This is a genomic window from Vibrio sp. Isolate33 (assembly GCF_022397895.1).
Lineage (GTDB): Bacteria > Pseudomonadota > Gammaproteobacteria > Enterobacterales > Vibrionaceae > Vibrio > Vibrio pomeroyi.
Genome location: NZ_JAKEUP010000003.1, coordinates 345,668 through 403,338 on the forward strand (window position 1 = coordinate 345,668; position 57,671 = coordinate 403,338).

54 protein-coding genes and 3 pseudogenes (1 of these 57 cut by a window edge) are annotated in these 57,671 nt (G+C 45.0%); 15 read left to right on the forward strand and 42 right to left on the reverse strand.

Annotation, left to right across the window (positions count from 1 at the left end):
* Positions 1-223: 223 nt before the first annotated feature.
* The 4 genes from L1D37_RS08190 (at position 224) to L1D37_RS08205 (ending at position 4,299) form a co-directional block, all read left to right on the forward strand.
* Positions 224-1,123, forward strand: a complete 900-nt coding sequence (locus L1D37_RS08190) for a homocysteine S-methyltransferase family protein (protein WP_239847539.1) — start codon at positions 224-226, stop codon at positions 1,121-1,123.
* 114 nt (positions 1,124-1,237) lie between these two features.
* Complete coding sequence (locus tag L1D37_RS08195) at positions 1,238-2,248, forward strand: Gfo/Idh/MocA family oxidoreductase (RefSeq protein ID WP_239847540.1); 1,011 nt, start codon at positions 1,238-1,240, stop codon at positions 2,246-2,248.
* Between the two features lie 9 nt (positions 2,249-2,257).
* A complete protein-coding gene (locus tag L1D37_RS08200) occupies positions 2,258-3,763 on the forward strand; it encodes an SgrR family transcriptional regulator (protein WP_239847541.1) in 1,506 nt (501 codons plus the stop codon).
* Positions 3,764-3,900: 137 nt separating this feature from the next.
* Entirely contained in the window at positions 3,901-4,299 is a 399-nt protein-coding gene (locus L1D37_RS08205; protein ID WP_239847542.1) for a DUF1090 domain-containing protein, read from the forward strand.
* A 160-nt stretch (positions 4,300-4,459) separates the two neighbouring features.
* On the opposite strand, the gene L1D37_RS08210 is transcribed toward L1D37_RS08205, so the two are convergent.
* The 4 genes from L1D37_RS08210 to L1D37_RS08225 all read right to left on the reverse strand — a co-directional run bounded on the left by L1D37_RS08210 (position 4,460) and on the right by L1D37_RS08225 (position 8,704).
* Positions 4,460-5,590, reverse strand: coding sequence for an HDOD domain-containing protein (locus L1D37_RS08210; protein ID WP_239847543.1), 1,131 nt, complete (start codon positions 5,588-5,590; stop codon positions 4,460-4,462).
* Between the two features lie 235 nt (positions 5,591-5,825).
* Positions 5,826-6,881: an alcohol dehydrogenase family protein gene (locus L1D37_RS08215; protein ID WP_239847544.1), complete on the reverse strand. Its 1,056-nt coding sequence runs from the start codon at positions 6,879-6,881 to the stop codon at positions 5,826-5,828.
* Positions 6,878-7,396, reverse strand: coding sequence for a TetR/AcrR family transcriptional regulator (locus L1D37_RS08220; RefSeq protein ID WP_239847545.1), 519 nt, complete (start codon positions 7,394-7,396; stop codon positions 6,878-6,880). Before L1D37_RS08220 ends, L1D37_RS08215 begins: the two co-directional genes overlap by 4 nt.
* Positions 7,397-7,582: 186 nt before the next feature.
* On the reverse strand, positions 7,583-8,704 hold the full coding sequence (locus L1D37_RS08225; RefSeq protein WP_239847546.1) for a multidrug effflux MFS transporter: 1,122 nt from the start codon (positions 8,702-8,704) through the stop codon (positions 7,583-7,585).
* Positions 8,705-8,801: 97 nt separating this feature from the next.
* On the opposite strand from L1D37_RS08225, the gene L1D37_RS08230 reads away from it, so the two are divergent.
* Positions 8,802-9,575, forward strand: a complete 774-nt coding sequence (locus tag L1D37_RS08230; RefSeq protein WP_239847547.1) for a helix-turn-helix transcriptional regulator — start codon at positions 8,802-8,804, stop codon at positions 9,573-9,575.
* 88 nt (positions 9,576-9,663) lie between these two features.
* On the opposite strand, the gene L1D37_RS08235 is transcribed toward L1D37_RS08230, so the two are convergent.
* Together L1D37_RS08235 and L1D37_RS08240 are read right to left on the reverse strand one after the other, a co-directional pair.
* Entirely contained in the window at positions 9,664-11,115 is a 1,452-nt protein-coding gene (locus tag L1D37_RS08235) for a glutathione synthase (RefSeq protein ID WP_239847548.1), read from the reverse strand.
* A gap of 136 nt (positions 11,116-11,251) precedes the next feature.
* Positions 11,252-12,187 (reverse strand): LysR substrate-binding domain-containing protein, encoded by a 936-nt coding sequence (locus L1D37_RS08240; protein WP_017098499.1) that lies wholly within the window; start codon positions 12,185-12,187, stop codon positions 11,252-11,254.
* A 120-nt stretch (positions 12,188-12,307) separates the two neighbouring features.
* Here L1D37_RS08240 and add point away from each other — a divergent pair, with 120 nt between their 5' ends.
* Positions 12,308-13,306, forward strand: a complete 999-nt coding sequence (add, locus tag L1D37_RS08245; protein WP_239847549.1) for an adenosine deaminase — start codon at positions 12,308-12,310, stop codon at positions 13,304-13,306.
* A gap of 153 nt (positions 13,307-13,459) precedes the next feature.
* On the forward strand, positions 13,460-14,035 hold the full coding sequence (locus L1D37_RS08250; RefSeq protein ID WP_239847550.1) for a sugar O-acetyltransferase: 576 nt from the start codon (positions 13,460-13,462) through the stop codon (positions 14,033-14,035).
* Between the two features lie 72 nt (positions 14,036-14,107).
* Here L1D37_RS08250 and L1D37_RS08255 read toward each other — a convergent pair whose 3' ends face one another.
* The 4 genes from L1D37_RS08255 to L1D37_RS08270 form a co-directional block, all read right to left on the reverse strand.
* Complete coding sequence (locus tag L1D37_RS08255) at positions 14,108-14,947, reverse strand: hypothetical protein (protein WP_239847551.1); 840 nt, start codon at positions 14,945-14,947, stop codon at positions 14,108-14,110.
* A gap of 39 nt (positions 14,948-14,986) precedes the next feature.
* A complete protein-coding gene (locus tag L1D37_RS08260; RefSeq protein WP_239847552.1) occupies positions 14,987-15,610 on the reverse strand; it encodes an HAD family phosphatase in 624 nt (207 codons plus the stop codon).
* A gap of 176 nt (positions 15,611-15,786) precedes the next feature.
* Positions 15,787-16,269 (reverse strand): type II secretion system protein, encoded by a 483-nt coding sequence (locus L1D37_RS24020; protein WP_275665468.1) that lies wholly within the window; start codon positions 16,267-16,269, stop codon positions 15,787-15,789.
* A 67-nt stretch (positions 16,270-16,336) separates the two neighbouring features.
* Positions 16,337-17,071 carry an AraC family transcriptional regulator gene (locus L1D37_RS08270; protein WP_239847553.1) on the reverse strand — a complete coding sequence of 245 codons (735 nt, stop codon included), beginning with the start codon at positions 17,069-17,071 and terminating at the stop codon, positions 16,337-16,339.
* A gap of 45 nt (positions 17,072-17,116) precedes the next feature.
* On the opposite strand from L1D37_RS08270, the pseudogene L1D37_RS08275 reads away from it, so the two are divergent.
* A pseudogene (locus L1D37_RS08275) lies at positions 17,117-17,713 on the forward strand (membrane dipeptidase); the annotation flags it as partial.
* A gap of 227 nt (positions 17,714-17,940) precedes the next feature.
* A complete protein-coding gene (locus L1D37_RS08280) occupies positions 17,941-18,648 on the forward strand; it encodes a GntR family transcriptional regulator (protein ID WP_017631450.1) in 708 nt (235 codons plus the stop codon).
* A gap of 170 nt (positions 18,649-18,818) precedes the next feature.
* Here the strand turns inward: L1D37_RS08280 and L1D37_RS08285 are convergent, their stop codons facing one another.
* Positions 18,819-20,018 (reverse strand): enolase C-terminal domain-like protein, encoded by a 1,200-nt coding sequence (locus tag L1D37_RS08285; RefSeq protein WP_239847554.1) that lies wholly within the window; start codon positions 20,016-20,018, stop codon positions 18,819-18,821.
* Between the two features lie 261 nt (positions 20,019-20,279).
* Here L1D37_RS08285 and L1D37_RS08290 point away from each other — a divergent pair, with 261 nt between their 5' ends.
* The 3 genes and pseudogenes from L1D37_RS08290 to L1D37_RS08300 all read left to right on the forward strand — a co-directional run bounded on the left by L1D37_RS08290 (position 20,280) and on the right by L1D37_RS08300 (position 23,382).
* The gene (locus tag L1D37_RS08290) at positions 20,280-21,713 is read left to right on the forward strand and encodes a PTS transporter subunit EIIC (RefSeq protein WP_176679132.1); all 1,434 of its coding nucleotides are present in this window, start codon (positions 20,280-20,282) and stop codon (positions 21,711-21,713) included.
* Positions 21,714-21,817: 104 nt separating this feature from the next.
* Positions 21,818-22,742 (forward strand): annotated as a pseudogene (locus L1D37_RS08295) (sugar kinase).
* A 10-nt stretch (positions 22,743-22,752) separates the two neighbouring features.
* Complete coding sequence (locus tag L1D37_RS08300) at positions 22,753-23,382, forward strand: bifunctional 4-hydroxy-2-oxoglutarate aldolase/2-dehydro-3-deoxy-phosphogluconate aldolase (RefSeq protein WP_239847555.1); 630 nt, start codon at positions 22,753-22,755, stop codon at positions 23,380-23,382.
* 101 nt (positions 23,383-23,483) lie between these two features.
* Here the strand turns inward: L1D37_RS08300 and L1D37_RS08305 are convergent, their stop codons facing one another.
* Together L1D37_RS08305 and L1D37_RS08310 are read right to left on the reverse strand one after the other, a co-directional pair.
* Complete coding sequence (locus L1D37_RS08305; protein WP_239847556.1) at positions 23,484-24,023, reverse strand: disulfide bond formation protein B; 540 nt, start codon at positions 24,021-24,023, stop codon at positions 23,484-23,486.
* A 9-nt stretch (positions 24,024-24,032) separates the two neighbouring features.
* Positions 24,033-24,188 (reverse strand): DUF5993 family protein, encoded by a 156-nt coding sequence (locus tag L1D37_RS08310; protein ID WP_162884309.1) that lies wholly within the window; start codon positions 24,186-24,188, stop codon positions 24,033-24,035.
* 439 nt (positions 24,189-24,627) lie between these two features.
* Here L1D37_RS08310 and L1D37_RS08315 point away from each other — a divergent pair.
* Positions 24,628-24,832: pseudogene (locus L1D37_RS08315) on the forward strand (hypothetical protein); the annotation flags it as partial.
* 92 nt (positions 24,833-24,924) lie between these two features.
* Here L1D37_RS08315 and L1D37_RS08320 read toward each other — a convergent pair.
* Entirely contained in the window at positions 24,925-25,185 is a 261-nt protein-coding gene (locus L1D37_RS08320; protein WP_239847557.1) for a DUF5062 family protein, read from the reverse strand.
* A 448-nt stretch (positions 25,186-25,633) separates the two neighbouring features.
* Here L1D37_RS08320 and L1D37_RS08325 point away from each other — a divergent pair, with 448 nt between their 5' ends.
* The gene (locus tag L1D37_RS08325) at positions 25,634-25,849 is read left to right on the forward strand and encodes a hypothetical protein (protein WP_239847558.1); all 216 of its coding nucleotides are present in this window, start codon (positions 25,634-25,636) and stop codon (positions 25,847-25,849) included.
* A gap of 109 nt (positions 25,850-25,958) precedes the next feature.
* On the opposite strand, the gene L1D37_RS08330 is transcribed toward L1D37_RS08325, so the two are convergent.
* From L1D37_RS08330 to L1D37_RS08365, 8 genes are all read right to left on the reverse strand, one after another.
* Positions 25,959-26,705, reverse strand: a complete 747-nt coding sequence (locus tag L1D37_RS08330) for a phosphatase (protein WP_239847559.1) — start codon at positions 26,703-26,705, stop codon at positions 25,959-25,961.
* Between the two features lie 15 nt (positions 26,706-26,720).
* Positions 26,721-27,455 (reverse strand): nucleoside/nucleotide kinase family protein, encoded by a 735-nt coding sequence (locus L1D37_RS08335; protein ID WP_239847560.1) that lies wholly within the window; start codon positions 27,453-27,455, stop codon positions 26,721-26,723.
* An 11-nt stretch (positions 27,456-27,466) separates the two neighbouring features.
* Complete coding sequence (locus L1D37_RS08340; RefSeq protein ID WP_239847595.1) at positions 27,467-27,985, reverse strand: MltR family transcriptional regulator; 519 nt, start codon at positions 27,983-27,985, stop codon at positions 27,467-27,469.
* A gap of 52 nt (positions 27,986-28,037) precedes the next feature.
* Positions 28,038-29,309 (reverse strand): zinc-binding dehydrogenase, encoded by a 1,272-nt coding sequence (locus tag L1D37_RS08345; protein WP_239847561.1) that lies wholly within the window; start codon positions 29,307-29,309, stop codon positions 28,038-28,040.
* A gap of 48 nt (positions 29,310-29,357) precedes the next feature.
* Positions 29,358-30,764 (reverse strand): PTS mannitol transporter subunit IICB, encoded by a 1,407-nt coding sequence (locus L1D37_RS08350; RefSeq protein ID WP_345779431.1) that lies wholly within the window; start codon positions 30,762-30,764, stop codon positions 29,358-29,360.
* Between the two features lie 29 nt (positions 30,765-30,793).
* A complete protein-coding gene (locus L1D37_RS08355) occupies positions 30,794-31,237 on the reverse strand; it encodes a PTS sugar transporter subunit IIA (protein WP_017065190.1) in 444 nt (147 codons plus the stop codon).
* A gap of 539 nt (positions 31,238-31,776) precedes the next feature.
* Positions 31,777-32,208: a GNAT family N-acetyltransferase gene (locus tag L1D37_RS08360; RefSeq protein WP_050632689.1), complete on the reverse strand. Its 432-nt coding sequence runs from the start codon at positions 32,206-32,208 to the stop codon at positions 31,777-31,779.
* A 119-nt stretch (positions 32,209-32,327) separates the two neighbouring features.
* On the reverse strand, positions 32,328-32,984 hold the full coding sequence (locus L1D37_RS08365; protein ID WP_210456961.1) for a QnrS family quinolone resistance pentapeptide repeat protein: 657 nt from the start codon (positions 32,982-32,984) through the stop codon (positions 32,328-32,330).
* Positions 32,985-33,304: 320 nt separating this feature from the next.
* Here L1D37_RS08365 and L1D37_RS08370 point away from each other — a divergent pair, with 320 nt between their 5' ends.
* Entirely contained in the window at positions 33,305-33,883 is a 579-nt protein-coding gene (locus L1D37_RS08370) for a TetR/AcrR family transcriptional regulator (RefSeq protein ID WP_239847562.1), read from the forward strand.
* A 125-nt stretch (positions 33,884-34,008) separates the two neighbouring features.
* Here the strand turns inward: L1D37_RS08370 and L1D37_RS08375 are convergent, their stop codons facing one another.
* The 20 genes from L1D37_RS08375 to L1D37_RS08470 form a co-directional block, all read right to left on the reverse strand.
* Positions 34,009-35,256 (reverse strand): anaerobic sulfatase maturase, encoded by a 1,248-nt coding sequence (locus tag L1D37_RS08375; RefSeq protein WP_239847563.1) that lies wholly within the window; start codon positions 35,254-35,256, stop codon positions 34,009-34,011.
* A gap of 119 nt (positions 35,257-35,375) precedes the next feature.
* Positions 35,376-37,121: an arylsulfatase gene (locus tag L1D37_RS08380; RefSeq protein ID WP_239847564.1), complete on the reverse strand. Its 1,746-nt coding sequence runs from the start codon at positions 37,119-37,121 to the stop codon at positions 35,376-35,378.
* A 63-nt stretch (positions 37,122-37,184) separates the two neighbouring features.
* Positions 37,185-37,601, reverse strand: coding sequence for a tetratricopeptide repeat protein (locus L1D37_RS08385; RefSeq protein ID WP_239847565.1), 417 nt, complete (start codon positions 37,599-37,601; stop codon positions 37,185-37,187).
* Positions 37,602-37,761: 160 nt separating this feature from the next.
* Complete coding sequence (locus tag L1D37_RS08390) at positions 37,762-38,967, reverse strand: iron-containing alcohol dehydrogenase (protein WP_239847566.1); 1,206 nt, start codon at positions 38,965-38,967, stop codon at positions 37,762-37,764.
* Between the two features lie 178 nt (positions 38,968-39,145).
* Positions 39,146-39,589 carry a hypothetical protein gene (locus tag L1D37_RS08395; protein ID WP_048664473.1) on the reverse strand — a complete coding sequence of 148 codons (444 nt, stop codon included), beginning with the start codon at positions 39,587-39,589 and terminating at the stop codon, positions 39,146-39,148.
* A gap of 56 nt (positions 39,590-39,645) precedes the next feature.
* Positions 39,646-41,061, reverse strand: coding sequence for a coniferyl aldehyde dehydrogenase (locus L1D37_RS08400; RefSeq protein ID WP_239847567.1), 1,416 nt, complete (start codon positions 41,059-41,061; stop codon positions 39,646-39,648).
* A gap of 288 nt (positions 41,062-41,349) precedes the next feature.
* Positions 41,350-41,832 (reverse strand): MarR family transcriptional regulator, encoded by a 483-nt coding sequence (locus L1D37_RS08405; protein ID WP_017632044.1) that lies wholly within the window; start codon positions 41,830-41,832, stop codon positions 41,350-41,352.
* A gap of 361 nt (positions 41,833-42,193) precedes the next feature.
* The gene (gene choV, locus L1D37_RS08410) at positions 42,194-43,408 is read right to left on the reverse strand and encodes a choline ABC transporter ATP-binding protein (RefSeq protein ID WP_239847568.1); all 1,215 of its coding nucleotides are present in this window, start codon (positions 43,406-43,408) and stop codon (positions 42,194-42,196) included.
* A gap of 2 nt (positions 43,409-43,410) precedes the next feature.
* Entirely contained in the window at positions 43,411-44,253 is an 843-nt protein-coding gene (gene choW / locus L1D37_RS08415; protein ID WP_004736863.1) for a choline ABC transporter permease subunit, read from the reverse strand.
* Between the two features lie 95 nt (positions 44,254-44,348).
* Positions 44,349-45,320: a choline ABC transporter substrate-binding protein gene (locus tag L1D37_RS08420; RefSeq protein ID WP_239847569.1), complete on the reverse strand. Its 972-nt coding sequence runs from the start codon at positions 45,318-45,320 to the stop codon at positions 44,349-44,351.
* A gap of 121 nt (positions 45,321-45,441) precedes the next feature.
* The gene (gene betA, locus L1D37_RS08425; protein WP_239847570.1) at positions 45,442-47,154 is read right to left on the reverse strand and encodes a choline dehydrogenase; all 1,713 of its coding nucleotides are present in this window, start codon (positions 47,152-47,154) and stop codon (positions 45,442-45,444) included.
* A 72-nt stretch (positions 47,155-47,226) separates the two neighbouring features.
* On the reverse strand, positions 47,227-48,687 hold the full coding sequence (gene betB / locus L1D37_RS08430; protein WP_239847571.1) for a betaine-aldehyde dehydrogenase: 1,461 nt from the start codon (positions 48,685-48,687) through the stop codon (positions 47,227-47,229).
* Between the two features lie 105 nt (positions 48,688-48,792).
* Positions 48,793-49,395, reverse strand: a complete 603-nt coding sequence (betI, locus tag L1D37_RS08435; RefSeq protein ID WP_176679114.1) for a transcriptional regulator BetI — start codon at positions 49,393-49,395, stop codon at positions 48,793-48,795.
* A gap of 427 nt (positions 49,396-49,822) precedes the next feature.
* Positions 49,823-50,329 carry a hypothetical protein gene (locus L1D37_RS08440; protein WP_239847572.1) on the reverse strand — a complete coding sequence of 169 codons (507 nt, stop codon included), beginning with the start codon at positions 50,327-50,329 and terminating at the stop codon, positions 49,823-49,825.
* Between the two features lie 9 nt (positions 50,330-50,338).
* Positions 50,339-51,982 (reverse strand): LruC domain-containing protein, encoded by a 1,644-nt coding sequence (locus tag L1D37_RS08445; RefSeq protein WP_239847597.1) that lies wholly within the window; start codon positions 51,980-51,982, stop codon positions 50,339-50,341.
* 246 nt (positions 51,983-52,228) lie between these two features.
* Positions 52,229-53,413, reverse strand: a complete 1,185-nt coding sequence (locus L1D37_RS08450) for a Xaa-Pro peptidase family protein (protein ID WP_239847573.1) — start codon at positions 53,411-53,413, stop codon at positions 52,229-52,231.
* Between the two features lie 37 nt (positions 53,414-53,450).
* Positions 53,451-54,794: a TRAP transporter large permease gene (locus L1D37_RS08455; RefSeq protein ID WP_048610030.1), complete on the reverse strand. Its 1,344-nt coding sequence runs from the start codon at positions 54,792-54,794 to the stop codon at positions 53,451-53,453.
* Positions 54,791-55,333 carry a TRAP transporter small permease gene (locus L1D37_RS08460; RefSeq protein WP_048610032.1) on the reverse strand — a complete coding sequence of 181 codons (543 nt, stop codon included), beginning with the start codon at positions 55,331-55,333 and terminating at the stop codon, positions 54,791-54,793. The genes L1D37_RS08455 and L1D37_RS08460 overlap by 4 nt, the downstream gene beginning before the upstream one ends.
* A gap of 121 nt (positions 55,334-55,454) precedes the next feature.
* Entirely contained in the window at positions 55,455-56,498 is a 1,044-nt protein-coding gene (gene dctP / locus L1D37_RS08465) for a TRAP transporter substrate-binding protein DctP (protein ID WP_239847574.1), read from the reverse strand.
* A gap of 186 nt (positions 56,499-56,684) precedes the next feature.
* Positions 56,685-57,671 carry the 3' portion of a M20 aminoacylase family protein gene (locus L1D37_RS08470; protein WP_239847575.1) on the reverse strand. 225 nt of this gene lie beyond the right edge of the window, so the window shows 987 of its 1,212 coding nt (coding positions 226-1,212); the start codon falls outside the window, past its right edge; the stop codon is at positions 56,685-56,687.

Consider the following 57,671-nt stretch of genomic DNA (forward strand, 5'->3'; position numbering starts at 1 on the left):
GATTGTAGTGACTTAGTATTTAGCGTTCTGGGATGGTTAGTGAGACAAACATATCTCTAAAACCCAATGCAGCATAGCAGCAATTACCTCTCCAACTCTTTTCCTTTGGTTATTGAGATACATTGATTTGGTTAAACCACTTCCACTTTGATGGCTTCTGTCTTACAAGGTTGTCTGATATGGTGACGGCAGAACTTCAGCAATTGTTTAGATAGTATTGAATATGAAACCACTAACCATACTTGATGGCGGCATGGGCCGAGAACTCAAAGAAATTGGCGCCCCATTTTCTCAACCGCTTTGGAGTGCTCAAGCACTGATTGAAGCACCTGAATTTGTCAGCCAAGCGCATCAAAACTTTGTCGACGCAGGTGCTGAAATCCTAATCACTAATAGCTACGCGTGTGTCCCTTTTCACTTGGGTGAAGAGCTCTTTGAACAACGAGGCTTTGAACTAGCGGCGCTATCTGGTGAACTGGCTAAAGCGGTTGCTGACAACGCCCCTCACACAGTTAAAGTTGCAGGTGCGATTCCGCCACCGTTTGGCAGCTACCGACCTGATTTGTTCAAGGTCGAAGAAGCGGCACCAATCATTCAAACTCTTTACGATGCACAAGATCCCAACATCGACCTTTGGATCGCGGAAACCATCTGTAGCCTGCAAGAATTCGAATCCATTCATGCGGTACTTAAGCAATCAGAGAAGCCGTGCTACTACGCTTTTAGCTTGGAAGACACCAAGGGTGACTCAGCCAACATTCGTTCTGGTGAGAGCGTAACAGACGCAATCAAATTGACCTGCCAATCAAACGCGAAAGGCATTATGTTTAATTGCTCGGTACCGGAAGTAATGGACCAAGCCATCATCGATGCTAAACAAGTAATTGATGAATTAGGCTGCGACCTAGACATCGGTGTCTATGCAAACAACTTTGCGCCCATCAGCAGCGAACATGAAGCGAATGACATGCTTCAAGAGATGCGCGAGTTAGATGGCCAAGGTTACTTAGCTTACGCAAAACGCTGGCATGCATTGGGTGCCAATATTGTCGGTGGTTGCTGTGGTATTGGGCCAAAACACATTAAGGCCCTAGCCGATTGGAAACGCTCCCTGCAGAGCTAATCAGGAGCTTCAACTAGAATAAGATAAATAGAGAACAGGTTGAGAAATCTGTTCTCTATTTGTATTGGTCAACTCTAAGTACACTTATTACAAAGCAAAGATTTGGAGTAAGTAATGAGCAACACGCAACGCAAAATTAAATGGGGCATCGCTGGATTGGGTAACATCGCTAACCGCTTTGCGACCGCACTCACCGAGCACTCCTCATATGGCGAACTCTACGCAGTGTCAGCACGAAATCACTCAAGATCCTCTGTGTTTGCTGATAAATTTGGTTGCAACAAGGCTTATGGGTCTTATGAAGCCATGGCGCAAAATCCAGATGTTGAAGCGGTATACATCGCCACGGTTCATCCTTATCACAAGCCTTTGGCTGAACTGTTTCTAAGTCATAAAAAGCACGTGCTGGTAGAAAAGCCAGCCTTCACCAACCTTGGCGATTGGCTAGAGATGAAAGCCCTCGCAGAGCAAAACGGTGTGATGCTGCTAGAAGCGATGAAGACCGTCGTGTTCCCTGCTTATCGTGAGCTCACGTCATTCTTAGCCAACAACAAGATTAAGATTGATTCGATAGAAGCCAGCTTTGGTAACCATCACAACTACGATCCTAAACTGTTTATCTTCAACCCGGACTTGGCAGGTGGGGCAACGCTCGATGTTGGCGTCTACGGGCTGTGGTTTTTCTACGATTTATGCCGCACGCTTGGAGTTAAACCATCTAGCCCTACAGTAGATATGTCGAGCCTTTATGAGGGTTCGAACGTTGATACCGACTCCTGCTTTCAGTTTTCCGGCGAGATCAACGCCACCATCTCGGCATCGACAGTGCGCGACCTTCCACGCGCAGCGCGATTAACTGGCCCAGATATCACCATCACGATTCAAGAGAAATGGTGGAACCCTGCCTACATCGAGGTCGAATATCAGAATGAAACCTTCATCATCGAGCACCCAATTCAAGGTAATGGGTTCGAATATCAAATCGAACACTTCTCACAGCTGGTGCTAGAGGGAAAAACGCAGTCTGATATTCTAAGCTCAAAGGTAAGTGCCCAGGTACTGGATACCATGGAAAAAGCACTCATTGATGCTGGCTACCAACATTTAACTCAACCTAACATTTAGGACTTCGAATTGGGCAACCTTAAGCGCAAGCTTGAACTGTACGAAAAGATATTTCAGGCTTTTGGGCCTGGAATGTCGCGCTGCCAAGTCAGCCAATTGGCAGCGTTACTGCATGTGAGTGAACGTCACGTTCAAACTCTATTGAAAGCAATGACAGCGCAAAGCTGGATTGAATGGCAAGCCAGTTCTGGGCGCAACAAAAAGGCGCAGCTTACGTGTTTGGTTGAACCGATGGAAGCGTGTTACCAATACGCACGAAGCCAAGCAGATTCAGGCAATATTGAGCAGGTGTTTAACACCTTAAGCTTCAATGGCCGCAACGCTGGCTCTGAGTTACAAGCCTTTCTGAGTAGCAACAATCATTCAACACAGAACGTCGCATACATTCCCTTTCACCGAGAACTTGAAGCACTCCACCCTCAGCGTGTACTAAGGCGTACTGAACGTTTCTTAGTGATGCAGATTTGCCAACGCCTCACTGCAATTCAACAGGGCAAGCTGAGCGGTGATTTGGCTTATCATTGGAAGTCTAATGAAGATGCTACCATTTGGAATTTCCAAGTGCGTAATGGTGTTCAATTCCATAGCGGTCGAACGCTTGAAGTCCAAGACATAGTACGCTGTCTCTCCTCACTCTCTAAGAGCAAACTCTGGCGTCGTTGCTATCAACATATTGTTGAAGTCTCGGCTGTCACTGGCGATGTGATCAAAGTGACTCTGAGCGAGCCTGATTGGCATTTGCCTCGATTACTGGCTAAAGCTGAGGCTTCGATATTTGAGCACACATCAGAAGATAAGCTAATTGGCTCAGGCGCTTTCGCGGTGGAGATATTCTCAAGCAAGATGCTGAGGTTAAACCGTAACAGTGCCTATTCACACAGCGCGCCTATTCTCAATCGAGTCGAGCTTTGGGTTTATCCTGAATGGTCACAAACTAAGGCATGTGCGCAAAACCAAGTGTGCGTCAAAATGCCAGAGAAAACGGTCACGGTGAGTGGAGCGAGTGATTCAGCTCTACAAGATTGCGGTTCAACCTTCTTCAAGGTTCAAAACCCTAAGTCGTCGAAAACCACTCGTGAGTTCACTGTTGAAGACACCTCTGAATGCCAAGCACTTTTCGAGCAATTGTCTGTATCTGGCGATCAAAAAACCAGTGTCGAATATGGGCATTACACAGCGACCAAAGACATTACGCTGTGCAGTATTATTGATGAAAACGACACCTTCTCTTCATGGTTAAATTTCTTTACTCGTTTCCCTTTTGAAGGCTTATCGCTAGCCACTGAGAGGCTAAATACGATTGAGCAAAGGATAACCTCAATTCGACGCGAGCCAAACCTCTATCGAGCAATGAATATGTTGTCAGAACTTAGACGCTGGCTCGATGAAACCGGGATTGTGGTTGAGCTCAAACAGGAGGTGTTTAACTTGGAGGTATCAGAAAAGATACAGGGTGCTCAAGTGAATGGATTCGGTTGGTGCGCTCTCGAAAAGGTATGGATTAGTCATATCTGAACCACTCCTTGATAGAGATAAATCATTAGGCACAAAGACTTATCTTTAACACTCCTCTGCCAATAGCAAACAACGGGAGTGCTAGATTACGATGGAAACTCGGCTCAAATTCAATAGACCCATTAGAATGGTAAATCATGAATCGACATCTAAAAGGCTCAATGCTGTTTCTCTGTGTATTTTCATTTAACAGTATGGCAAGCACTGAATGCGACGCGCTCACAGGCTGTGAGAAAAAGTTCTGCGAGATCGAATATCAAATAAAGAAAGCGGAACAGTACGACAATCAATACAAAGTCGAGCGATTGACCACCGCACTGAAAGCTGCGAAAGAGAACTGCACCAACGAAGGTTTGAAAGACGAACTCCGTGAAAAAATCGAATCCAATGAGGAAGATTTGGCCGAGTACAGAGCCGACTTAGAAGAAGCTAAACAAGACGACAAAGCCGATAAGATCCAAAAGTACCAACATAAGATCGACAAAGAACTGCGCAAGATTGATAGCTTGAAACAGGAACTGGCTGAAATCCCCTAAACCGCTGTTGCGATCAATTCAAAACTAAATACAGTCAGCCAAAAACAAAAATGGTCTTACTGATTCGTAAGACCATTTACAATCTACTGCTGAAAAACAGTGTCCAGAATAAACACGGCTAAGCCCCAGCTCCTAGGTCACGAAGCCCTAAGCCAGCAGTTTATCCTGCCAATGCTAATTCAGACTCTTTATGGATGCGGTTAGCCACTTTGAATGCCGCTGGTGACATCAACGTTTCTTTGCATCGCGCTTTAAACTGCTCAATATCAATCGCCTGCTCTTCCAATAAGTATTTCAACTCACTTAGGTAGTTAGCCTCAAATACGGCTTGGCCAAGCCGGGTGCATTCATATCGACTCGATTCTTGGTATCCAATCACCGTCAGCACCGATTCCGGCATTTCCCAAAACTTCGCAATGGTGTAGGTCAAACGAATAGAGTAACTGTTCATCAAACGCTTCAATGCTAACGAGTTAGGCGGCACTGAAGGGTCTACATGTTTAAAAGCTTCTACCATCATTTGGAAGATGATCATCTTGCCTAGATTACGAATCAACCCAACAAAGTAGGCTGTGGCTTGGTCTTCTTGAGCTCGTGACTCTTTCATCAACTCCTTAGAAAAAGACGCGGTTTGAATGCTGTGATTCCAAATCTTCTCACCGAAATGACGCCAGTAAATATTATTACCCGGGGTAAAGTTCTTCATGTAAGAATTCACCACGCCTTCGATTAGCCCTTGTGAACCCATGTTTAGGAAAGCGGTCTTCAAGTCGGTAACTTGTTTTTCACTGCGCTTGTAGAAGGCGCTGTTAGCCAGTTTAATCACATCGGCAGCCATGCTTGGTTCACGCTCAATCACCCTTAACAGCGCCTCGACATCAAACTCGTCGCTCTGTAATTCTGCCATTAACGTGGTCACGGAAGCTGGCATGACGGGCAGTTCATTAAGCAGCGCTTTCGGAGAGCGAATCAAGCGTTCGATTTGGCAAGCCACAAAGTCGCTAAACGGATCTGACTCTGTTCTCAGGCGTGATTCTCCAAACAGATAATCAAGAAACTCACCATCGTGAAGGCTTATCGTTTTATCGACAATTAATGATGATGGCTGAGCGGACGAAGGCGGAACAAAGATTGAAGTGCGAGGAGTAACTTGCTCTGCTTTAACATTTTGCTGCTCACAGGTCGTTTGTTGGGGGGTAGCTTGTTGGGAGACACTTTTTGAAGAATGGCTTTGCTTACTTTGATTAGTAACGAAAGGGGAAAATAGTGCCTGTAATACCCTTTTAAACATCAATACGGCTCCTAGATGAATACAATATAGATCGGGATATATAACGGCGGTGATTATCGCACACGTAACTCATAAACCATACCGTGATAAATGAATCATTAATTTTTCAGCTGTATAGGATCTGTTACTCACCAGTTTGCTAAGCCAAACCCCTCGGTATTCGCCAGAAACAAAAAGAGCGAGCAAATAACGCTTGCTCGCTCTTCCATCAATCTAAATCGTGCAGCTGACTAAATTAGCGCTCTGCTACTTCTAGTACAATCTTGCCGACGTGCTTTTTCTTCAAGAACTCATCTTGTGCAGTATGGATATCTGCCAATGGGAAAGACTCCGCGACAATTGCGCTAATCTGCTGTTTTTCAATACGATTAACCAAGTTTTGGAATACTTGCGGTTCTAAAACTGTGCAACCAAAAAAGCTAAGGTCTTTCAGGTATAGAGTACGAACATCAAGCTCGACCATCGCACCACCAATCGCCCCTGATACAGCATAACGACCATGCGGTTTTAGAACGTCAAGAAACTCTGGCCACTTGTCACCGGCAACCAAGTCGATAACCACGTGCACACTGCTTGCACCTAATGCTTCCACCAAATCCGCATCACGAGCAATCACTTCATCAGCACCCAACTCAAGTAACTGTTGGTTTTTGCTTGGGCTAGTAATCGCAATCACGTAAGCACCGCGCGCTTTCGCCAATTGAATCGCTGCCGAACCCACGCCGCCCGATGCGCCAGAGATAAGCACGCGCTCACCTTCAACCACATTCGCGCGAGTCAGCATGTTCTCTGCCGTCGAGTAAGAACATGGGAAAGACGCTAGCTCAACATCCGACATAGTGCTGTTCACCGCATAAGCGTGCTTCGCTGCGACTTTTGTATACTCAGCAAAACCACCATCGCACTCAGAACCGAAATACCATGGCTGTGGCAGATCTCGTCCGTACACTTCCGTTAAACAAGGCTCGATAAGAACGCGCTCACCAATACGATCAGCAGAGACTTCATTGCCAACTGCTACGATGAAACCACACACGTCAGCACCTTGGATACGAGGGAACTTTAGTGCTTCACCCGACCAGCTTGCGTCGTCTGAATCGTCACTTTTTGAGTACCAGCCGATTCGTGTGTTGATATCGGTATTGTTAACGCCTGCTGCCATCACTTTGATCAGCACTTCATTAGGTTCGATTTGAGGAATAGCGATATCTTCGCGGTAGCTAAGCATTTCTGCTCCACCGTGACCCAACATCTCTACGCCTTTCATTGTTTTCGGTAGTTCGAATTTCATCGTGTTTCCTCGAGTAATTTTGTAACCATATTCTGTGCTGATGCCACCGCTTCTTCGCCTAATACTGGCCACGCGCTTGATACGCCTTCATGAAGTAAAAATAGTGGTGTCGCGAGATCATCTCGCTGGCTCTGCTTGCCTATAAGCAAACGAACTTGTTCTTTATGCTGCGTAACCGCTTGGTTGATAAGCTCATTATCAGGGAACGCAGCAATCGCATTCATCGACATGCACCCATGCGGCGCATACTCTTCTAACCATTGTTGAAGCTTGTTGAAGATATGAGTGACAGATTCCAAACCAGCCTCTGGTGACGCCTCCAGTAAGAAATCGAGGTAGCGTTGGTGTCGGTATTCCAATGCACCAACAATCATCGCTTCTTTTGAAGGGAAGTGTTTATACAGGGTTCTTAGGCTCACACCGCACGCGGTTTTCAGCTGTGCAACGCTCGGCTCAGCAAAACCTTGTTGGCTGAACGCTACTTCAAGGCTTGCTGCAATCTGTTCTCTCAACATAGTGCTCTCTCAACATAGTGCTCTCTCAATACCCGACAAGGGGGGTAGAATGATTGTTCTACTTACAGGGTAGAACGATCACTCTACCCATGTCAACATCCTAATTTATGAATCAATAAAATGAAAAATTCCGCACTCAATAGAATGCGGAATTTATCGATATAGATGAGAGGTTTACCGTTTAAGCTAGAGTCGACTGCGTATCGTCACCAACACAGATAACGCGCCACAAAGTACCAACACCACACCTAGATCTTGGATCATTCCTGCTAAAGCGAGCCCTGAACCAATCAAGGTGTAATACATCAAACCAAACAGTGCGCCTGCACTTCCTGCCTGAGATTGGTAACGCACCAACGCACGGCTCAACACATTGGGAATCGCAATACCAAACGCCATAACCACCAACATCATCGGAAGCAAGAACCAGATCGTGTGTTGTGAAAAATACACACCCACCGCACCTAATGTTTGCAGTCCTGCCGCTAAGCCAATCAAAGAGATAGATGACACTTGTCGTTTCAATAGCGCTTTATTAACCAAGCTTCCTAACAAGGTTCCGAACCCAAGCACGACGCCACTATAACCAAACTGCTCGATGCTGAATCCAAGCTGTAAAAAGGTGAATGAACCCAGTTGGTAATACGAGAACAGCGCAATGTTGAATGACGCAACAAGCAGTGCAGATAGCCAAATACCGCTGTCTGTAATCATGTGAATACTGAGCGATTTCAATTGCAACGGCTGCTTAGATTGCTGTGTTTCGGGCAGTGACCATAAGCTATGTATCAGCAACGCTAATACCATAATAAATAGGGCAATAAACACATATTGATGCCCGCCTGCTTGGCTTAATTGACCACCAAGTAGCAACCCGATGATTGGGCTAATCGACAACCCCATGCCCATGTAACCAAATACCTTAGCTAACTCTGTTCCGCTAAAAGCATCTCGAAGCATGGTTTGAGTGACGACAGAGCCAACAGCAAGTCCGAAAGCGCCCATCGCTCTTGCTATCATCAACCACGTAAAACTGTCGGTTTGCATGGCAATGAGTGCTGAACAGGCGAATAATCCCATCCCCAATAACATGGTGGGGCGACGTCCCCATTTATCCGCTAACACGCCCCATACCACCACACCCACCGCAAATGCAGAGAAGTAAATCGATAGGGTTTGAGCGGCTTGTGTGTAGCTGACATCAAAGGATTTCGATATTGAATCCAGAGTTGGGCTATAGATGGTTTCTGCGATTTGAGGGAACATCAACAGCAGCACCATTTGCCATAAAGAGGGTTTTGTTTTCATCATTTTTCCAAGACCAGTGAACTTGACGGGAAGTCTAGGGGAAACTAACCTTGGCTCGTTAACAACATTAAAACCAAAAACAACAAGATTAGGACAAATGGCATTAATTAGTGAGACCATCGAGTTTGATGCAGACAGCTTACCCGCGCCTGTAGTTGGCATTGCCGCAGAGCTAGGCAAACATGACTCGGGCATACATCACCACGTTAAGGGGCAACTTCTGTATGCTCCGCAAGGCTGTATCACCTTGACCTTAGAAAACGCCCTTTGCATTTTACCGCCGACCAAAGCCGTGTGGATCCCGCCCTATACCAAGCACCGAGCGCAAATGACCAATGTGGTTGCCTATCGCTCACTGTATTTCGATAGCAGTATTTACACCTGCCCAGAGGCCATTGAGATTGTGGAAGTGAACGAACTTTTGAAGGCGCTGATCAATAAGATGGCCTTTTGGGATTGGAACGTTGTACCGGAGCAAACCACCAACACCGCCAACCTATTCTGGGAAGAGTTTTACAGTGCCAATCAGCATTCGTTCATCTTGCCGCTACCCACAGATCGCCGCTTTAAAAGCTTTTGCAAGCAAGTTCGAACCGCCTCTTTTCTTGCCCCTGCATTATCGACATTAGCGAACTCAGTTGGCGCAAGCACCAAGACGATTTCCCGATTATTCAAAGCCGAAACAGGCATGACCTATCAAGAATGGCGGCAACAGTGGCGCTTATTTAAAGCGATTGAACTGCTCTCAGAAAACCGACAAGTCGGCGATGTGGCACACCAGTTAGAGTTCTCATCCAACAGCGCATTTATTGCCTTTTTCAAACAACAAACAGGACAAACGCCACTGGCTTTTACCAAGTCTGGGGCGTGATTGTTGTTTTAGATTTACCGACATTTTGGCTGTTCACAGATACAAAAAAACCAGAACGTGGGTTCTGGTTTTGTTTATAGACATTGCATTAATCAATCAACACCAACGAATCTAGAATGCCTTTGCCACTGTGGATCCCGCCTTCGTTTTCGCTCGCTGGCTTACTGCGGATCAAGTAGCCCGCATAGCCGTCCAGCTCGGTCACAGGCTTACCTTGGTAGTAAGCGGTGAATAGGCCGACTTCGCTGACTAAGTCTGTCACGAGTGTTTGTTGAGTATCACGCACTGCAATGGTTGGTACGTCACGCTCATGTGGGTACAAGCGCTGCATCAGAGCCCACGCGTCGTACTCTTCTGGCTTAAGTTGGCTCAGTTGCTGGCTGATATCGTCACCGAATACACAGTGACCACCGCCCTCACCTTGGTTTTTTAGCACCCATTCTTGCTTATTCGCTTGGGTATTGAACCATTCAATCGACTCACTGGTGATTGGCTTCATGTCGGCTAAAATACTCTTCACCAATTCGGCTTCTTCTAGCGTTAAACCCCAACGTGCGTATTCTGAAGCAGGCATCATGGTCAGCAGCATTTGCATGGTTTTACTGGTTGCTAGCTGCTGGCTGAAGGTGGCATTCACAGCGACATGGTGTTGTTCAATGAACAAACGCGTCTGACTTAGCGTGTGGCAACAAATTGATTCATTAAGCTCGGGGGCCCAGTAGTCTGAATACTGGTAACCCGCTCTAAGATACACAACATCAACAGCACCGATATCTTGCAACAACAAGCGTTGGTTATCACCCGTAGAAAGCTGAGAGCTCAATTGTTCGAAGGTACGGCGAACCGTGCGAACACCCTGCTTTTGTAGCTCGACTTCAAGTAGATGTTGGTCATACACGTTGTCTTCGTTCTTCTGTACCACCATTAAGAAAACTGGTTTGTCTTGCTCATTGAAGTCCGCTTTAACTTGTCTTGCAGTGATTGCAATCCCATAAGCTAGCTGGGTTAAACCTTGGTTCTCTGCAGGTGTTGCCGACGGGTCTTCCAGCCAGTTCTTGTACGTTTCTGGCCATTGGTTTTGCATGAACGAGTGAAATTCTGTTGCTCGCTGACCAAATGGAGCCATGCCAGCAGCTATGCCATTGAACTCAATCACTTTTGCGCCATGTTGGCGATCGTCCATAAAATCGGTTCGCATCAATAGTAATGGCTGACGAGCTGGATTCAAACGTTCATCCGCACTGCCATGAGCTTGTTGATGAAGTGCCATCAAGCGACCGAAAAATGGATCGGCTTGCGCCATATCACTCAATGAGGACTGCAGAAAATCATGATCTTCCGATACGTTGCTGATCAGCTTAGTGATAAGCGGAGTCACGCGGCGCAGGAGTTCATAAACCTCACGTTCCATTGTCATTGGCGCAATACTGAAAGGGCAATGCCTAGCGGTATTGTCTGACTGGCGGAACGCAACGCCGTGCATGATCGCCCACTCACATGCATCTTCAATAATCTGTTGTGATAACGGTGGAATTGTCATATCTCATCTTACAAATAAAAATAGCACCCAGAATAAGACGAAGCTTAATCCCAAAAGACGAAATAAAGTGAAACTTTTTATCAAATAATTACGTTTGTTCCTTATTTCAAGGGCTTATATAGCTGAAACATCTCAGCTATCGAGTCTGTTCGATGATCAAATCACGTAACCATTTGTGGCTCGGCTCTGAATCGAAGTATTTATGCCACAGTAAGAACAAACCTCCTGGCACCAAGTCGACCGGAACGGGCTTCATCACCAACTCACCACTATCAATGTAATCGCGTACCGAGTTATATGGGTAACACATCAACAAATCACTCTGCTTACACAGCTTAATGGCACTGGTGATGTCTGACACGTTAGCGGCTTTGTTGATTTCAAGCTGCTTAGAATTCAGCACTTCCATCAATAACCAGTCGCCTGCTCCGCCCGTCACCAACTGTATATGTCGATACTTAAGAAAGGTGTCTAGGTTCCACTCTTCTTGCAAGGCTGGATGGTCATTTCGCATCAAACACACGGAATAATCCAAACATAGCTCAACGTAATCCAACTCATCAGGGATACATTGCACGTGGGTAGAAGCACGTTCATCCAACTCGAAAATACCGATACCAAAATCAACTTCACGCTTTAATAAACGTTTAAAGCTGTCACTACTCCACGTTGAACTGTTGATAGTAATGTGCGGCGCATCGGCAAGCGCTGTCGGCATAAAATGCGGATAAATCGCCGTGTAGGCAGTTTCGACAAGGTCTATAGTGAAGGTACGTTCACTGTCTTTAGGATCGAAAACTTCAGGAACGGTTAGCTTTTCGATCTGCAGTAAGATTTGGTGGATCTTAGGCGCTAATGCGAGTGCTTTAGGGGTTGGGAATAGCCCTTTGGATTCGCGCTCAAACAGCGGGTCATCGAACAACGCTCTGAGTTTGGTTAGCTGTTTACTTACCGCAGACTGGCTCAAAAAGAGTCGCTCTGCCGTTTTACTCACGCTTCGCTCTTCAATCAGAACGTGTAAGCAAAGCAGCAAATTCATATCGCATTTAAGTAAGCTTTTAACATCTACCATGATATTCCCTAAATTCAGGTTAATGATGATTAATTGTCACTTTAAATCATATCATGGTCTTGGTAAATTTAGCGCATGTGAGTTAACACGCTCAAAGAATAATAGAATTAAGGAATACTCATGGATTTTCTAGCACTACCAAAGATTGATTTACACTGCCACCTAGACGGAAGTGTTCGCCCAGATACGATTATTGACCTAGCAAAACAGTACAATATCGAACTACCTGAAGATCGCGATGCGGTTGTTCAATCTCTAACTGTGCCAGAAGATTGCAAAAACCTAGATGAGTACCTAGCTTGTTTCAGCCTGCCACTGCAAGTCATGCAGACTGAAGAAGCAATTGAACGTATCTCTTTTGAGCTTTACGAAGACGCGGCACGAGAAAACGTTAAGTACCTAGAAGTTCGCTTTGCGCCAATCCTGCACGTAAACAAAGGTCTGTCTCTTGATACGATCATTGCAAGCGCAGTAAAAGGCATGAAGCGTGCTGAAGAGAAATACGACATCAAGGGCAACTACATCATGTCTGTACTGCGAATGTTCCCTAAAGACTCTATCAAAGACGTAATCGACGCAGGCAAACCTTACCTTGGTAAAGGTGTTGTTGCGTTTGATATCGCCGGTGGTGAAAAGCCTGGTTTCTGCGCTGAATTCCCTGAATACACGCAATATGCTATCGAACAAGGCTACCGTGTGACAGTTCACGCTGGTGAGCAATGGCATGGTCAGAACGTTTACGATGCAGTCACTATGCTAGACGCTGAGCGTATCGGTCACGGTGTTCACATCCAAGGCAACGAAGATGCGTACAACATCGTTAAAGAGAAGCAGGTTGCACTAGAGACTTGCCCAACAAGTAACGTTCAAACTAAATGTATCCACCAATTCAGCGACCACCCAATTGCTGAATTCAAAAAAGATGGCATCGTTGTAACAATCAACACAGACAACCGCACTGTGTCGAACACAACCATGACTAACGAAGTGAAGCGTGTTTGTGAAACATTCGGCCTAACAAAAGAAGATTACGCTGAAATCTACAAGTACTCTGTAGAGAGCGCATTTGCTTCAGATGAAGTGAAACAACACCTAATGGGTTTCGTTGAGCAAATCTAATTTGGCAAAGTGCGCCTACTGCTGAATTGCTAGGTTCACTTGGCATTAGTGCTTAAAGGCACAAAATAGGAAGAGAAAGGCTGAGGCTTTTCTCTTTTTTTATGTCTGTATATCCGTATGCTAATACCGATATTGATTCGGAAGATGTAAACAATGAAAACAGAACTCGAAAAAATGCTGTCTGGCGAAGTTTTTGACGGTGCCGATCATGAGATTGACCAAATGCGCACTCATACCAGTAAAGCTCTGTCAGATTTCAATCAATGTTCCGACGACACTCAACAGCCAAGCCTTCAAGCAACTCTATTTGGCAAAATCGGCAGCAGTGTTGTGCGTCCTCCTTTCCATTGTGAGTTCGGTAAAACCATCGAAATTGGTGACGATACCTTTATTAACATGAACGTGGTGATGCTTGATGGCGCGAACATCAAGATTGGTAACAATGTTTTGGTGGGGCCAAGCGTTCAGTTTTACACCGCCTCTCACTCTCTAGACCATCTAAGTCGTCGTAAATGGGAAACCTTCTGCTTTCCAATTATCGTTGAAGACGATGTATGGATTGGCGGAAACTCAGTCATCAACCAAGATGTCACGATTGGTGCTCGCTCTGTTATCGCGGCTAACTCTGTGGTCAACAGCGACGTACCGCCAGATTGTCTATACGGTGGCACACCAGCGAAATTGATTCGATACTTGAACACTGAACAGCCAAGTGACGACAACGAATAAACACGAAGCAACAAACCAAAAATGAATAACAAAAGAGGTGATGTTTTTAATTAAACATCACCTCTTTTTTGATTAGTTTACCGTGTCTCTTCTATCGAATGGGGTTCGTTCCATGGCTTTTTCATACTCACTTTTCGGGCCACTCAAATACGTAGTTTTGACGAATTGTTCCCAATCATAAAACAGCGATTCTATTGGCTGTTCGGTAAGCTGTGAGGGATCCCCATTGCTCTTAATGAGATTAATAAACGCCTCTTCTCCCCATGAACGTTCAATAAACTCACCGACCGTATAGCCAAGTTCATAAACCGCCGAGCTACTGTTCGGCTTGTTGTATAAGTCCTGAGCCAGACCATCGAAACGGCGACTGATGGCATGTCTGTTACTCATGTGGAACCAATAATCTTCAGACTTATAGATAGCGATCGCTTCCCACAACCACCGTGGATTGTTTGCAAAATTCGGATTCACTTGCAGCGTCACTAGATGCACAAATTCATGCAGCGCAGTCCTTTGAATGTCACCACCAAAGTAGAGCAGCCTGATTTCATTGCTTTTAGGTTCGATATACCCAGTAGAGAACGCATATCGATGCCCGATGCTTCTTTCTTGCTCGTCTAAATAGGCCTTTTGGTTTCGCCACACTCTAACGGTAACTGGCGGCATTGAATCAAGCTCGAACGTTTTCATTAAGGGAGTGCGGTTAATCAATAAGGTATTATGGATGCTTGGAATAACTGAGGGCGATGTTCCATCGTAAAGAACATACTTGAACGGTCCTTTGTCTGATTCGTAGCAATCATCACATGCTTGAACACCACGAATTTGAAGCGCAACAGCCACCACTAAAACCAGTATCGATATTGCTAAAATCGAGAACGTAACGATTAACTTAGATGGGTATCTTTTCATTTTCTATATCCTCAAACGAAGACATGATTCGAATGAGTGTCACTGTTTCAAATTGACACCCAGAGCGTTTAAGCTATTTTCGCACTGCACTGCATCGATAAACTGAATACCAGCCATGCCTACAGCCTTAGCCCCTTCAACGTTATAGGGCATATCATCGATGAAGACAGTTTCTGAAGCTTCAAGACCATTATTAGACAGCAGCGCTTGGTAAATCTCAGGCTGCGGTTTAAGCATGCCCAATTCAGCGGATACCGCCGCACCATCAAACAGCGGCCAAAATTCATAGGTTGATTTTAGGTATTCAACAATCTCGACCACGTTGTCAGTAAGTGCATACACACCATAACCAGCACGCTTTACACGCTCGATAAGATCGACAGAACCATGCAGTAAAATCTGCGTTTGTTTAACGTAATAGAACAGGCGATCACACTCTAATGGAGATAAGCTGAGTTCTTGTTGATAGCGAAGTTTAGCCTCATTTTCGGTCAAAAAACCTTTGTTCAAATCTAACCAGATCGAGCTTTGGAAAATCGAACGCGCTCGCGCTTCAGGGTCGGCGATACTTCCAAACGTTAGTTGAGTAATTTCCAATGGCGACCAACGCACAATCACATTACCCACATCAAACACGACATTTTTGATTTGATTCGAACTCATAACCTGCTCCTCAATTAGTCACATAAAATAGCAACAACACAAACATTAAATGCCGCACCTTAAAGTTCATAATCTTGTTGTACAAAATGAGGACTGAAATCACAATATGTCGCCGAGCAGGCACAAAAAAGACCATCATAAAGATGGCCTTTTTCAGTATTCGCAAGCTTAAATCATTAACACAAATCAGCGTCAGAGGAGATAATCGTGGGTGCGCCTGCAGAAGCATTCGAGCGATAAATAACAACACAAGTTTCGCTTTCTTCAGCATTGGAAAATGAATAGACGATGACTTCGTTTGGTTCTGATTCAGTATGTAAACCAAGCTGCTTCCAGTCACTATCATCACCGAGCAGTCCTTGTACTGCCGTTCCAATACCAGTCTCTGAGGCTGTTGGATAACCATAGTCAGTCACAACACCTTCCACTAAGGTACTTTGACCATCCGACACTGGAAGGTTTTCAACCCCTGCGACTGCTGCCTTACCATAAACAATCGAAGCTGCGCCTTCCATTGACGCTTTAAGGCCTTCTAATGCCGCAGCTCTAGCATCAGATTGAAGACCTAAGAACCTGGGTGCCGCAATCACAGAAAGAATGCCAAGTACGACAACGACGGCGACAAGTTCAATTAGAGTAAAGCCACTTGTTCTTCTCATCTTAAAAATCTCATATTCTTTATGGAACGGGAGGCAGTATATATTCAAGCTTGATTAAATGATACCGTCAATCATTCCTATTACTTGATTTTCTTCTACCCTTTTGCCATTGATAAGGTGTGATCCCGTTTACTCGCTTGAACGCCCTAATGAATTGCGAAGCGTCGGCATAACCTAAATGAAGCGCAACATCAGATATTGAATAACCTTGCTGCGAGATCACCCGCTTCGCGAACTCGATGACTAAGGATTCTTTGATCGCCTTGTAAGTGGTTTCTTCTTTTTTCAACGCTCTCTGGACGGTGCGTTTTCCAATCTCATTCAAAGCACAAAATGTGTCTAAGTCGATGTCCATTCGACCAATGTAGGGCGACAATGTCTCAGCAACCTTACGTGCATCAGTCATGGGTTTGGCTTTGGCTTTAACGACACCAAGCACACCAACCGTATCGAACGGTGCGTATTGAATGCACGTTTGCTCTTGCCCAAGGTATTGAGGAGTTTCGGTTTGGATTTTTAACTCGCTTAACGCCTGCGAGTTGGCTGCCTTCAAATCATATCGAATAGGTTTACCAAGCTCTGCATAGTGAGCCTGTAAGTAAGCGTGAGTATAAGCGATAAGAAACAACTCAGATTCTACACGACTAGCAGACTGCATTGACGTCTCGAATGAGACAAATAATCCTTCCTTACTTTGCTCCACAGACAGCTTTTCAATGGGGAAAGTATCAAGGAAATCTTGCATCGAAATAGCAGAGAATCGAAGTTCTTTGGCTGCTTGATTGGTGCTCTCTAACAGCACAGTAATGAACTCATTCGGACTCAGGTTAGCCCTAAGGCGCTGTAGGAAGAGAAGTATCCTGGGACTCCATTTGTTTATACACACTCAGTGCCTGCTGGGCTTTATAAGAGTGAACCCGATGCTACGCCACAAGGTTGTTACCGTGCCATACCAGATGATGAAGCGATACGCGCTGCTAAATCAGGTGGCTACGTTGCCCCGACCTTTACCGAGTGGATGATGGACGGTATTTGGCCTGAAGATATATCTCCTGTTCAAGCTGCGGATATGATCGATTACTACGTGAAATTGGTAGGCGTCGACTACGTGGGCATCGCGACAGACGATATGTTCTCTACAGCAATGGTTGTGGATTTCGCCACCAAGAACGCGAAAATGTACGACGATGGCGGCTACATGATTGAGGCGTTCAACAAAGGCGCTACCGGTAATGGTGAACTGTCGAAGATCCTTGCTGCCATCACCGACGAACTTTGGAAACGCGGTTACAGCAACGATGATCTAGCCAAGATCTACGGCGGCAACAAGATGCGAGTTTACGCTCAAGTATCTGAAGGCGCAGACCCTGACGAATTCCAAAAAGAGTATGCAAAACGCCTTAAAGCGCTCACCAAGTTGAGAAATGAAAACTTGACGATGTAGCTTGTTAGCCGAGTCAATTTCTAACGAGCACAATAGACATGAAGCACGCCGATAGTGGCGTGCTTTTTTATCTCTATATAACTCCAATTACGTGCATCGCGCCTCTCAATTACCATCCCCCACATAACCTTATATGTTATAATTACTAGCTATTCAGAGCGTGCTGAATCCTTGATTTAGTTCACTATTCTTTAGCCACAGTGAATACACTTTAACGTTATCGAACTATGAAAAAATACGAATTAGTTGTCCAAGATATTGTGAGTAAAATCTGTCAAAACAGTATCAGCCATAAGCTTCCAGCAGAAAGAGAACTCTCTGAAATATATGGGTTATCTCGATTTACTATTCGAAAAGCACTAGCAAAGCTAGAAGCCATTGGCATGGTGACATCTAAGGTAGGTTCGGGCTACTTCGTCAACACCGCTCTGATTGGTACTCCTCTCGTGTACAACTCGATCACGGAGAATAGCTTTGAAGAAATCTCTTACAAAAAGATTCAGTTAAACAAAGCATTACCCGACAATCACGAGCAGCAGATTTTTTCCTTAAACGACAACGAATATATTTGGAAAATTAGGCGTCTTCGATTGATCAACAATAAAGTGGTTCAAATCGAAGAAGCCAAAATACCCGTTAGCGTATTTCCGGAAATGAATGCTGAGATCATAGAGAGCTCAATTCAAAAGCATGCTTTATCAAAAGGGCTGCAGATCGACAGCTATTTAACGACTTATCAAGCCATCAATGTTTCTAAAGAAGATGCTGAACTGCTTGGCTGTAAAAAGAATGCGGCAGCGATGAACATCACCAACCGAGGTTTCTTAGCATCGGGCGAACTGTTTATCGTCAGCGATATCATCGACATTAATTACCAATGTACGTATCACACGCCTTTTAACAGTGAAAGTATGAGTTACCGAGATAAGAAGTAGCCTTTCAATTATATTTAATTTCTTTATGGATTAACCACAATATTAGTTAACCTTTAATATCATTAATTTAATAGTACTAGAAATATAGTAATTGATATTACGCAATATTTGGTAAAGAGATTAAATAAAAATGGCCGCTTATAGCGACCATTGGATATTAAAAATACGAGTTAAGGGGTATGGATTGCGCCATCAGGAAGACGACTCTGTGTCCACTCGTGGGGGCGATACATTACAGGAAATTCCGCGGCAATTTCTCGGTCAATCTCGACGCCAATACCTGCGATTTCAGATGCGTATAAGTAACCATTGATTGGCTCTGCCGCATTCGGGAACACCTTATGTGTATTCTCGTTGTATTCAACATGCTCTTGAATCGCCGCATTGTGTAAATGCACGTTCAAATGCGTGTTTACCGCAGCACCAATTGGCGTCATATCTGGCGGACAATGCCATGCAATACGAACACCGAAATTCTGACATAAGTGGCCAAGTTTCAGAGCAGGCGTAATACCACCGATTTGTGAAACATGGCAACGGATGAAGTCGATACGACGATTAGCGATCAGAGGTTTCCACTCTTCAGGGTTATTAAATAACTCACCTAAACCTAATGATACCGAGCTTTGACTACGAATATTGTCTAGCCATTCCGTTTGGTTTGGCGGAAGAATATCTTCTATGAAGTACGGCTTATATTGCTCGACTTCTTTCGCAAATTGTATCGCTTGATTTGGGAAAAGGCGCTCGTGAACATCATGAAGAATATGGAATTGATTACCATACTTCTCTCTCAACGACTTAAACATGGTTAGCGTGTTGTCCATGTACTGATCTTGGTCGTAGTACGAACCTTCAGTCGGGTTTTGAGTGGTATGTAAATCGGTTGGAACGCCGCCATAGAAGCCAAGCTGACAACGAATATGCTTGTAGCCTTTGTCTAAGAAACCTTCAACCAACTCATAAATGCCTTCCATGGTGTCGCTTGTCGCATGCGTATACACAGGGATTGCATCACGAGACTTACCACCAAACAATTGGTGCAGTGGCATTCCCGCTAACTTAGCTTTAATATCCCACAGTGCCATATCAACACCAGAAATTGCATTATTGATAACAGGGCCATTTCGCCAGTAAGCGTTAACCATCATCATTTGCCATAAGTCTTCAATATTATTGGCATTTTTCCCAATAAGAATAGGTTTTAAATATTCATCGACCATTGTTTTTACAGCAAGTGGTCGTTGTTGGAATGTCGCACAACCAAAGCCAGTCACACCTTCATTCGTTTCAACTACAACGGTAATTAGGTTGTGTCTGTCTGGTTTCGTAATAATACAATGGATGTCAGATATAATAGTTTCTTTCACAATTAAATAACCTAAACTTAAGTCAACTCCTATTATCTAACCGCTTTAAAAATCACATTTCAAGCGCTATTTTTCATCCTAAAATAATTGGTACGTTAAGTGTTTTTTTTTGATAAACAAAACATACCAATTGGCAAAAAACGGTGAAAAATTAATTTTTCGGATTTTAAATGTGATTGAGATCTCTTTTTACTCCGTTGGATTTAAATTGGTTGTCGTTATGATTTCTCGAGTTAAATATATTCCAATAACAGGTGTAGTATGCAAATGGTAGAAAAGAGTGATGCCGTTGTGAATAACTCTAAGTCATCATCGAAAAAGAAAAATTTCAAAGAAAATATACAGTTATTAGTCACTGCTGTTGGTGGTGAAGACAATATCGTGAGTATCACGCACTGTATGACAAGGTTACGATTCAAATTAGCAGACGAGTCGCTAGTAGACGAAGAAGCGATCAAGCAGATCGCTGATGTGAAAGGAGTGGTACTTCAACAAGGCCAAACCCAAGTCATCATCGGGGTTGAGGTAGAAAAGTGGTTCAACGCGCTGTCAAATACTCAACAAGCTGACGCGACTCCGGCCGATGAGCTAGAGAAAGGCAAGCTATTCCAAGGCGTGATGCGCATTGTTGCAGGCATCTTTGGTCCAGTTGTACCGGCAATCGCTGGTGCTGGTATGTTAATGGGCCTGTTGTCTGGCCTTATTGCAACCAATGTTATCTCTGAAACTTCAGACACGGTTTACTTCTTCCGTTCAATTTCGGTCGCTGTGTTCTTTTTCTTACCTATGCTGGTTTCTTTTTCTGCCGCTAAGGTATTCAAAGTAAATGAATACATCGCACTTGCTGTCTCTTCTGCCATGCTAGCGCCACTGCTTGTCGATAAAGCATCTATGTTAAAAGAAGCGGGCGCGGCTCCAGAGCTGACCGTTCTTGGCGTGGTGCCTATTGAGCTGCTTAACTACGGCGGCGCGATTGTTCCTGCTATTCTGGCAATCTGGTTACTGTCTAAAGTGACTCCGTTAGTTGACCGTCTAGTACCATCTTCTGCGAAGCCTGTATTTACACCACTGCTGGCCTTTACGGTAACTTCAACCATCACATTGTCTTTTGTTGGTCCTGCCGGTATCTGGCTAAGTAACGGCGCGGGTTGGGTAATGAGTTCATTACTGGAGATCTCTCCAACGCTAACAGGCTTTGTGTTTGGTCTAACTCGTCCTATTACGATTGTGTTTGGTATTCACCACAGCATGACGCCAATCAGCCTCAACAACTTCGCACTGTACGGTAAGGATCTACTGATGCCTATCATGTGTCTGGGTAACATGGCGATTGCGGGTGCAACTATGGCTATCTGGCACAAACAGCGCAAGACGGTTTCTAAAGAGCAATCTTCAATCACAATGGGCTCAAGTGTTACTGCGATTCTAGGTATCACAGAACCAGCTCTGTTCGGTGTACTAACTAAATACACCAAAGCGATGATGACAGCGAGTTTAGCGGCAGGTGTGTTCGGTGCTATCTCGGTAACAATCGATACGCACTTAACGAGCTACATCCTTTCTTCTGTATTCAGCTTGCCAGCTTACCTTGCAGGCGGTACGCAAAACTTCATTCAAGCACTGATGGGCGTTGTGGGTGTATTCGCACTCTCTTTCGTCCTAACTATGTTGTTCGTAAAACTAGACAACAAGTAATTCCCTTCCCTATTCATTGGTTTAAGGAATCACGTGGCTACCTCTTGTGTAGCCACGTTTCATTATTTGATCCCTAGCAAACTCACTCTTCTTAAGGTCACACTATGAGCCACATTGCGATTATCGACGAATGCATGATTGAACTGAATGGCGCGCCATTTGGCAGCATGCAACAAAGCTATGGCGGAGACACGCTCAACGCAGCGGTTTACTTGAACCGAAGTGCCACCAGCAGACTGGCAACCCTGCAGTACGTACCAGTTACGTGACTGCGCTTGGTGCTGACGCCATTAGCCAACAGATGCGAGAACGCTGGCAAGATGAAGGCATATCGACAGATCTTGTACTTATCGACGAGAAACGCTCTCCGGGTCTGTATTTGATTCAGTTGGATGACGAAGGCGAGAGAACCTTCTTATATTGGCGCAACAACTCCGCTGCACGCTATCTAGTCCAACACCCTAATTTCGATGATATCTGCCAAGCATTGAACGATGTAGATATGATCTTTTTCAGCGGGATTTCACTCGCGATATTGCCACATGGTGATCAATTCAAATTATTAGAGGTTATCCAAACCCTAAGAGCGCGTGGCGTCACTATCGCTTTTGACAGTAACTACCGACCAAAGACAGCTATCGATTAGGTTATCAAGCCACTGATATCGCCTTGGTTACCTTTGACGATGAACAGCAACTATGGGACGACCAAACACCTCAAGACACTATCGACCGACTGCACAAACTGGGCGTAAAAACCATCATTGTTAAACTCGGTGCTGAAGGCTGTTTGGTGAGTGAATCTCCAGCCCATACACCAAGCCTAATTGAAACCACGCCAGTAGAAACCGTGGTCGATAGCACCTCAGCAGGCGATTCATTCAATGGCGGATTCTTGTCTTGCTATCTATCTGGCGGCTCTGTTGAGCAAGCCTGTCGTCAAGGTAATGCACTGGCGAGATTGGTAATCCAACATCATGGAGCCATCATCCCTCAAACCATCACCGATACACTATTCACAGCTAATTAAGAAGTACACTATGTCTACAATCAACGACCAACTGCAAGCCCTTAAAGTGATTCCTGTTATTGCCATCGATAACGCAGAAGACATCATTCCACTAGGTAAAGTGTTAGCAGAAAATGGACTGCCCGCAGCAGAGATTACGTTCCGTTCAGACGCTGCTGTTGAAGCGATTCGAATACTTCGCCAAGCACAGCCAGACATGCTTATTGGTGCGGGAACCATCTTAAACGGTGAACAAGCACTCGCCGCTAAAGAAGCGGGCGCGACATTCGTTGTATCACCGGGATTCAATCCAAACACAGTCAAGGCGTGCCAAGAAATCGGCATCGATATTGTTCCTGGCGTAAACAACCCAAGCACGGTTGAAGCTGCACTAGAAATGGGCCTCACGACTCTCAAGTTCTTCCCAGCAGAAGCCTCTGGTGGACTCAACATGGTGAAATCACTCGTTGGCCCATATGGCGATATTCGACTCATGCCTACCGGTGGCATCACGACATCTAACATCGATAGCTACTTAGCAGTACCTCAAGTATTAGCCTGCGGCGGTACATGGATGGTCGACAAGAAGCTCGTTACCAATGGCGAGTGGGACGAAATTGCACGCCTAACACGTGAGATTGTTGAGCAGGTGAATCGTTAGTCGATAACGTTCTAGAAAGAACAAACTTCCTGCCTCCATTACAACAAAGCCACAGTAGATCCTGTGGTTTTTCTTTTTGCTATGAACTGGCAACAAGCATATCAATTGAGCAACCAATAACTGACAGGGTTATCAGGGCACTGATAAGGCCCACACTCAACAAAGGTGGCGATAGCGTTGAGTGCAACCACGACGATGGCTAACAAGCACGCCACACGCCCCAAGTTACTCATCTTATAAACTTCTTGCGACTGCTCTTTGTTGGTCAATATTAAAATGACGGCAACCGCTAATATGGTCGCAGCAAATAATACGAAAGCCCACGTGTAGTAGTGCATCCCAAAGATAGGACTACCATAGCCGGGCGTACCTGGAATCACATGTAATGAGACCTGTCTTAGCGAAGTAGCTACGCCGTATAAAGCGCCAATCAAAACAATGCCATAGTGCCGAGATTGAGGCCCATAAACCACATTCAACATAAAACCAAACGCAACCATCACGAAACCGATACGTTGCAATAAACAGAGTGAGCAAGGCAACTCATGAAGAACAAACTGAAGGATAAAGCCTATCAACAGAACGACAGTCATGCCGAGTAGGCCAAGTGTATTTAGGAGCGTTAACTGATTTCGATTCATGTTAGCTCCTTACAATAAGATAGGTAGTGAATCAGTCGCATGGTGATTAAACCAATACAACCCAAGGATCACGGAGCCCGCAAAAAAGCCATAAGCCGCGGTCTTCTTTTCGAAAAAAGCGCATAACATCGCCACGAGTAATAATAGAAACAATAAAGACATCATAAGAGGTATTCCCTCGCCATTTATCAAGTTCAGTCATATTGAACGTCAGAATGAATATCCACACCTACGCCCTAAAGCATTCAACATCGGCAAACCTATGGATTACAGATTTAAAATCATCAACTTAATACTTGTTAGTAAGCTCTAAGCTGTCAAGTTCCCGTAACTAATAGATCCATTCCTTTACTCACAGATGCAAGTAACACTCCATTTCTAGCAAAGTGAACACAGCTCAACATCAGACATAACCGCAAACAGAACCGCAAACAGAACCGAGATATTACGATTGACTACACTTAGAACGTTGGCTGACGATCAAATAATAAATAGCTAGGAAGCATGATGAAAACAACACGATTAGTCTCTGCGTTACTTCTTACTAGCCCAATTATTCCAAGCGTTAGTTTGGCCAACTATACGATTGTTCTGCCCAGTCAACATGGTGATTGCCAGAGAGTTTGAGCATGGACGAGTTCTTTATCGCACCGACTTCTATGGGAAAAACGCTGAGTTTGATACCGAAGATAAAGTCAGAATCCAATTAGATTTACCCAATGAAACCCGTGAGTGCTAATGGAATCGTGGGAGAATATGTAGATGAAGTACAGATCGGTGGCTACCAAAGCTTGATACTACTTCACTGACTCTGCTCAAACTCAAAATGGCCACTCCATAAAACAAAAAAACCTAGCGAATAGTCGCTAGGTTTCAATAATAAAAACGAGATAGTGTCAGCTTACTTCAGAGGGTCGTTATCGGGTAATGCATTGTGTATCCATAACGCTAGTCGCTTCTTAATATTAGCCCCATCAAGCTTGCTCTCCGGGAGAGGTGTGATCTGATTGACTTCAACAAGGAACAAGTACACCGCTTTAACCTTGATTGGTTGAGATGAATCCGGCAAATCAAAACCTTGTAGTTTTGCCATCTTAAAACCGACTTCAACTGCTTTTTTTACCAGCTTATCTTCATTCATGATCTTCGCGGTTTTCGACATGTCATCTCCATCATCTTTATCGAGTGAATATTGAGTATATCAAACAGAATCTTAGACAAGATAACAGTGATCCCAATTCAGAAAAATCGTTCCGATAAATAAAGTAAAACGAATTACAGATTCAAATCAAATACCAACCTAATTGACATTGAAAACATGAATGGTAATACGCAAAAAGTCTCTTAACAGAAGACTCAATAAATGAGATCTTAAGTCAAGAAATCAAAACCTAACCGATGTTTGACTTATCACGATTAAGGATTCGGAATATTCTACGTTTGTTTTATATAGCAATAACACGCTCAAAATGCAGTAAGAAGATGATATTTAACCAGTTTTATAACAAAACGACTTAGATCATGTTTGCAGAAAGCGGTAATAAAATATTATTTACAAAATTATTAGCAAAAAATAAAATTAGAACATTAAGTTTATCATGGTGTTAAAAATGCGTTATTTATGGGCTTCATTCTGTCATAAAAACCCAATCCCCGGACGAATCGTTCATACTCTAGTTATGCTGGTAGCGTTAGCTTCTATCGTCGTGCCACTGACTTCAAAAGATGCTACAACCATTTTAGCTTCACTGTGTAGCGCTCTAGTATGCTTTGTGTTGTTTGTGTTCTTTGCGATGGCCGATAAGATGCGTTCAGGTATGCATTAATCTCAGATACTGGTTACTTTTAAGCCTTTAGAGAATTTAAAGAAAAACGCCCAACGTTATTCACTTTGGGCATTTTTGCTTTAGCAACACATAGCATCAGAAATAGTATTCAATAGAGCTCTCTAAACTCTTCAATTCGTACCTTTCCGCGTAATAACAGAAAGTTAAGAAAACGCGGTGTAGAAGTCGTTATCACTTTATCTTCAGCAACTCCGTGCTTTTCCAAGAGCGAAATGGCGAGATCTAAGTGCGCGATCTCCTCACAAAAATGCGCATCAGACCCTGTCGAAAAGTAAACGCCTACCTCCTTACCAATTTCCACAATGTTACTGCAGCGAACATCACTGCCTTTACGGCTTTTTCCCGTTAAAGAGGTATTGTTCACTTCTATTGCCACATTGTGCTCTTTGGCACATTCAAGCACGGCACGAATATCAAATGGGTAGTTCGGGTTGCCAAGGTGTCCAAGCACATCCACTTTCCCTCTTTTAATCACATTGATTAGCGCTTGAGTGTGTACCTCTTCAGTTGAGGGTGGAAACACAGGTTCATGGAAGCTGGCAATGCTCCAATCGAGGTGCTGGTAGGTTGAAGGGGCTAAGTCTAAGTCACCTTCAATATTCAGAGTGTTGGCTTCTACTCCACGCAGGATTCCAACATCGTGAAGGAAACGGGGCAAAATTCTTTGGTTATTGAAAAACCAGTAGTGGGGGGCTCCCGGCATTTCAGGAGCATGATCCGTTGTGCAAAGAAGTTTTAGCCCCTTCTCCTGTGCTGCTTTGGCGTTTTCTATAATAGTGCTGTAAGCATGGCCGCTGGCAAGAGTATGAGTATGGCTGTCGACGACGATCTTCATAGCGACCTCCTAGAGTTAGTTGATTTCAAAAGAACCGTCTTGGTTCATATAAAGAGTCAGATCCGCATTTACGGAATGATTTAAAACCATGTCCACATTCTTAGAATCCGAGCTTTGATAAAAGGCGAGAGCCTCTTCCGGCGTTGATCCACCGCGAATCTTTCGGTTCACCAAACGCTCTTCTAAAAACTTAGGATCGGTATCAATAAAGATGGTGAAATCAGCAAGCTCATTAAGCCCTCTCCATACTGGTTCATCGAGAAGTAGCCAGTTCCCCTCAATCACTACAATCTCTTTTTCAACGGTGATCGCATCATCAACCGGATCATGCAGGTTGCGATCGTAATAAGGCCATTTCGGGTCTTGGACTTTTAGCTTTTTCAGCTTGTCTATCAAGGATGTGAGATTAAAGGTTTCGTGTGCGCCTTTGATACTACGCAGCTTTATCTTCTCTTCTCCACGCATGGTGTAATTCGAATCAAGGATCTCATTTGGGTAATGGAAACCATCAAAAGGAAGCACCTGTAATGGATCAACATTGGGAATCGTTTGGGATAGATGCTCCCAGAATGCCGCTAGGGTTGATTTTCCACTACCAGGAGGTGCAGCAAGGAATATCACCGTTCGTTCGTTTTTTTCTTGGTAAAGGCGAGAAAATTTTTCAACCAATGGCTTATGAATTTGTTCGATGTTGTTATCTGGGAATACAGCTTCAGTCTCAAAGCCACTGACATTTAGGGAAACTTTCATGTAGAAAAGCCTTAATTTAAAATTTCGTTCTCCACGGTTTCTAACAAACCCTCACAAGCGAGTTTCAACACGGTTTTGACCAGTGACTCGTAACGAGCTTGAGAAAAGGAGTCGAATGATGAAAATTTTAATTGGTTAATCGAATCAAGATAGATGCTGCCTTCTGACTTTGAGAGCGTTGATTGGTTACTGATAAAGTCGTAAATGACATCATCACTAAACGAAATCGGCTCTTGTTGCTGAGCCACGAAACCGTGCATTTGGTCAAACAAGTTAATATCAGCGTAACTCTCTAGTGAGATCTTACCCATCGCAAACATCAGCTTTGAGACCACATCTATCTCGACCAAAGGACCATCTTCTTTGAGCAGAGGGGTCACGGCATACTCAATCACCAAAGGATCTTGAACAAATACCCTTGGTAACAAATGCTTTAATCTAACGCTAATCAGCTTATGAGACGCTTGGATAAAACAAGTGGCAGTTTCGCACTCTTCTAAGGCATCTAATAATTCGTCTTGCACCGTAATAACATGTTCCTTATTTGTCGTGGCAGCAGTCACGCTGCCACGAAATCATCGATTAAGCCGTTAGGCTAACGCCGTAGAACTCAAGCAGCGCTTGCTCTGCCAGTTCGTTCCAAACGTAGTTATTGTCTTTCAAAATTCGGTCTAGTTCACCGAAGAACGGGTCTTGGTCTGCTAGCTTATGGAACTCATCAATTGCCGTCAGTGGCAGGTTAATATGTGGGTAGATTAGCTTTTTACCACCCGGAATATCCAATTGATTTAGGATAGTGTGAGGTGCAGCTTCTAAACCACCAACGTGAGTTAACATAAATGATGGGTTGATCTTACCCGCTTCAGAAAGTTCAATAGATTCAACCATATCCCCCGTTGAACCGCCAGAGGTTCCAACAATATGGGTTGACTCGTAGTGCACATTATAAAAGTTAAATGGTACCTTGAATTGCTTGTCAGTTGGGCCTGCAAAGAAGTTAAGGCAGCCATCGTTACCTAATAGCTCGTCTGCTTGCTCAAGTACTTGTGCAACCGCTGCATACACCATGACATCGTCATAGCCATTACCGTCATTTAATTCTTTTAAATACGCAACAGGATCGTCAATTTTTGCCGTGTTTACGTAATGAAGTTCAATACCATTCTCGGTCGCTTTCGATACCGGGATAAGGCTTTCTGCGCGAGCAAGGCGAACTTCATCAATATCAGTCACAACAATGCGGCTTGGCTTTACAGGACCGTTAATCGCGTAATCAATCGCACCAATACCCATAGGGCCCGCACACGCTAGCAATGCTAGAGCACCCCCTTCTTTAATGCCCATTTGGTGTTCATACACGTATGGGGTTGTGTGGTAGCTTGCGTGGAATGCACCTATGATGCACGACATTGGCTCAGCAAGTGATGCATTAGCGTAGTAAGAGCTCTTATATGGCAGCACACAATCTAAATCAATCGCGACTTTAGGGATGATTGAGTAAGTCGCGTTACCACCAAATGTCTCGTAGCTGTAACCTGCTGAGTAGCCTGTTGGCAAGCCCATTGCTGGTTGCAGTACAAACGGTTCACCCGCTTTGAAACGGTCTTGTAAGTTAGCACCGACTTCTACAATCACGCCTGCGTATTCGTGGCCAGTCATCACTGGCACTTCTGAAATATTTTCTGGTACACGCTTGTGGTTACTGCCAAGTAGCGCCGCTTTGTAAGTTGATAGACAGATGCTGTTTGAAACGTTTTTAACCAGCAGTTCATCATCTGAAATCTTTGGTAGATCGAAGGTTCTTAGTTGAACGTCTTTCTCGCCACAAATTACCGCCGCAGTTGTTTGAACCATGATTTTCTCTCCGATAAGTGGGGCCAGAACCTGACCCCAGAATATTAATTACGCTTGCTGACCAATAGTGTCCATTAGGTTGTCTAATGCTGGGTCATGTAGGAAGTTCTTGATAGTCACCACAGGTAGACCCGTTGCTTTAATTGCTCGACTCTCTAAGCTCTCATGGGTGACCACCACATCGGCATTACTTGGTACTTTCTCGATTGCGAAGTTCTTCACTTCGATGTTAAAGCCGGCTTTTTCAAGTTTACGCTTGAAGGTAGATGCCCCCATTGCACTTGACCCCATGCCTGCATCACATGCAAAGGCAACAAATTTGATGTCTTTCGCTTCTGCTTTTTCCGATGCTTGAGCCGGTGCTTTTGCTACCACGCCTTCTGCTTTCATATCTTTCATGTCTGTAATTGATTGCTCAAACTCTTCTTCAGACTCTTCTTTCTTACTCACTTTCAGAATTGCACTTGCTACTAAGAAAGAAACAATCGTTGCTGTCGCGACACCTGCGATGGTTGCGAAGAAGCTGCCTTTTGGTGTTAGTGCTAAGTAAGAGAAGATAGAGCCAGGGCTTGGACCTGCAACCAGACCACCATCAAGTAGGTTGAACGTTGCGATACCTGTCGCTGCACCTGCAATCATCGCGAGAATCATGATTGGCTTCATTAGCACGTATGGGAAGTACAGCTCATGGATACCACCGAAGAAGTGGATAATGATTGCACTTGGTGCTGATTTCTTACTTAGACCTTGACCAAACTTAGCGTAAGCCAGAAGCATACCTAGGCCAGGACCAGGGTTAGACGCCACCATGAAGAAAATAGATTTTCCGGTTTCAGCTGCTGCTTGCAGGCCTAATGGGTAATAAATACCTTGGTCGATTGCGTTATTCAGGAAGAGAACTTTTGCTGGCTCGTTAATAATCGCAAGCAAAGGTAGGAAGCCAGTCGCAACCAACGCTTCGATGCCAGATTTAACGAACAGATTCGCTGCAGTCACAGCAGGGCCAACAATCGCATAGGCAAACAGACACATCAGCATGCCGAAGATACCTAGCGAGAAGTTGTTTACTACCATCTCAAAGCCGGAAGGAATCTTGTCTTGTAGGCGCTTATCGATTTGCACAATCACCCAGCCACTTAATGGCCCCATGATCATTGCACCAACAAACATTGGTATCTCAGCGCCGGCAATAACACCCATAGTACCGATGGCACCAGCCACAGCACCACGCTTGTCACCAACAATTTGACCACCGGTATAACCAATAAGTAACGGTAATAAATAGGTAATCATAGGGCCAACAAGTTCACCGAAATACTCATTCGGCATCCAACCTGTTGGGATAAATAATGCAGTAATAAAGCCCCAAGCAATGAAGGCTCCGATATTTGGCAATACCATGGCAGTCAAGTGACCACCAAAAGCTTGCACTTTGGCTCTTATATTTGTAGACACGTTATATTCCTTATTTTCAAAGGTTATTATTAGTAACTTTTAATAATTTCAAGCACTTCAGCTTTTGAAGAAGAGGCTGCCAGTTTGGCAATGTTTTCTTCATCGACCAGCATTTCGCTAAGCGCTTGAATAACCTCGATGTGTGTATCTGAATCCTTTGCAGCTAATGTTAATAAGACATTGGCAGGTCCCATATCTGATCCGAAATCCACAGGATTAGAAAAGACATGAATACCCAATCCAGTCTTTAATACTCCCGCTTCCGGGCGGGCATGAGGCATAGCAATACCTGGACAAAGAACGTAATAAGGTCCATTATCATGCGTTGACTGAATGATCGCGTCTGCGTAGTTATCGGTAACGTACCCCTTGTCTTGCAGGTAACGAGTCGTTTCCTTAACAGCATCTTCCCACTTATATTCAGAGTGGTTAATAACATCAATTAAGTCGTGGTCAATAAGGTCATAAAGCATAATATATCCCAGTTATTCTTTGTTCGTTGTTGTTGGGATTATTATCAATGGAAGTTGAGGAATAGAGAAATGGCAACAAAATGAGACTTCTATCACTTAAATTTCACTGTCAAACGATTAGTTATTCTCTGCCTCTCATATTTACCATGAAATTTAATTACAAATTTATTATTAACAACAAGTCAATACTGTAAATTTGATAGAGTAATCAAATTAAGAATTAAAGCTAAATATCATAAACGTGACGAATATCTATTAATGCATATTGACCAAGCGTTAAGTGTGATAATGATTACATTTAATTTGAGCGTTTGAATGGTTTGATGCGTTTAAATCAGTGACCAAGATCCCGTATGAAATACAAACACCACTCACTTGTAAGTGAGTAACACCTCGTTCACGCACCAATTCAGGTCTGCCTCATACTGGATAGTTTGGTTATCATTGGTTCAGATACGGAAAAGCCCAAAGTTATTAGCTTTGGGCTTTTCTTCTAGCGACTGTGGTTGATTACAACCGGGTGATACGACAACCGAGGCTTACAGCGTCATATGCAGAATTGGAAATGGTTTTCCCATGTCATCAAGTGGAGATCGTGATTCAATTTTGAACCCCATGTGCTGATAGAAACCTACCGCTTGTGGGTTTTGCTCATTGACGTCAACTTTGGTGGCTGCTAGCTGCTCAATCGCATGTTGCAACAACACCGTACCTACTCCTTGCCCTCGAACTTCATTCAAAACAAAAAGCATCTCGACTTTTGCATCATGGACACCCACGAAGCCAACAATCGAACCACTTTCATTTTTAACGCATTTCAAAGAAACCGCAGGGAACGCATGTTCCATGATGATAGGTTTAAAAAACTCAATATCTTCTTCTGTAATAAAGTCATGAGTTGCTCGGACTGAATTTTCCCAAACCTTAAGCATTTCTGCGTAATCTTCAGGAAGCACATTTTCTATAGTCATAATTTTCTCTGGATTGAACTGAATATAAACATGTGCAGCCGCGAGGCTATAGTGTAACAAGCATTAGTCATACAAAACAACACTGTTCACTATTCGCTGTCCTAGCTCCACCCACTCGATTAATCTGGCATCACAACAATACCCATACTTTCAAGCAGTTGCTCTTGCTGCCAAGCCACAATTTTAATTCCAGATGTATCGACCTTACGAGGATCTAAACCGTCTAATTCAGCATGGCACAAGTTTGCGCCTTGCATGCTGAATTGTCCCCATACATCTTCCGAGAACACACCACGGCTGAGATCAGACTCTTTCAGTGATGCGCCCGCAAGGTAAGTGCCTATCCAACGGTTCTCAAACAGCTCACACTTCTCTAAGCAGGCCTGTTCAAAGTTGGCGTAAGACAGGTTACAACCCGTAATATACGCCGAGCAAAAATACATGCGATTGCTCACCTGATTAGCAAAGTTTGTTCGCGTAAAGTTGGCGCCTTTCAAATCACATTCGCGTAACTCAATACCGTAGCAATTGGCGTTACTGAAATTGGCCATGGCGAGCTGACAGTTCTGAAAACTTGCATCACGCAAATCTGCAACATCGAAGTGGCAACCCTCGATATCACCTTGCTCGATGAACTTACAATTGATAAACGTTGCATCGCGTAAGTTTGAACGCCTGAAGTCGCATCGGATAAAAGTGCATGCGGTAAATGTCATTTCAGACAGATCTTGATGAGCAAAACTGTGTTGATGATAAGTGCTGTTATTGGTGTCCATTTAGCCCCCTAAAGAAATTAAGCTAAGACTACCATTGTGATCTTCAGAAAACACCAAATTAAAAACCAAAAAAAACAGCAACTTAAAACACCCCGATTTAGCCATTTTAAGGCCCCAAACGGGCAGTTTAAGCAGGCTATTTCCTGTTATTAGAACGCGCTTATTTTGAAAAAAGTTTTGTTGCTTAGAAGGCTAAATAGAAGATAAAGCTATTTTGACGAAACGAGGCAATTATAGACTAAACCCTAACGCTCTAGACTGGACGGTTGGTATGCATCTCGCTACACTAATCATCATTCTCGGCATAAAGAGTAAGACCAATGAAAGACATGCGACAAGCTATGCTCGATGCAGGGTTTAGCCTTATTAATGAACACGGATTTGCTGGCGTTGGTCTGATGAAAATCATCAACCAAGCCGAAGGGACCAAAGGTTCTTTTTACCATTACTTCAAATCCAAAGAGCACTTTGGCGAGATCCTTCTAGCCAACTACTTTGATGATCACCTAGTTAAGCTTGATGACTTTCTCTGTGATGAAACTCTGTCTCGTCGTGACCGCGTTAAAACGTACTTCGAATTCTGGTGTGCATCGAAACTGACTGAAGACTTCAATATTCAATGCCTTGTGGTCAAGCTAGCAGGTGAAGTGTCTGGATCTGCTAATCCGTTACAATCAACCATGGCAGAAGGTGCAGAAAAGATAATCCTACGTATGGCTAAGCTATTCGAAGAAGGCAATGAAGCGGGTGATTTCAATATCGCAGAACCTGAAACGCTATCTCGCACGCTTTATGGCTTATGGCTAGGCTCTACGTTAATGGCAGCGATGCAGCGCAACCGTTCGATTCTGAACAATGCCATGAAAGAGACATTGCTAGCGATGAGTTCAAAAGATTAACCCGTTCCTACACGCTAAGAGGCTCGCTTTATATGGCGAGCCTTTTTCTTTTCAGGCTTGTTCGTTTTCTACCTGGACTTATTCTTTTTCTAACTAGGCTTTTACTTATCACGCAATCGATTTGCTTATCCCATCCGCGGCACTATGTTATTGGCTTTTAGCAAAGCATTGAGCACCGGGTCGATATGCTGAAAGAACTTGAGCCACCCTTCACACAAGTAATTTAGTCCGGCTTCGCCATCACGACTGTTGATAATTCGGTTCTTGGGGCACTCACCATGACAAGCAAATTTAAACTCACAGGTTTGGCACTGCTTTGGCAACGACTTTTGCTTCGCGAATCCAAAGGTTTGCTGAGCGGGTGAAAATGCTAGCGTCGATAGCGGCTTCTCATGAATATTGCCCAACTGAAACTCAGGAAAGACGTAGTGATCGCATGAATACACATCACCATTAGGTTCAACCGCTAACCCCTTTCCGCAGATCTCACTCAAGGTGCACATGGAACTGTCTCTTCCCATCCACACACCGACGAAATTTTCAAAGTAAGGCACAAGCACTCGGCCAAAATCGTGTTCGAACCACTCATCAAAAACCGTCGAGAGAAACTCTCCCCATTGCGCTGATCCGACACTCCACGACTCCACTTCGCCAGAGACCGGAATGATCGCCTGTTGGTTGCTCAACCATTGATTGTTGGTGTGAGCCTCGCGCTTATCCACCACTGGGATGAACTGCAGCTGCTTTGAACCCACTTCGTCACGCAGAAAACGATAAACCTCTAACGGGTATTTGCCCGTCACATCATTCACACAGGTTAAGGTCGCAAACTCAACGTTATGTTTTTTTAAATAACCGATTCCGCGAATGGTTTGAGAAAATGTTCCTTTACCTGCACGGTTGGTTCGGTATTGATTATGTAGATGCTCGGGGCCATCAATGCTTACACCAATGATAAAGTCATTGTTCTTGAAGAACTCACACCAATCATCATTCAACAAGGTGCCATTGGTTTGAAGGTCGTTGCTGACCTTGCTGTGGCTAGGGCAGTATTTTTTCTGTAATGCCACCACCCTTTCAAAGTACTCAATGCCGAGCAGAGTTGGCTCTCCACCATGCCAAGAAAAGATAATCTCCGGCGTATTCTGCCCCTCAATGTACTGCTTGATATAGAGCTCTAGCAGCGCTTCATCCATCACATATTGAGATCCTTTTGGGTATTCAAGCAACTGCTGTTTCTCTAAGTAATAACAGTAAGAACAACTGATGTTACACACCGCACCAATAGGTTTTGCCAACGCTTGAAGCTTGCTGTGCGCCTTGCCATTAAATTGCGGAACCGAACTCAGGTTTGATAGTGATAAGGTCGTCATGAAGAATTCCTCGATGTAAAAGTTATTGTATTAGCTAAAACAATTCGTAATTCCTTTACACGGTGTTCATCAGCCAACCAAGCTTGATAGCACTAGGTTGGCCGAGTGGTTTGTTTCCTCTATTTCACGTTCTCAAACGGGTTCCACGCTTCATCAACTGGCACAATGTTTTGCGCTTTTTCGTACTCTTGATACTCAGCAACCATCTCTAGGAACAAGTCTGGCATTTGGTTTCTTAAGTCATGCTGCTCAGCCGGATCCTGTTTGGTGTTGTACAGATGCCATTCACTGTCACCGCCCATGCCCGTAGAGATTCGGATGATCTTGTAATCCCCTTTGAGCAAAATGCCGCTACCAAACAACTCAAATGGAATCGCATTATCAGCATTGTGTACCTCCGCCGTTTCACCTTTAAAGTAAGGCAACAAGCTCACGCCACTCATCGGTGCTACTTCTCGACCTTGATACTCTGTTCCTGGATGTTCTACATCCGCAATTTCAAGAATGGTGGCTGCGATGTCTTTTACTTGTGACAAGTCATCGGTTTGGGTGCCGGGTTGTAGCGCTTGCTCGCCCTCTAAGAGCGCTTTCGCAGGCTTAACAATGAAGGGCACTCGAATACCCCCTTCTGCCGTGTACGCTTTATACCAAGACAGACCACCGGTTGAAGCGCTTGCCCATTCAGGACCTAATGAAACGCTAGAGTTGCCTTTCCCTAGGTTTTCCGTCGAGTTATCAAAGTGATGCGCCGTCCATGTACGAATCAAATCACTTATGTTTTCACCGGTAATGTCCGCAGCTTCAGGGCCGTTGTCTGCCAGATACATGATGTAAGTATTGTCGTATTCCCCAATCTCTTTTAGGTAATCGACAACCTGACCGACTTGTTGGTCTTGCATCTCCATCATGCCCATTGCCACCGCCATCTTCTTGCCATACCACTCTTGTTCTTTCTCAGACAAAGAGTCCCAAGGACGACTTAATGCATTACGACTTGAGATATCGGCATCTTTAGGAATGACGCCCATCTCCTTCATGCGTTCAAAGCGGTCTTCACGAATCGAATCCCAACCATGCTTGACGTAGTAGTCGACCTTGTCTTGATACGCCGATTCTGGCGCTTGCAGCGGAAGGTGTATCGCAGTGAAAGGAAGATAAGCGAAGAAAGGCTTACCGTCGTCTTTCTTACCATCGATCATCTTGATGAGTTCGTTGGTGTAAACTTGGTCTGAGTACTCGCCTTTGTATTTATCCTCAACCACTTCACCGTTTCTGTAGGTCGGCTCAACTTCAACGCCGGGAATGTCGCCTTTTTGAAGCGCTTCAGCGGTAGCCGCGTTTTTGGCTGGGAACATCATGTCGCGGTTAAAGTGATTCGAACCACCCGCTAAAATACCGTAACTCTCCGAAAAACCTCGGTCATCAGGCAGGAACCCATCATCATGACCTAAATGCCATTTACCCGATAAATACGTGTTATAGCCATTTTCTTTGAGCAGCGTAGCCACGGTTACGCCCTTCTTGGTCAGGTAACCTTCATAGCCCGGCTTACCAATCGCGCCCGGATAGACAGCATAATCAAAGGTACCTAGCCCAACCTCGTGGCTGTTCGCGCCAGTTAACATCATTGAGCGAGTGACTGATGAGGTCGGTGATGCATGAAAGTTGGTGAATTTAACCCCCTCTTCAGCAAGTGCCATCAAGTTAGGTGTTTCGACTTCTGAACCATAAGGCTGGGTATCAGCAAAGCCAACATCATCACCGACAATAACAACGATGTTCGGTTTTTCTGATTCGGCGGCGAGGGCGGCGCTACTTGCGGCTGCCATCGCGGTGAATAGTAGGGATTTCTTGAATGTCTGCATAAGACGTCTCCAATAGCTGTGAATAATTTTTCTATGATTAACTTTTTCTGTGACTAATCTGAGTTAGTGCGCGGCTTGGGACATCCAATGTAATAAGTCGAGCGCAGGGTCATAATCTTGAGCGGCTGCCAAACCGATCCAAGTGACAGCTTCCGCTTGGCTAACCTGAACGCCACTTCCGGAGAAGTACATTAGGCCAAGCTGTGTTTGAGCTTCAGGGCTACCGGCACTGGCTGCGGTTTCAAACCACTCCGCCGCTTTCTCGTCATTCTGCTCAACACCATCACCGCTCAAATACCGATAAGCGAGAGCAAGTTGTGCTTCAGAGTGTCCTTCATAGGCTTCATCCAACACCTGAACGACATCTCGGTGCTGTTCAGACAAAGCCGTGGAGCTCTCGCTTCCAACACTTGCCTTGGCAAAAAACAGAACCGCCAAAACACCAGTCAGAATCGCGGTAGTTAAACGTTTATTGAACATTTATTTCCTCCTCAGGAATAAAGGTCACAACGTCCCTGTCGCTTGAATTAGGTGAAAAGTAGGAATGGCGCGATGATGCACAAGCTCGATAGCAATACGTTTTCAATCTTCATAATTAGTCCTCGATTTACAGTGAGTTTTTGGATGCTTAATCAGACGACTAAATTGATTTTTCTATAATCTGTTCAATCGTTTTTTTTGAGATTGGGTAGAACTGGAAGCAGATATCTTTCTCAATCGCTTGAGCAATATTGCGCTTCTCTTGATCATCAAATTCCCAGCTACTGAAACGCTTCATCGCACCAACTTGGGTTTGGAAGTTGTGTAAGAAATCCAACACTCGTTGGTAAATCATCTCGTCCGTTCCAGTGCTCTCTAGCGAGAATGCTTGAGCCAATTTAATTGCATTCGGCATATAGAATTCCGGCAGGGCTTCAATCACAACCGGCATCAATACCGTGTTGGCATCGCCGTGCGGGATATGGCTAATCGCACCAAAGGCATGGGCACAGTTATGGATAGGGATGCCACCTAGCGATGAATAAAACGCAGAAATAGCCATCGTGCTTGCCTGAAGAAGATTGCCACGCGCCGTTAGGTTTTCAGGCTCCTCAAGTGCCACGGGTAAGTTTTCAACAATCAATTTTGCAGCCTGAATGCCATAAGCGTCGGTAAAGGCATTGCTCATTGGAGAAACAATGGCCTCAACGGCGTGCGTTAATGCATCCATCGCGGTCGAGCGAGTCAGGTGAGCAGGCAGCTTGGTGGTGACGGTCGGATCAAGAATCGCAATGTCTGCCTCTAAACCAGACGCCACTAAGCTTGCCTTAATGTTTTCATGCTCGTTGTAAAACACCGCAATCGGAGAAGCTTCAGCGCCAGTGCCAGCCGTTGTTGGTACGGCAATATGAGGCACTCGAATGTCTTCGTTATTTGGCCACACTTCCATAAAGCCACCGCCAGCAATCACGGTACGGATATCATCAATCTGCTTATGAAGTGCGTATTTCACCCCCTTAGAAGCATCAATCACACTGCCCCCACCAACTGACAAAATAGCGTCTGCATTTAAGTTGTTAGCAAACTCAATCGCTGCGTTGATGTTGTCGCAAGTCGCGTCTGGCGCAATATCTGTGTACACACCAACGAGCTGAGTCGTTTGTTGATTTGCTTCTGGATTCACCATCTGGGTTGCAAACAACGCTGAGAATTGCTCAACAAAGCCTAAAGACTCCAAACCTTTGTCAGAAAAAAGCACGACCCTTTTTGCGCCTAAGCGAGCAAACAGAGAAGGGATATTTTCGATGCCGTTCTCTTGAGCATGAACAATGGTTTTCAGTTGAAAGTTAAAGTTATTGGTAGTCATAGTGTTTACCTCGTTTATGTTTGATGACTAAACAATAACCAATACAAACCGGTCGGTCTAGAGTGTTAATGTCAAAGATATGTCAATTAAGATCATTGAGGATCATTTGCCGAAAACGAAAAAAAGCCCGCAAATGCGGGCTTAGGAATATTAGATTCAACGAGTTGAACGACAGAGGTTAACGCAAGTGAGCGGGTACCTTTGTTTTGTCTCGATTGAGATAGTAGTAGAGATAAACCAAAGAGTAGACGGTCACAAACGCATCAAGCGCAAACACACCACTCCAACCATAAAACCACTCATAGTCATTAATGCAGACGTTGTATAAGAAGATGCCAACAAACATCGACTTCTCAAATGCGCTGTAAATCATGGTCGAAGTGCGCAACGATTTGTACTTGGCCGAGAACATCAGCAACACACCAATACAGCCAACCATCACACCCCAGTGCTGATAGGTACCCAACAGATACTCTTTATTTTCCATCATCGTATCGTTGTAAGAAAACAGAGTCTGCATACTCCAATCCGGCGCCAAGAAGGTGGAAAAAGCAGTGGCGGTTAAGAATCCAGTAATCATCAAATACGATTTCATGGTTCGTTCAAAAAAGCGTTCCAACATAAAATAACCTCTAAAAATAACTTCTTAATAATGAATAACGTAATGACAGAAATGATTTACTTACCAAGCATGCTCATCACTGCTGTTTTTAATTCGTTGTCTTCTTTTGCAAACAGATGCTTAACGCGGTGATCTAAGCCTGTTTCCAAGACGGTTTTAGCGTGAGAGAAGGTGATAAATCCTTCTTTGCCGTGATAATTGCCCTGACCTGACTCGCCTATACCACCAAATGGCGCGTCATCAACGGCTAAATGGAAAACACAGTCATTGATACACATTCCACCGGAATGAACTTGGTGCTTAACCTGAGACTGTAAACTCAAATCAAAACTCATCAGATACAGCGCCAAAGGCCTTGGTTTGCTATTGATGATTTGGAACGCGTCTTCAATATTGCGATACGTAATCAACGGTAATAGCGGGCCGAAAATCTCTTCGTTCATCACCTTGGATGACAGGCTTGGCTCTACAATCAGATGCGTCACCAGTCGTTGGCAATCTAAATCCATCGCGTCGTCATGGCAGGCCACGGTTCGCGTTCCTGCTTGTTGTTCTTCATTCAACAAACCCACGATGCGGTCGCATTGGCGAGGGTTAATTAGGGACGTCAAATTCTCGGAATAGACCCCTTCATCAAACAGCAGTTGGTACTGTTTTTTATATTCCTTAATAAAACCTTCGAGCTTATCTTCAGGCAGCAATACGTAGTCAGGCGCGACGCATACTTGGCCGTTATTGAGACTCTTGCCGTAAATGATTCGCTCGACCGCAATATCGATCGGCATGTCTTCTGCCACGATAACTGGCGACTTGCCACCTAGTTCAAGAGTAACGGGAGTTAGCGTGTCAGCCGCTGATTTCATTACTTGACGACCCACTTGGGTTGAACCCGTAAACAGAAGATGATCAAACGGCAACGCGGAAAACGCAGCAGCAATGTCAACCTCACCTTCAACCAAACACACCTCATCGGCATTGAAAACTTCATCCAATAACTGTCTTAAAACTTGATTGGTTGCTGGCGTAAATTCACTCATCTTGATCATGGCGCGATTGCCTGCGGCCAAGGCTAAAATGAGTGGACCAACCGACAGCATGATAGGGAAGTTCCACGGGGCAATGATCCCCACTACGCCTTTAGGCTGATAAACCACTTCAACGCGAGAAGTTGAAAGCAAAGGCCCTGAGTGGCGAATAGAAGATGTCGACCAATGCGGTAAACACTCGATGGTGTGATCGATATTGCCTAAACAAGGAAGTATGTCGGCCATCAAAGTATCTTGTCGGCTACGGTGACCATAGTCCTCACTTACCGCGACACACAAACGGTCTGTGTAATCGATAAGAGCAGATTTCAGCGCAAGCAACTGTTCTATTCTCACCGGCACAGTGGGCATCGGATCATCTGCAAAAGCTTCCTGCATACTCTTCAACGTCGCTGTCATTGGTGTAGCCGTCAATTCATGTTTCATACATCACCTCGTGGTTAAGAGAGGCACACAATAATACACAACAAACCGGTCGGTCTAGTGTTATTTTGTCAGAGAATCGTCAATGATTTTGTGAAACAAGCGAGTAGATATTGGACACATTAGAAATGAGAAAGCTTAAGAATTTAAAATAGAGAGGGATAACTAGAAGGTGGGTTGGATTTATATAGACGAAGGAATAGGGACAGCAAGATCAAAAATGGCCGCTCAAAGCGACCATTAAATATTATCTTAATACATTGTTTTTAAACAATTAATTAAGATAACCAACTAGCTTTTAGCAACGTTGGCAATGCCTTCAAGCTGCAGAACTGGAGCTGCGTCGATGTCTTCTGCATTCATCATTGACGACACACGTTGCATCGAAGAAAGCAGTAGGCTTTGCTCCCACGGTTCTAGGTTTTGGAATTTTTTAACGAAGTTATCTTGCAGCGGCGGTGGCGCATTGTTTAGCAGCTCTTGGCCTTTTTCCGTCAAGTTCGCATGCACTTTACGACGGTCAGCAACACTACGGATACGTTGTACGTAACCATTCAACTCTAGGCGATCGATGATCGTCGTGGTTGTGGCTTGGCTTACATTGGTGTGATTCGACAATTCTTTGATCGTCACATTACCCATTTCTTGGATTGCTCTCATTAGAATTAATTGAGGGCCAGTCAAACCATACTCTTTACTCAGCTTCTTCGAGTGTAAATCGATAGCGCGAATAATTTGTCGAATAGCGACCAGGATTTCGTCATGTTTGTCCAAGATGCAGACCTTTGTACTAATATACTGTGAGTGATTTTACAGCGTCGAAGCGAAGAGCTCTCATGAAATCGGAGTCAGGACCGCTCGAATTACACTGTAAATTGATAAATTACGTCATTAATTTTTCCGCATTGTACTGATGTTCATACTATTCTCAATCTTTTCTATGCCTCTGAATTTGCGCAGGACAACACTTTTGCTCAATGAGTCACGATTTTCGCTCTTATATCGGCTAACAAGGTAACAAAAAGCCAGAAGTCGTTAACAAATAAAAAAGCAGAGCAGTCAAATAGGTAGAGAGATTGTGATGACCTCACTACCTATTTAATGTTTCGACATCTGACTATTTTAGTTCAAAAGATTAAGCAGCACTGTTTAGTTGAAAATTACCTATCAGCGCATTGTAGAACTCGCTGTTATCCAAGATCCCAACCAATTGATTGTCTTCAACCAGCAAAATAGGATGGTTACTGATCTGCTTAAGCTTAATCGCATCACGCATACCAATTTCAGGGCTTGCCACTACGACACTCGATGCGCTGATCGCCGTTAAGTCGTCAGACTCACTCCACTCAACAAGCGCCAACGTCGGCTCACCTTTTACCGATAAAGCACCTTCACTCTGCTCAATCCAGAGATCTTTAGAATCGCAGATCTTCCAGCTTTCATTCTCTTGCGTCAGTGAATCAAGAGGCTGCATCAAAGAGCGACCTTTAAGCACATTCAACGGATTGGTGTGAGCAACAAAGTCCTTCACATATTCCGTTTTCGGCGTCAGTACGATCTCTTCCGGCTTACCGTGTTGAATCAGTTTGCCAGACTCCATGATCGCGATGTTGTTACCAATCTTCAACGCTTCATCAAGGTCGTGACTCACGAACAGAATCGTTTTGTTAAGTTTGCTTTGCAGTGTAATCAGTTCATCTTGAAGCTGAGCACGAATCAATGGGTCAAGCGCCGAGAACGGCTCATCCATCAATAGAATGTCAGTGTCCATGGCAAAGGCACGCGCTAAACCGACACGTTGCTGCATACCACCAGAAAGCTCATGTGGGAATTTCGTTTCCCATTCGGCTAGGCCAACCATTTCAAGCTGTTCACGCGCCTTAGCACGGCGAACATCTTTAGCGACACCTTGCATTTCAAGGCCAAACGCCACGTTATCCAACACGGTTAACCAAGGCATTAAGGCGAACTTTTGGAACACCATAGAAACGCGGTGTGTGCGTAAATGACGCAGTGTCGCTTCGTCGCACTGTTCACCCAAATCAACCTGCTTATCGCCATCTTTGATTGCTAATGAACCACGGCTAATCTCATTCAAACCGTTCACAGCACGAAGCAACGAAGATTTACCCGAACCCGATAAGCCCATCAGCACGCAGATCTCGCCTTCTTCAACCGTCAGAGACACATTATCTACGCCCACAACTTGGCCAGTTTCATCAATGATCTCTTGACGAGTTTTACCTTGGTCGAGTAGCTCAAGCGCTTGCTTCGACTTATCACCAAAAACAACATCAAGATTTTTAATGGTAATCGCGTCCATTGTCTTTTTTTCCTGAGAGCTAGACATGATTAAGCCTCCTTCTGATTGGGTGTTTTGCACAAGCGATCAAGAATGATAGCGACCAATACAATCGCCAATCCGGCTTCAAAACCTTGCGAGATGTTTACTGTGTTCAATGCACGAACAACAGGCTTACCAAGCCCGTCAGCACCGACAAGAGCGGCGATAACCACCATCGAAAGCGACAACATGATGCACTGAGTGACACCTGCCATAATGCTTGGGAGAGCCGCAGGTAATTCAACTTTGAGTAACAACTTCATGCGGCTAGCACCAAAGGCTTTACCTGCTTCAATCAACTCTTCAGGTACTTTGGTCACGCCCAAGTAGGTCAAGCGTATTGGCGCGGCGATAGCAAAAATAATGGTCGAGATTAAGCCCGGAACGATGCCTAAGCCGAATAGAACCAAGGTCGGGATAAGGTATACAAACGTTGGTACCGTCTGCATTAAATCGAGGATTGGACGCAATAAGGTGTAAAGCCAAGGGCGGTGCGCCGCCATAATGCCAACCGGCACGCCAATTAATACGGAAATCGTTGTCGCCGCAAAGACGAGAACAAAGGTTTCCAGCATTTCTTGCCAATAGCCAAGGTTGAGGATGGTCAGAAGCGCCGCGACAACGAAGATCACCAACGACAATTTACGGTGTAAATACCAAGCAATCGCAGCGGTAATCACGATAGGGAGCGCAGGCGGCATCCATTTAAATACATCGACTAAAAACAGAATAACGGTTTCTAAAAAGATAGAAATAGCATCAAAAAAGCCTGCTGCGTTGATTGTTAACCAGTCAACACCAGCTTCCATCCATTGTCCGACAGGGATTTTGTTTTCCGTAATAAAATTCACAATATTGCCTTTTATTATGGGTGGGCTACTTCAAACCAATCGATAAATTGGTCAGCCCACCTTTATTATTTATGTAGCTGTTGAGATAGGTAGAACTAAGCTTTAACTTGTTTTAGGTATTCAGTAACCGCTTGAGTCGCTGATTCGCCTTTATGCGTTTTTACGTTGTCTAACCAAGCTTCCACTTGTTGTGGATTGCTGTTCAACCATTGTTGCGCCGCTTTTTCAGGCTTCACATTCTGGTTCAGAATCTCTTCCATCAACTGGTTTTCCATCTCTAGAGTGAACTCTAGGTTCTGTAGAAGCTGACCGACGTTTGAACACTCAGACAGGTAGTTTGAACGAACATTGGTGTAAACATTTGCGCCACCGTAGTTCGGACCGAAGAAGTCGTCACCACCAGAGAGGTATTCCATCTCAACGTTGCTGTTCATTGGGTGTGGTGCCCAGCCAAGGTAAACAATCCATTGGCTACGACGCGCTGCGCGTGATACTTGCGACACCATGCCTGCTTCGCTTGATTCCACTAGGCTGAAGTCTTTTAGACCGAATGCGTCAGAGTCGATCATCGATTGGATTAGGCGGTTACCATCGTTACCAGGCTCAATGCCGTAGATGCGGTCTTTAAATTTGTCGGCATGTTTTGCTAGGTCTGCGAAACTTTTCACACCCGCGTCGTACACGTATTTAGGTACAGCGAGCGTGTATTTCGCACCTTCAAGGTTGGCACGAACGGTTTCAACGGTGCCCGCTTCACGATATTTAGCAATATCGCCTTCCATGGTTGGCATCCAGTTGCCTAGGAATACATCAATGTCGCCATTGGCCATAGAAGAGTAAGTTACGGGTACTGAAAGCAGGTCTGTTTTGGTTTTGTAGCCAAGACCTTTCAGTAGCTCAGAAGTGACAGCCGTCGTTGCGGTGATGTCTGTCCAACCTACATCAGCAAAGCGCACGTTTTCACATTGCTGTGGCTCAACAGAAGCGTTAGCCGCAAATGCAAATGAGCTGATAGCGAGTGTTGTTAACGTTTTTGTCGCCACGTTCTGAATATTTAGAGTCGTCATAATGGTTCCTTTTGATCTTTCCTTTTGCTGCTCTATCTCAAACGGATAGCGGCAGTACTGCTGACTTTTGACTTATGATTGGTGTTACTATTTTTGTTGTTTTTTAAGCAGCAACAGAGACTTAAGCTTCTCTTACTGGCTTATTGATTCTTTGTTTTTCTTCCCACTCCGGAGCAATCCACACTGGAACGTCTTGTTCTTTAAGCATCGGTTTCCCCAAAATCAAATCGGAAGCGCGCTCAGCAACCATGATGGTTGGCGCGTTCAAGTTTCCGTTGGGAATGGTAGGGAAAACAGACGAGTCGACGACACGCAGATTATCAATGCCACGAACACGACACTCTTCATCAAGCACCGCCATTGGATCGTTATCTGAACCCATTTTGCAGCCACAAGAAGGGTGGTAAGCACTTTCAACATTCTGCTTAACCCATTCATCAATCGCTTCATCAGAGGTTACGTTCAAGCCCGGCTGAATCTCTTCACCACGGTAAAAATCCATCGCAGGTTGCGACAAAATTTCGCGAGTCAGACGAATACAATCACGCCAATCTTGGCGGTCTTGCTCAGTCGAGATGTAGTTGAAAATGATCTCTGGTTTGGCATGCGGATCAGCGGAAGTGATCGCAACTGTACCGCGACTCTCTGGCTTGTTAGGTCCAACGTGAACTTGGAAGCCATGGCCATCAAAAGCCGCTTGGCCGTCGTAACGCATTGCGGCTGGTAGGAAGTGGTATTGAATATTTGGCCACTTCAATCCTTTACGAGAACGAATAAATGCGCACGATTCAAAGTGATTGGTTGCACCCAAACCTTTGCGCGTCAAAATCCATTCCGCGCCAATCATGCCTTTGCTCACCAAGCCAAGCTTGCTGTTAAGCGTGATAGGTTCGTTACAGTGGTACTGGAAGTAAACTTCTAGGTGATCTTGAAGGTTTTCACCTACACCATTCAACTCGTGTTTCAGTTCAACACCCGCTTTTTCAAGCACCGCTTTCGGGCCGATACCAGATAGTTGCAGCAGTTGAACAGAACCGATTGAGCCCGCGGAGGAGATCACTTCTTTGTTCGCTACCGCCACTTGGGTATTGCCTGACTTTTCAAACTCGACACCAACGGCTTTCAGATTTGATTGACCCTGTGCGTCTTGTGACTCAAGTAAGAAACGACGAGCAACGATGCCTTTCTTTAAGGTCAGATTTGAACGCTTCAATGCACGGCGCAAGTAAGCGTTAGAGGTTGAGGCTCTAACACCCTTGTCTACCGTCATGTGCATGGTGCCGAAGCCTTCTTGCTGATAGCCGTTATAGTCTTGAGTTTCTGGGTAACCAGCGTCTTTACCTGCATCGATGAACGCTTGGTAAAGCGGGTTAAGCTCCATATCGTTGCCGTTACATGTACCTACAGGTCCGTTGTCGCCACGATATTCGTCCCCCCCCTTGTTCCACGATTCAGCACGGCGGAAGTAAGGCAAACACGCTTGGTAATTCCAACCCGCTGCGCCCTCTTCTTCCCACTGATCGAAGTCACAAGCGTGGCCACGCACATAAACCATGCCATTGATTGATGAACTACCACCTAACACCTTGCCACGTGGGCAGTGCAGTTCACGCCCATCAAGGCCCGGCTCTTTCTCTGTTTCAAATTGCCAAGCGTACTTTTCAGTATTCATTGGGTAAGAAAGCGCGGTCGGCATCTGGATAAAAATGCTCTTATCCGTGCCACCAGCTTCCAGTAATAAAACGCTATGTTCACCGCTTTCCGTTAGCCTATCCGCTAACACACAGCCGGCCGAACCCGCGCCGACGATAATATAATCGTAGCGTTGTTCCATGTTATCTATTCCCTGAGATGAGTCAGTGGGGCTAGCTACTTTAAGCTAGCCCATTAAATTGAGTATTACGCGTTAGGCATAAGGGCTGGCGTAGTCGCCAAGTTCAATAAGAATGCTCTTAGTCTGCGTATAGTGAAGTAGAGTCTCTGGTCCATTTTCACGACCAATACCCGAAAGTTTGTAGCCACCAACAGGCATTTCTGCCGGTGAATCACCCCACGTGTTCACCCAACAAATACCCGCTTGCATTTGGTGAATAACGCGGTGAGCGCGAGAAAGGTTTTGCGTGAACACGCCAGCAGCAAGGCCGTATTTAGTATCGTTAGCACGGCGAATCACATCGTCTTCGTCCGTAAACTTCATTACCGACATCACTGGGCCAAAGATCTCTTGTTGAACGTGAGGCATGTGGTCTTCGCAATCGACAAACACGGTTGGGATAACAAAGTTGCCGTTTTCGAGGCCGTTGTCTGTCACTTGATAGCCGCCCGTCAGCAAGGTCGCACCCGACTGTTTAGCTAGCTCAATCGCTTCAAGGACTTTTGAAAGGTGTTCTTTAGAAATCAACGCGCCAATCTGAGTTTCCATGTCCATTGGGTTACCAATGATCAGCTTCTCAGTGCGCGTTTTAAGTTGGTCGATGAATGCGTCGTAGATGTTTTCGTGCACATAAACACGAGTACCATTGGTACACACTTCGCCTTGGGTGTAGAAGTTCGCGACCATCGAAGCGGAGACTGCATCATCCAATTTCGCGTCATCAAACACGATCATTGGTGATTTGCCACCTAGCTCCATAGTGACCGATTTCAACGTTTTCGCACTGTCCGCCATCACGGCTTTACCGGTACCAGTTTCACCCGTGAAAGAGACTTTAGCGATGTCTGGGTGCGCCGTTAGCATTTGACCCACACGGTAGTCACCCTGAACCACGTTGAACACGCCATCAGGAAGACCGGCTTCGGTAAAGATCTCCGCAAGCTTAAGCGCGGTTAGCGGCGTTTCTTCTGAAGGTTTGAAAATCATCGAGTTACCCGCAGCAAGCGCCGGAGCTGATTTCCACATCGCGATTTGAATTGGGTAGTTCCACGCGCCAATGCCAGCACAGATGCCCAGCGGTTCGCGGCGTGTGTAGAAAAATTGAGATTCGCTCAGCGGTTGTTGGTCGCCTTGTAGAGTTGGAGCAAGGCCAGCAAAGTATTCAATAACATCAGCGCCAGACGCCACATCCACTTCAATTGCTTCTTGCAGCGGCTTGCCTGTATCAACAACCTCAAGGTTCGCAAGGTCATTGTTTCGAGCCCTAAGGATTTCAACGGCCTTCAAAAGAATGCGACTGCGCTCTACCGCTGTCATTGCTGACCATACCGCAAAGCCACGCTTCGCTGATTCAATAGCACTATCCACATCCGCTGCAGAGGCTTGGCCTAGCGTGGCGATAGGTTCGCCGTTTGCTGGGTTGATGCTATCAAAGGTTTCACCAGACGTAGCTTTGACTGCTGCGCCATCAATGTATAACGAGTTCATTTCCATTTGAGATTCTGACTTAATTATTGTTATTAGACTCTACTGGTCTAGTTTGAATTTCGGGTGTAAGCATTGGTCGTTCTAGTGCTGTTCTAGTTCTAACACTGCGTTCTATTTGGTACTGCACGAGTAGAACGTCAGTTGTTTATCAAGGTAATCGTTGATGATGGCGCGCGCCTTCTGAGCATCGATACCATCTGGGTTTAACGTGCCTCTCAGCCATAAACCATCAATCAGAGACGCGATCCCGTGAGCAACGAGATCTGCTTGTTCATGATTCAAAATACCTTTCAATTCAAGGCGTAAATGCGAGAGCAAACGTCTTTCATTCACGCGCTGAAGTCTTTTTAGCTTTTGGTCATGCATCGAATACGACCAAAATGCCAACCACGTCTTAGCCACCTTATTTTCTGCTTGGTAACCTTCAAAGTTACCGTCGATGATGGCATTAATCCTCTGCTGGTGAGCGTCAGCAGGGAGCGCTTTGAGCGCGGTGGTAATGGTATTGGACAGTTGGCGAAGGATTTCACGCATGGTCTCTTCGAGCAGGCCGTGCTTGCCACCAAAATAGTGATTAATGATGCCGGTAGAGACTCCCGCTTCTTTGCTGATCAAAGCAATACTCGCGGCATGCAAACCGACTCGATCAATCACCGTCATGGTCGCTTGAACAAGCTGTGGTTTACGTATGTCAGGCATCCCAACCTTCGGCATTTCTTAGTCCTTTTATTTTTTATTGAACGTTCAGTTAAATATAAAATGACAGAAATTTAGTTAGGGTTCAAACGATTATTTAAAACAAACCCGTAACAACACAGCATTCAAAAATCAACAACCCAATTAAAAACAATAAGTTAAATATCATTTAGGGTACTAATGAAATCAATTAAAGATTTGAGGTGTGATAGTTAATGGTCAAATGTTTTCGCTCAATAAGAACAAAACTTAACCACTTATCTTCTAAGCCGAAACGAGTAATATTCAGAGAACAGGCATCGTTATTTGTGATTAAGAAAGGAGAGTCGATGGCGTGATTGATCGAGAGTAGGAATGAAAATCAAATACAACGAGAGCACCTTTACAAGTTAGGTGCTCTCATTTTTATCACCGATATCGAAGTAATAAAGCGTGTTTAGTTCAACTAAAAAGCCAAGTGGTAACTATTGCTCGATTGATCCAGTGAGATCACCCAACTTTGCTCTTGCTCACTGCTGCTCATCGGCACCCAACGAGCATAAATTTGCTCCCAGTTCCCATTCACTTCTAATTCCACAACATCGATTTGAGTTGGGTACACCGTAGTGATTCTCGACAAAGGGTCAGCGACAATATCACCGTTACTCATGACAAATGCCGACTCGGAATACAGGTGCAACGCTCCCGAAGTCGTTCCCGTGTAATCCATCGACAAGCTGATTTTCTCACCGACATCAAACGAAAACCCTGCTTGTGCAACAATCTCCGAAGTATCGGTTATCGCTGCAACGGCTGGCTGAGCAGGAGAAACAGGCGTCTGAACCGGCGTTGGCGTAGCTGATGGTGTCTGAGCTGGTGTCGCACTTGTGCTTCCCCCACCTCCTCCTCCGCCACAAGCTGCGACTAACAAAGAAAGAGAACTTATAGTGAATAGCTTAATTGTATAATTCATGATGATCTCCTACTCGTCCGTCGCTGAAATAACTTTGTTGGTGATAGATGCCTTGTACCACTCACCATCTGTCTCACCACTACTGGTTACCCATGCAGGGAACGACGTGTAAGCTTCACTGATATCAATGTACTCAACAGGGTGGTCCCATTCATCACGGATGTTAATCACCCAAGGCATATTGTTGCTGGTCTTAAACGATTCCGAACTAGAAGAACTGTCATCATGGGTATTGAACAAGGCATTATTCATATCGCTGGTGCCAGAAAACGCTTTAAGGTGAGTTTGCCATGTCATACCTGGAGGAGTACCAACAAAATCACCGTGGTACATATCTTCAGCCGCAAAAATGAATGAGTCATAAGGTGGATAGCCGACATCATCACGCGATACTGGCGAGGTAAACTCGACGTACAATTGATAATTGAGAGCATCTGCGTTCTGCGTTTCAGAACATGCGCTTTGTGTTCGGTAGAAGACGCAGCTTTCGGTGAGTTCACCTAAGTTTTCTAGATCCACTCTAAGATCTTCAGACACCATCAGAATCGTTTCGCTGCTCCCCTCTTTTAGAATGGTATGGCCAACAGCAACACCATTTCGAGTCAACGTTGTAGATGCCACGTTAGCAGGCAGAACGTTCGGCAGCTTCAACGCATAACCATTGGAGTAGCCTGCGCCCATTGCCTGAAGGGTATAATCTATAGTTAAATTTTTAAGTTCTCGTTGTCCGTTGAGCTGCTCTGTCACTCGGTAACGCCACACCACATCATTGAAATCATAGTCCCCTTTCAAGGGCCAATTATCCTCAAATGCAATCGTTGCATAGCTGTTCGAGCTTGGGTAAACCGATGTAACTGTCACATCCTCATTATTCTCTTGGACAAGTACTTCGTATTTAGAATCTGTCGTACCGTCTTCATTGACTCCATCAACCGCGGCAAATGGCGTCACTTCAACAGTGAAGATCAAATCATTAAAGTCGTTGTCTCCACTCGGGCGATAAATATCCTCAAAGCCAAGTACTAAGAACTCATTTTCTGTGTCGAGAAAAGCAACATTGTGTCTTCTGTTCTCTGCGGTTGCTTCAGGGTTGATTGAAGGGTAACTGTAAAAAGGTGTCCCCCAACCACTGAGGCTATCTATGTTGTTGTAAGATCCTTCCCAGCCCCAACCATTAGAGATAATGAAAAAAGCCAACGTTTGACCTGCGGTAAGTTGGACACTTAAATCAATCGTATCGCCTTCCTGCATCTCACCAACACTCGCAACGGACGTATTGGGAAACACAATCACATGTGCATTAATGTCGTCTTTGGTCGCCGGTGGGTTGTTAGTATCAAACACGAAGTAACCAAGGGAGTTTCGATAACCCGCCCCTTCATTCAAGAACGTGACTTTTGCCGTCGCGTACTCCGCACCGTTCAACTCGTCGTCAATATCAATGCTCGAATAGCGCTCTGGTGCAATAAAGGCACTGTTCACTGTACTGCCTTCTGGCAACATCGAATAAACGTTGGTTAAAACATCTTGTGGGAGTGAATCCGCTATCGAATACGTATTGTTGGGTTTACCTTTTGCCGAATAGTTTGACGCATCCGCCCCAGACTCAAATGTTAAGTCCGCAGTGGTCAACGCCAACGCAACACACGGCATCAAACAACTAGGTAGTATGATTGAATTCCAATTTCTCATTATGTTCCCTCTTCACTAGCCTCAAACGTGTAAAGAGATATAGAGCAAAGATAGTGCCGGGAATTAATCTTTTACTTAACAGTAATTTAGATATATAGGCTTCGTTATTCTCATTTTGAGAATGAAGTTGAAAGGTAAAGGTCGCTATTTAAGTAGCGACCTTTATTTAGGGTGAGTAAGAGAATGAACAAAGTAACTAACTGTGGTTTATTTACCTATAATCGGCATCGATTGCCATGCCCTTTGATGCAACATTTCGCAGCCAGATTCGGTAATCACGATGTTCTCTTCATGCACCATCATGCGGTTTTTCGCAAATGCCATGCCCGGCTCAAGGGTGAGCACCATACCCGGTTTTAAGACCACATCTCCGTTAGGCACATGTGATGGCCACTCGGTTAGCTGCATGCCTATGCCGTGCCCCATTCTCCCCACATCGTTGCCGAGTGCGCCGTTCTTTTCGAGTACCGACCACATGGCTTGCCACACGTCTCCAGTGGTGCGTCCAGGTTCAGCAATCGCGAGCCCCGCTTCTGTCGATTGATAAACAGCATCGTAAGCTGCGATGGTGTCAGGAGCTGCGTGACCAAAGGCATAATTACGGTCAAAATCGCTGAAGTAGCCATCAAAATTAGCCCCCGTATCGATGATCAACACATCACCTTCTCCGAGTACACGGTCGGTAGGTCCCATGATGATGTTGTCATACCCACCTTGGCCAGACGCGGAAATCAGATAGGGGCAAGCATCGGCACCCAAACGTAGCATCTCCAAATGCATGGCTTTACACGCCTGTCGTTCTGTCATCCCTATCGCGAGATGATGACGAAGATATTCAAAGCCTGCCGCCGTCACTTGGCAGGCGAAGCGTACTTTATCGATCTCGGCTTGAGACTTAACACTGCGCAAGTCTCGAATCATCAGTGACACATCAACCACACTGTGTTGGCTCAGCTTCTGCTGTAACAACGCATAGTTGGCAGCAGGCATACGCAGATGTGTTTCAGGGCCGATCATCGAACCGATTTGGCGAGAGCCCTTGGAGACTTCTGACAACGTAGCCGCGAGCAAAGAGATACCGTCATCTTCTGGTCTTGGTGACGGCCAACTGCGCACATCGTCAATCCATGTATCGTCGAAACCAGCGACACCAATCTCTGGCACCACGGCGATAGGCTTGCCAACCGCAGGCACAACCAAAAACCAAGGTCGAGTTGGGCTTTCCCAGAACTGCGATTTGAAGCCACTGAAATAGCGAAATTCTGGTTCGGTCGTAAAAAACGCAGCATCGATGTTTTGAGCACGTAGACGTTGTTGTAACTCGACAGTACGTTGCTCTAGTTCTGCTGATTCAAACCCTCTCTGCGGAGGTGTTAAAGGCAGTATACTCATATTTCTATCCTTGATTGAATAAGGGTAACTCGACGAATTAATTGAATAAAATATCTCTTGGTAACAGTGCAATACTTGGAAAGAAAATCAGCAAAGCAGACATCAAGATCAAGATAAGGAAAAACGGTAGCGTCCCACGGATGACCTCCATGTAAGGTCGCTCAAAAATCGCTATCGCAGTAAAGATGTCACAACCGAATGGAGGTGTTGCCGACCCAATGGCCATTTGTAGCGTTACCATCACACCGACCAAGATTGGATCAATACCTGCGGCATTAACAATCGGCATGAAAATCGGCGTCAAGATCAGCAAAACCACTAACGAATCCACAAACATACAGCCGACAAAGAAAGTCAGTGCGATAACAAACAGAATGTATTCAGGTGAGGCATCTTCTAGATTAAGAGGAGCGAGTAACTCCTGAGGAATTTGTTCAAACGAGATGTACCAAGAAAACGCCTGTCCAACACCCACCAGCACAAAGACAACGGCGGTAATCAAACCGGTATTTAGCGCTGCATCGCAGATGTCTTTTACGCCAAGTTTGCGATAGAAAATGCACTCAACGATGATTGCATATAACACAGCAAATGAAGCCGCTTCCGTAGGCGTGACTACGCCAGAATAGATACCACCGATAATCAAAGCAGGGAAACCAAGGGGAAGAATCGCTTTCTTGATCGCTTCAATACGTTCGGCAGTGTTGGCCTTTTCAACCAAAGAGATGGTGTCGCTGTGTTTCACGCTGTAGGCATAGCTGTATAACGAGAACAGGCTAGCGAGCACTAAGCCCGGACCAATACCAGCAATAAACAACTCCCCTACACTGGCGTTGGCTAAAGTGCCGTAAAGAATCAAGCCGATGCTCGGTGGAATAAGAAACGCGATGTCACTGGCATTGATGATAAGTGCCATCACAAAGCTGTCTTTGTACCCTGCTTGCAGTAACTTAGGACGCATGATTTGCCCAACCGACACCACGGTCGCTTGGGTCGAACCGGACACAGAACCAAACAAGGTACAGCTGATACACGTAGTAATAGGTAACCCGCCACGCAGGTGTCCAACAAACGCTTGAATCAGACCAAGTAAGTTATAAGCCGTGTGTCCACGCGTCATAATATCCGCAGCCAAGATGAACATCGGCACCGCAATCAGAGCGTTCGGTGAGATGCCCGTAACCATCTGCTGAATCAATACACCGGGCTCAACCTGAGAGAAATGAATCAAGCCAATTAAAGCCCCAACCGCTAACGGCACAATCATAGGGAAGCTCAAAAACAGCAAAATCACCATCACAGAGACAAGAGTAAATGTGATGACATAAATATCTAATTCGCCGGCAATAATGTCCGAGAAAAACTGTGCAACATCGCTCATTCAAACTCACCTACTTTTGTGTTTCTATTTTCAATCACGTCAAATGACACGTAGATTTCTTTGTGCAGTAAGTTCATTAAAAAACTCATGCTGTATTGCAATCCGGCGATGAAAAAGCCAATTGGAATGATCGCGTATACCCAATACACAGGGAACTGCAGGGCTGGACTTAACCGATTGATGTCTTTCAGCTCTTTAACGTAAAAGAACGCGTGGTAGGTGAGATAAAACATCAGCATTGCGGTTAATAACGCAATGATGGTTGTGAGAACTTTCTGAGCTTTAGTACTCAATGAATCGTAGACCGCGGTCATACGAATATTTCGACCTTGGCGCACCGCATAAGCGAAGCCGACGAAGGTAACAGAGACAATCAGAAACTGATTCAGCTCTTCCGAGAAAAATAGGCTTTTATTGAAGGCGTAACGACCAATCGCATTGGCAGTAGAGTTGATCATCATCGCGAGAATGGCAGTCATGATCAGAAAGCGCTCTAGCTTTTCTGTCGCGACACTTATTTTATGTAGCAGTTCTTTCATAGCAGGCAGTGCTCCATACTTCGTTCAGTGACACCAGTCCATTGCCACTATTTGGAGAAGGTTGGGATAAGCTATCCGCTGACACGTATCAACGGATAGCCATCATCCTTACTAACGCTTTTTATTGCGTTGCTGAAGCAGCCTTCACTTCATCTAGGATCTCTTCGAGAATGGTTTTCGCACCCTCACGAGCTGCGCTTTGCTGACCTGCTGGGTAGGCATTCGCCACTACGTCGTAGTATGTCGTGTGCAGTTTCTGGCTTAGCGTTTTAAAGCGCTCGCGCTCTTCATCCGTCAACACAACCACTTGCATATTTGGACGCTCTTTTAAGATCTTGTCCATGTTCTCTTTGTTGATGCGGATCTGATAGTCGTATGCGGCTTGGTCTGCTGCTTTGATTGCTTTGTCGACCATGGCTTGTTTCTCTTCAGACAAAGCGCTGTACCACTTACTGTTGGTCGAAACGGTACTCACATAAGGTTGCTGACCTGGGAACATTAAGTAGTCTTGAACCTCATGCCACTTCGCGTTGTAGATGAAGTAGATAGGGTTAACCATGCTATCGATAGTCTTAAGTTGCAGTGAACCGTACACTTCACCCCAAGAAAGAGGGGTAGGTGTCGCGCCAAACGCTTTGTAGGTTTCAACAGGGATGGTTGAAGTGAAAGTACGGATCTTCTGGTTCGCAAAATCTTCAGGAGTACGGATTGGTTTGTTACCGCCCCATACCATTTCGCCTTCAGACATCATCGACAACAGCTTGAGGTTTACGCTCTCAAACTTAGGTGCCAATTTGTTGTAGATGGTCGGGCTTTCCGTTAACACCTTATGTGTGATCGCTTCGTTTGTACCCAGTACATAAGGCAAGCTCACCGCTTGTACTTCAGGAACATAAGACCCTAAATGACCCGCGCCTACAGACACAAATTGAATCGTGCCTTTAGCAGCCAGCTCTACGATGTCGTTTTCTGTACCCAGTTGACCGTAGTAATAGATGCGAACACGGATGTCGCCATCAGATTCCTTCTTAATCACTTCCGCGAACTTTTGCGCATAGATGTCTTGAACGTCTGTTTTGTCCTCTTCTGAAGCAAACTTCCATGTTTCGGCATGAACGCCAAAAACCATGCTCAAACTTAGCAGTGCTACGCCTAATCGTTTCATCCTGTCTTTCCTTTTATTATCCTAATTACACGTTGGTAACCTTGGTCACTTCACGCGCTTCAGTTTTGGCTGTGTCGACAATAAACTCCGTTTAAAGTAAGCCATCTTGCAGTGCCAAATGCGTCACTGCTGAATCCGTGTTTCTACTTGTTGATTCAAATTTAGTTGCTTCTAATTGGGTCGCTTTTAAATTGATCGTGCTAAACGATCGTTCACCAACTGAATCCAGTAGCTCGCACCGAGCTTTAAGATGCCATCGTTAAAGTCGTATTCAGGGTTATGCAATGCGCAGCCACCGACCGATTCCGTGCCGTTACCCAACAACACATAACAGCCCGGTTTAACGCGAAGCATGCTTGAGAAATCTTCTGAAATAGTCAGTGGGTCGCAGGAGTCATTAACGTTCTCTGCACCAAGCACTTTCTGTGCGGCAGCGACCGAATATTGGGTTTGTTGATCACTGTTGATGGTTGGGTAGAAGGTATTAATGAACTCGAAATCGTAAGTCGCGCCCGCAGCCTGACAGATGCCCGCCACAATCATCTCCATACTTTGTTTGATTCGTTCGAGAGAAGATTCAGTGAAGCAGCGACAATCGCCTTTAATAACCACTTGAGTCGGAATAACGTTAACCGTGCCATCGGTAATAAACTCGGTCGCAGAGACTACAGCGGTGTCGTGGATCGCACTGAGATTACGAGACACGATGGTTTGCAGACCAAGGATGACTTGTGAGCCAACGACGAGAGGATCGACCCCTTGGTGCGGCAGAGCAGCATGCCCACCCACACCATTAATGGTGATCTCAAAGCTACTTTCACTGGCCATTAATGATCCGGGGCGAACCATCAACTCACCTTCCGCTAAGCCGGGGAAATTATGAACTCCATACACTTCATCAATCGAGAATCGCTCAAATAAGCCATCATCAATCATCGCTTGTGCGCCACAACCGTGCTCTTCATCGGGTTGAAAGATGAAATATACAGTGCCATCGAAGGTTGAGTTGCCTGCCAATAGGTTTTCGGCCAAGTAGCTTGCAGCGCCGAGCAGCATTGCGGAGTGTCCATCGTGACCACAAGCGTGCATCTTTCCATCGTGTTGTGAGCAGTGTGCGAAGTTATTTTGTTCATGAATGTGTAACGCATCCATATCAGCTCTCAGACCAATGCT

Coding starts and splice junctions, on each gene's coding strand:
- L1D37_RS08195 (WP_239847540.1), top strand. CDS start 1,238: ATGAGCAACACGCAACGCAAAATTAAATGGGGCATCGCTGGATTGGGT.
- L1D37_RS08400 (WP_239847567.1), bottom strand. CDS start 41,061: ATGAAACATGAATTGACGGCTACACCAATGACAGCGACGTTGAAGAGT.
- L1D37_RS08260 (WP_239847552.1), bottom strand. CDS start 15,610: ATGAGTTCGAATCAAATCAAAAATGTCGTGTTTGATGTGGGTAATGTG.
- L1D37_RS08460 (WP_048610032.1), bottom strand. CDS start 55,333: ATGAAAGAACTGCTACATAAAATAAGTGTCGCGACAGAAAAGCTAGAG.
- L1D37_RS08240 (WP_017098499.1), bottom strand. CDS start 12,187: ATGGTAGATGTTAAAAGCTTACTTAAATGCGATATGAATTTGCTGCTT.
- betI (WP_176679114.1), bottom strand. CDS start 49,395: ATGCCGAAGGTTGGGATGCCTGACATACGTAAACCACAGCTTGTTCAA.
- L1D37_RS08450 (WP_239847573.1), bottom strand. CDS start 53,413: ATGAGTATACTGCCTTTAACACCTCCGCAGAGAGGGTTTGAATCAGCA.
- L1D37_RS08385 (WP_239847565.1), bottom strand. CDS start 37,601: ATGTTCAATAAACGTTTAACTACCGCGATTCTGACTGGTGTTTTGGCG.
- L1D37_RS08345 (WP_239847561.1), bottom strand. CDS start 29,309: ATGGTTCAAACAACTGCGGCGGTAATTTGTGGCGAGAAAGACGTTCAA.
- L1D37_RS08235 (WP_239847548.1), bottom strand. CDS start 11,115: ATGACAATTCCACCGTTATCACAACAGATTATTGAAGATGCATGTGAG.
- L1D37_RS08390 (WP_239847566.1), bottom strand. CDS start 38,967: ATGACTACCAATAACTTTAACTTTCAACTGAAAACCATTGTTCATGCT.
- L1D37_RS08310 (WP_162884309.1), bottom strand. CDS start 24,188: ATGATGTCTTTATTGTTTCTATTATTACTCGTGGCGATGTTATGCGCT.
- L1D37_RS08250 (WP_239847550.1), top strand. CDS start 13,460: ATGAAAACAGAACTCGAAAAAATGCTGTCTGGCGAAGTTTTTGACGGT.
- dctP (WP_239847574.1), bottom strand. CDS start 56,498: ATGAAACGATTAGGCGTAGCACTGCTAAGTTTGAGCATGGTTTTTGGC.
- L1D37_RS08320 (WP_239847557.1), bottom strand. CDS start 25,185: ATGTCGAAAACCGCGAAGATCATGAATGAAGATAAGCTGGTAAAAAAA.
- betA (WP_239847570.1), bottom strand. CDS start 47,154: ATGGAACAACGCTACGATTATATTATCGTCGGCGCGGGTTCGGCCGGC.
- L1D37_RS08290 (WP_176679132.1), top strand. CDS start 20,280: ATGCAAATGGTAGAAAAGAGTGATGCCGTTGTGAATAACTCTAAGTCA.
- L1D37_RS08255 (WP_239847551.1), bottom strand. CDS start 14,947: ATGAAAAGATACCCATCTAAGTTAATCGTTACGTTCTCGATTTTAGCA.
- L1D37_RS08325 (WP_239847558.1), top strand. CDS start 25,634: ATGCGTTATTTATGGGCTTCATTCTGTCATAAAAACCCAATCCCCGGA.
- L1D37_RS08355 (WP_017065190.1), bottom strand. CDS start 31,237: ATGCTTTATGACCTTATTGACCACGACTTAATTGATGTTATTAACCAC.
- L1D37_RS08220 (WP_239847545.1), bottom strand. CDS start 7,396: ATGTTGAGAGAACAGATTGCAGCAAGCCTTGAAGTAGCGTTCAGCCAA.
- L1D37_RS24020 (WP_275665468.1), bottom strand. CDS start 16,269: ATGAGAAGAACAAGTGGCTTTACTCTAATTGAACTTGTCGCCGTCGTT.
- L1D37_RS08420 (WP_239847569.1), bottom strand. CDS start 45,320: ATGACGACTCTAAATATTCAGAACGTGGCGACAAAAACGTTAACAACA.
- L1D37_RS08230 (WP_239847547.1), top strand. CDS start 8,802: ATGGCATTAATTAGTGAGACCATCGAGTTTGATGCAGACAGCTTACCC.
- L1D37_RS08365 (WP_210456961.1), bottom strand. CDS start 32,984: ATGGACACCAATAACAGCACTTATCATCAACACAGTTTTGCTCATCAA.
- L1D37_RS08190 (WP_239847539.1), top strand. CDS start 224: ATGAAACCACTAACCATACTTGATGGCGGCATGGGCCGAGAACTCAAA.
- L1D37_RS08360 (WP_050632689.1), bottom strand. CDS start 32,208: ATGACTATAGAAAATGTGCTTCCTGAAGATTACGCAGAAATGCTTAAG.
- add (WP_239847549.1), top strand. CDS start 12,308: ATGGATTTTCTAGCACTACCAAAGATTGATTTACACTGCCACCTAGAC.
- betB (WP_239847571.1), bottom strand. CDS start 48,687: ATGGAAATGAACTCGTTATACATTGATGGCGCAGCAGTCAAAGCTACG.
- L1D37_RS08305 (WP_239847556.1), bottom strand. CDS start 24,023: ATGAATCGAAATCAGTTAACGCTCCTAAATACACTTGGCCTACTCGGC.
- L1D37_RS08375 (WP_239847563.1), bottom strand. CDS start 35,256: ATGACGACCTTATCACTATCAAACCTGAGTTCGGTTCCGCAATTTAAT.
- L1D37_RS08205 (WP_239847542.1), top strand. CDS start 3,901: ATGAATCGACATCTAAAAGGCTCAATGCTGTTTCTCTGTGTATTTTCA.
- L1D37_RS08225 (WP_239847546.1), bottom strand. CDS start 8,704: ATGAAAACAAAACCCTCTTTATGGCAAATGGTGCTGCTGTTGATGTTC.
- L1D37_RS08370 (WP_239847562.1), top strand. CDS start 33,305: ATGAAAGACATGCGACAAGCTATGCTCGATGCAGGGTTTAGCCTTATT.
- L1D37_RS08210 (WP_239847543.1), bottom strand. CDS start 5,590: ATGTTTAAAAGGGTATTACAGGCACTATTTTCCCCTTTCGTTACTAAT.
- L1D37_RS08380 (WP_239847564.1), bottom strand. CDS start 37,121: ATGCAGACATTCAAGAAATCCCTACTATTCACCGCGATGGCAGCCGCA.
- L1D37_RS08280 (WP_017631450.1), top strand. CDS start 17,941: ATGAAAAAATACGAATTAGTTGTCCAAGATATTGTGAGTAAAATCTGT.
- L1D37_RS08335 (WP_239847560.1), bottom strand. CDS start 27,455: ATGAAAGTTTCCCTAAATGTCAGTGGCTTTGAGACTGAAGCTGTATTC.
- L1D37_RS08445 (WP_239847597.1), bottom strand. CDS start 51,982: ATGCCGTGTGTTGCGTTGGCGTTGACCACTGCGGACTTAACATTTGAG.
- choV (WP_239847568.1), bottom strand. CDS start 43,408: ATGTCTAGCTCTCAGGAAAAAAAGACAATGGACGCGATTACCATTAAA.
- L1D37_RS08300 (WP_239847555.1), top strand. CDS start 22,753: ATGTCTACAATCAACGACCAACTGCAAGCCCTTAAAGTGATTCCTGTT.
- L1D37_RS08215 (WP_239847544.1), bottom strand. CDS start 6,881: ATGAAATTCGAACTACCGAAAACAATGAAAGGCGTAGAGATGTTGGGT.
- L1D37_RS08455 (WP_048610030.1), bottom strand. CDS start 54,794: ATGAGCGATGTTGCACAGTTTTTCTCGGACATTATTGCCGGCGAATTA.
- L1D37_RS08330 (WP_239847559.1), bottom strand. CDS start 26,705: ATGAAGATCGTCGTCGACAGCCATACTCATACTCTTGCCAGCGGCCAT.
- L1D37_RS08395 (WP_048664473.1), bottom strand. CDS start 39,589: ATGTTGGAACGCTTTTTTGAACGAACCATGAAATCGTATTTGATGATT.
- L1D37_RS08440 (WP_239847572.1), bottom strand. CDS start 50,329: ATGAATTATACAATTAAGCTATTCACTATAAGTTCTCTTTCTTTGTTA.